This is a genomic window from Aliikangiella maris, from assembly GCF_040719265.1.
In the GTDB taxonomy this organism is placed as follows: Bacteria; Pseudomonadota; Gammaproteobacteria; order Enterobacterales; family Kangiellaceae; genus Aliikangiella; species Aliikangiella maris.
Window position 1 is genome coordinate 1 of sequence record NZ_JBFDAH010000021.1, and the last position, 57671, is coordinate 57671.

At 39.5% G+C, this 57671-nt stretch carries 50 protein-coding genes and 1 tRNA gene; 19 read left to right on the forward strand and 32 right to left on the reverse strand.

Going from position 1 to position 57671, the window contains the following annotated elements:
* Window positions 1-314: 314 nt before the first annotated feature.
* From ABVT42_RS16390 to ABVT42_RS16495, 22 genes are all read right to left on the reverse strand, one after another.
* Window positions 315-749, reverse strand: coding sequence for a YbaN family protein (locus ABVT42_RS16390; protein ID WP_353896964.1), 435 nt, complete (start codon window positions 747-749; stop codon window positions 315-317).
* A gap of 365 nt (window positions 750-1114) precedes the next feature.
* Window positions 1115-1552 carry a 3-phosphoshikimate 1-carboxyvinyltransferase gene (locus ABVT42_RS16395; RefSeq protein WP_353896963.1) on the reverse strand — a complete coding sequence of 146 codons (438 nt, stop codon included), beginning with the start codon at window positions 1550-1552 and terminating at the stop codon, window positions 1115-1117.
* A 359-nt stretch (window positions 1553-1911) separates the two neighbouring features.
* Entirely contained in the window at window positions 1912-2487 is a 576-nt protein-coding gene (locus tag ABVT42_RS16400) for a hypothetical protein (RefSeq protein ID WP_353896962.1), read from the reverse strand.
* Between the two features lie 12 nt (window positions 2488-2499).
* Window positions 2500-2922, reverse strand: coding sequence for a hypothetical protein (locus tag ABVT42_RS16405; RefSeq protein WP_353896961.1), 423 nt, complete (start codon window positions 2920-2922; stop codon window positions 2500-2502).
* Between the two features lie 22 nt (window positions 2923-2944).
* The gene (locus ABVT42_RS16410; RefSeq protein WP_353896960.1) at window positions 2945-3451 is read right to left on the reverse strand and encodes a hypothetical protein; all 507 of its coding nucleotides are present in this window, start codon (window positions 3449-3451) and stop codon (window positions 2945-2947) included.
* Between the two features lie 14 nt (window positions 3452-3465).
* A complete protein-coding gene (locus ABVT42_RS16415) occupies window positions 3466-3753 on the reverse strand; it encodes a hypothetical protein (RefSeq protein WP_353896959.1) in 288 nt (95 codons plus the stop codon).
* 222 nt (window positions 3754-3975) lie between these two features.
* Complete coding sequence (locus ABVT42_RS16420) at window positions 3976-4347, reverse strand: hypothetical protein (protein ID WP_353896958.1); 372 nt, start codon at window positions 4345-4347, stop codon at window positions 3976-3978.
* Between the two features lie 9 nt (window positions 4348-4356).
* On the reverse strand, window positions 4357-4641 hold the full coding sequence (locus ABVT42_RS16425; protein WP_353896957.1) for a hypothetical protein: 285 nt from the start codon (window positions 4639-4641) through the stop codon (window positions 4357-4359).
* Between the two features lie 314 nt (window positions 4642-4955).
* Entirely contained in the window at window positions 4956-5291 is a 336-nt protein-coding gene (locus ABVT42_RS16430; RefSeq protein ID WP_353896956.1) for a hypothetical protein, read from the reverse strand.
* A 2-nt stretch (window positions 5292-5293) separates the two neighbouring features.
* The gene (locus ABVT42_RS16435) at window positions 5294-5767 is read right to left on the reverse strand and encodes a deaminase domain-containing protein (RefSeq protein ID WP_353896955.1); all 474 of its coding nucleotides are present in this window, start codon (window positions 5765-5767) and stop codon (window positions 5294-5296) included.
* A gap of 27 nt (window positions 5768-5794) precedes the next feature.
* Window positions 5795-6130: a hypothetical protein gene (locus ABVT42_RS16440; RefSeq protein ID WP_353896954.1), complete on the reverse strand. Its 336-nt coding sequence runs from the start codon at window positions 6128-6130 to the stop codon at window positions 5795-5797.
* The gene (locus tag ABVT42_RS16445; RefSeq protein WP_367024119.1) at window positions 6130-7017 is read right to left on the reverse strand and encodes a hypothetical protein; all 888 of its coding nucleotides are present in this window, start codon (window positions 7015-7017) and stop codon (window positions 6130-6132) included. Before ABVT42_RS16445 ends, ABVT42_RS16440 begins: the two co-directional genes overlap by 1 nt.
* A 685-nt stretch (window positions 7018-7702) precedes the next feature.
* Complete coding sequence (locus ABVT42_RS16450; protein WP_353896953.1) at window positions 7703-8968, reverse strand: sensor domain-containing diguanylate cyclase; 1266 nt, start codon at window positions 8966-8968, stop codon at window positions 7703-7705.
* A 450-nt stretch (window positions 8969-9418) separates the two neighbouring features.
* Window positions 9419-10210, reverse strand: coding sequence for a type IV pili methyl-accepting chemotaxis transducer N-terminal domain-containing protein (locus tag ABVT42_RS16455; protein WP_353896952.1), 792 nt, complete (start codon window positions 10208-10210; stop codon window positions 9419-9421).
* A 200-nt stretch (window positions 10211-10410) separates the two neighbouring features.
* Window positions 10411-10890 (reverse strand): transcription elongation factor GreA, encoded by a 480-nt coding sequence (gene greA, locus ABVT42_RS16460; protein ID WP_353896951.1) that lies wholly within the window; start codon window positions 10888-10890, stop codon window positions 10411-10413.
* 15 nt (window positions 10891-10905) lie between these two features.
* Window positions 10906-14124, reverse strand: coding sequence for a carbamoyl-phosphate synthase large subunit (gene carB, locus ABVT42_RS16465; RefSeq protein WP_353896950.1), 3219 nt, complete (start codon window positions 14122-14124; stop codon window positions 10906-10908).
* 100 nt (window positions 14125-14224) lie between these two features.
* Window positions 14225-15355: a glutamine-hydrolyzing carbamoyl-phosphate synthase small subunit gene (gene carA, locus ABVT42_RS16470; protein ID WP_353896949.1), complete on the reverse strand. Its 1131-nt coding sequence runs from the start codon at window positions 15353-15355 to the stop codon at window positions 14225-14227.
* 448 nt (window positions 15356-15803) lie between these two features.
* Window positions 15804-17066 carry a helix-turn-helix domain-containing protein gene (locus ABVT42_RS16475; RefSeq protein ID WP_353896948.1) on the reverse strand — a complete coding sequence of 421 codons (1263 nt, stop codon included), beginning with the start codon at window positions 17064-17066 and terminating at the stop codon, window positions 15804-15806.
* Between the two features lie 282 nt (window positions 17067-17348).
* On the reverse strand, window positions 17349-19319 hold the full coding sequence (locus tag ABVT42_RS16480; protein WP_353896947.1) for a hypothetical protein: 1971 nt from the start codon (window positions 19317-19319) through the stop codon (window positions 17349-17351).
* A gap of 293 nt (window positions 19320-19612) precedes the next feature.
* On the reverse strand, window positions 19613-21454 hold the full coding sequence (locus tag ABVT42_RS16485; protein WP_353896946.1) for an RHS repeat domain-containing protein: 1842 nt from the start codon (window positions 21452-21454) through the stop codon (window positions 19613-19615).
* Between the two features lie 75 nt (window positions 21455-21529).
* Window positions 21530-23524, reverse strand: coding sequence for an RHS repeat domain-containing protein (locus ABVT42_RS16490; protein ID WP_353896945.1), 1995 nt, complete (start codon window positions 23522-23524; stop codon window positions 21530-21532).
* A gap of 112 nt (window positions 23525-23636) precedes the next feature.
* Window positions 23637-30257, reverse strand: coding sequence for an RHS repeat domain-containing protein (locus tag ABVT42_RS16495; protein ID WP_353896944.1), 6621 nt, complete (start codon window positions 30255-30257; stop codon window positions 23637-23639).
* A gap of 667 nt (window positions 30258-30924) precedes the next feature.
* Here ABVT42_RS16495 and ABVT42_RS16500 point away from each other — a divergent pair.
* Entirely contained in the window at window positions 30925-31845 is a 921-nt protein-coding gene (locus ABVT42_RS16500) for an acetamidase/formamidase family protein (RefSeq protein WP_353896967.1), read from the forward strand.
* Window positions 31846-31958: 113 nt separating this feature from the next.
* On the opposite strand, the gene ABVT42_RS16505 is transcribed toward ABVT42_RS16500, so the two are convergent.
* The 5 genes from ABVT42_RS16505 to ABVT42_RS16525 form a co-directional block, all read right to left on the reverse strand.
* Window positions 31959-32044: transfer RNA gene (locus ABVT42_RS16505), tRNA-Leu, on the reverse strand.
* 83 nt (window positions 32045-32127) lie between these two features.
* Complete coding sequence (secG, locus tag ABVT42_RS16510; protein ID WP_353896943.1) at window positions 32128-32652, reverse strand: preprotein translocase subunit SecG; 525 nt, start codon at window positions 32650-32652, stop codon at window positions 32128-32130.
* A 3-nt stretch (window positions 32653-32655) separates the two neighbouring features.
* Window positions 32656-33417, reverse strand: coding sequence for a triose-phosphate isomerase (tpiA, locus tag ABVT42_RS16515; RefSeq protein WP_353896942.1), 762 nt, complete (start codon window positions 33415-33417; stop codon window positions 32656-32658).
* A 222-nt stretch (window positions 33418-33639) separates the two neighbouring features.
* Window positions 33640-35736, reverse strand: coding sequence for an EAL domain-containing protein (locus ABVT42_RS16520; protein WP_353896941.1), 2097 nt, complete (start codon window positions 35734-35736; stop codon window positions 33640-33642).
* Complete coding sequence (locus tag ABVT42_RS16525; protein ID WP_353896940.1) at window positions 35733-37214, reverse strand: YfiR family protein; 1482 nt, start codon at window positions 37212-37214, stop codon at window positions 35733-35735. The genes ABVT42_RS16520 and ABVT42_RS16525 overlap by 4 nt, the downstream gene beginning before the upstream one ends.
* A 424-nt stretch (window positions 37215-37638) precedes the next feature.
* Here ABVT42_RS16525 and ABVT42_RS16530 point away from each other — a divergent pair, with 424 nt between their 5' ends.
* The 9 genes from ABVT42_RS16530 to nqrM all read left to right on the forward strand — a co-directional run bounded on the left by ABVT42_RS16530 (window position 37639) and on the right by nqrM (window position 45915).
* Window positions 37639-38982: a Na(+)-translocating NADH-quinone reductase subunit A gene (locus tag ABVT42_RS16530; RefSeq protein ID WP_353896939.1), complete on the forward strand. Its 1344-nt coding sequence runs from the start codon at window positions 37639-37641 to the stop codon at window positions 38980-38982.
* Window positions 38982-40211 carry an NADH:ubiquinone reductase (Na(+)-transporting) subunit B gene (locus ABVT42_RS16535; protein WP_353896938.1) on the forward strand — a complete coding sequence of 410 codons (1230 nt, stop codon included), beginning with the start codon at window positions 38982-38984 and terminating at the stop codon, window positions 40209-40211. The genes ABVT42_RS16530 and ABVT42_RS16535 overlap by 1 nt, the downstream gene beginning before the upstream one ends.
* A complete protein-coding gene (locus tag ABVT42_RS16540; protein WP_353896937.1) occupies window positions 40201-40962 on the forward strand; it encodes a Na(+)-translocating NADH-quinone reductase subunit C in 762 nt (253 codons plus the stop codon). The genes ABVT42_RS16535 and ABVT42_RS16540 overlap by 11 nt, the downstream gene beginning before the upstream one ends.
* Window positions 40962-41606 (forward strand): NADH:ubiquinone reductase (Na(+)-transporting) subunit D, encoded by a 645-nt coding sequence (locus ABVT42_RS16545; RefSeq protein ID WP_353896936.1) that lies wholly within the window; start codon window positions 40962-40964, stop codon window positions 41604-41606. Before ABVT42_RS16540 ends, ABVT42_RS16545 begins: the two co-directional genes overlap by 1 nt.
* A complete protein-coding gene (gene nqrE / locus ABVT42_RS16550) occupies window positions 41606-42214 on the forward strand; it encodes an NADH:ubiquinone reductase (Na(+)-transporting) subunit E (protein WP_353896935.1) in 609 nt (202 codons plus the stop codon). The genes ABVT42_RS16545 and nqrE overlap by 1 nt, the downstream gene beginning before the upstream one ends.
* A gap of 19 nt (window positions 42215-42233) precedes the next feature.
* Window positions 42234-43460, forward strand: a complete 1227-nt coding sequence (gene nqrF, locus ABVT42_RS16555; protein ID WP_353896934.1) for an NADH:ubiquinone reductase (Na(+)-transporting) subunit F — start codon at window positions 42234-42236, stop codon at window positions 43458-43460.
* A 111-nt stretch (window positions 43461-43571) separates the two neighbouring features.
* Complete coding sequence (locus ABVT42_RS16560; RefSeq protein ID WP_353896933.1) at window positions 43572-44579, forward strand: FAD:protein FMN transferase; 1008 nt, start codon at window positions 43572-43574, stop codon at window positions 44577-44579.
* Between the two features lie 46 nt (window positions 44580-44625).
* A complete protein-coding gene (locus tag ABVT42_RS16565; protein ID WP_353896932.1) occupies window positions 44626-45588 on the forward strand; it encodes a carbon-nitrogen hydrolase family protein in 963 nt (320 codons plus the stop codon).
* 75 nt (window positions 45589-45663) lie between these two features.
* A complete protein-coding gene (gene nqrM / locus ABVT42_RS16570) occupies window positions 45664-45915 on the forward strand; it encodes a (Na+)-NQR maturation NqrM (RefSeq protein WP_353896931.1) in 252 nt (83 codons plus the stop codon).
* A 255-nt stretch (window positions 45916-46170) separates the two neighbouring features.
* Here nqrM and ABVT42_RS16575 read toward each other — a convergent pair whose 3' ends face one another.
* The 5 genes from ABVT42_RS16575 to folP all read right to left on the reverse strand — a co-directional run bounded on the left by ABVT42_RS16575 (window position 46171) and on the right by folP (window position 50181).
* Window positions 46171-46602: a hypothetical protein gene (locus ABVT42_RS16575; RefSeq protein ID WP_353896930.1), complete on the reverse strand. Its 432-nt coding sequence runs from the start codon at window positions 46600-46602 to the stop codon at window positions 46171-46173.
* Complete coding sequence (locus ABVT42_RS16580; RefSeq protein WP_353896929.1) at window positions 46599-47306, reverse strand: glucosaminidase domain-containing protein; 708 nt, start codon at window positions 47304-47306, stop codon at window positions 46599-46601. The genes ABVT42_RS16575 and ABVT42_RS16580 overlap by 4 nt, the downstream gene beginning before the upstream one ends.
* Window positions 47307-47457: 151 nt before the next feature.
* Window positions 47458-47871 (reverse strand): CBS domain-containing protein, encoded by a 414-nt coding sequence (locus ABVT42_RS16585; RefSeq protein WP_353896928.1) that lies wholly within the window; start codon window positions 47869-47871, stop codon window positions 47458-47460.
* Window positions 47872-47942: 71 nt separating this feature from the next.
* A complete protein-coding gene (gene glmM, locus ABVT42_RS16590; protein WP_353896927.1) occupies window positions 47943-49280 on the reverse strand; it encodes a phosphoglucosamine mutase in 1338 nt (445 codons plus the stop codon).
* Window positions 49281-49314: 34 nt separating this feature from the next.
* Window positions 49315-50181, reverse strand: coding sequence for a dihydropteroate synthase (folP, locus tag ABVT42_RS16595; RefSeq protein ID WP_353896926.1), 867 nt, complete (start codon window positions 50179-50181; stop codon window positions 49315-49317).
* Window positions 50182-50398: 217 nt separating this feature from the next.
* On the opposite strand from folP, the gene ubiE reads away from it, so the two are divergent.
* The 9 genes from ubiE to ABVT42_RS16640 all read left to right on the forward strand — a co-directional run bounded on the left by ubiE (window position 50399) and on the right by ABVT42_RS16640 (window position 57514).
* Complete coding sequence (gene ubiE / locus ABVT42_RS16600) at window positions 50399-51298, forward strand: bifunctional demethylmenaquinone methyltransferase/2-methoxy-6-polyprenyl-1,4-benzoquinol methylase UbiE (protein WP_353896925.1); 900 nt, start codon at window positions 50399-50401, stop codon at window positions 51296-51298.
* Window positions 51299-51368: 70 nt separating this feature from the next.
* A complete protein-coding gene (locus ABVT42_RS16605; protein ID WP_353896924.1) occupies window positions 51369-51989 on the forward strand; it encodes a ubiquinone biosynthesis accessory factor UbiJ in 621 nt (206 codons plus the stop codon).
* 77 nt (window positions 51990-52066) lie between these two features.
* Window positions 52067-53704 carry a ubiquinone biosynthesis regulatory protein kinase UbiB gene (gene ubiB / locus ABVT42_RS16610; protein WP_353896923.1) on the forward strand — a complete coding sequence of 546 codons (1638 nt, stop codon included), beginning with the start codon at window positions 52067-52069 and terminating at the stop codon, window positions 53702-53704.
* A gap of 76 nt (window positions 53705-53780) precedes the next feature.
* Window positions 53781-54116 (forward strand): histidine triad nucleotide-binding protein, encoded by a 336-nt coding sequence (locus tag ABVT42_RS16615; protein WP_353896922.1) that lies wholly within the window; start codon window positions 53781-53783, stop codon window positions 54114-54116.
* 169 nt (window positions 54117-54285) lie between these two features.
* Complete coding sequence (tatA, locus tag ABVT42_RS16620; protein WP_353896921.1) at window positions 54286-54555, forward strand: twin-arginine translocase TatA/TatE family subunit; 270 nt, start codon at window positions 54286-54288, stop codon at window positions 54553-54555.
* A gap of 17 nt (window positions 54556-54572) precedes the next feature.
* Entirely contained in the window at window positions 54573-55109 is a 537-nt protein-coding gene (gene tatB, locus ABVT42_RS16625; protein ID WP_353896920.1) for a Sec-independent protein translocase protein TatB, read from the forward strand.
* A 20-nt stretch (window positions 55110-55129) separates the two neighbouring features.
* On the forward strand, window positions 55130-55897 hold the full coding sequence (gene tatC / locus ABVT42_RS16630; protein WP_353896919.1) for a twin-arginine translocase subunit TatC: 768 nt from the start codon (window positions 55130-55132) through the stop codon (window positions 55895-55897).
* A gap of 237 nt (window positions 55898-56134) precedes the next feature.
* Entirely contained in the window at window positions 56135-56686 is a 552-nt protein-coding gene (locus ABVT42_RS16635) for a hypothetical protein (RefSeq protein ID WP_353896918.1), read from the forward strand.
* 42 nt (window positions 56687-56728) lie between these two features.
* Complete coding sequence (locus ABVT42_RS16640) at window positions 56729-57514, forward strand: YdcF family protein (protein WP_353896917.1); 786 nt, start codon at window positions 56729-56731, stop codon at window positions 57512-57514.
* The last annotated feature ends 157 nt before the right edge of the window (window positions 57515-57671 follow it).

The window sequence follows — 57671 nt, forward strand, 5'->3', positions numbered from 1 at the left end:
TGATGTTTTTACTGAGTGAGTTGCCAAAGCAGCCCAATGATATCGAGTACTTGATGCCTTGGAATTTTAAGTACCATCAATAGTCAAGCGTGTAATTCGCTGGACGCTTACAAAAAAATTGTATTCCCTTCAGGAAAAACTAAATTATCAGGTAAAGCATCGGTCCGGCCACAATTAACCCATACCACAAATTATGGACAACCCGCCTCTGATGCTCATTGTAATGTGAATTCGCAGACCAGCTTTAACTTTTAGACAGCCGCATAAGCATGGTTTCGTATTACCGATGTAAATTACAGAAAATCAGAACAGACTTAAGCGTTATTATCTGAGTTTGCAGTTTGAGATGTATAAGGTTGTACTGGAGTATTTTCGCTTAAGGGTAAGCGATAAACAAAGATAGCTGGTGGTATCATTACCGCATATACAACTATTCGAACCCATAGCGGTTCTATCATCAACCCTGAATATAAGCAAGCGAGGGCCATTGTTGAGAGGGCGATAATTTTTGCTTTTTTAGGAATACTTCTGGACTCTTTCCAATGATATAAAATCGGTCCAAACCAGCGATGTGACAACAACCAGGCATGTAAGCATGGTGAAGATTTAGCAAAACAGGCCGCAGCGCCGATTAAAAAAATAGTTGTAGGTAGCCCTGGAACAAATATTCCGACAAAACCAATCATTACCAGTAACAAACCGGTTAGGATTAAAATGTACTTGATAGCGCCACGCTGATATTTGCTCAAAAATCTACCTGCTCAATCTACGATAAAATCCTATTAAGGCCCTTTAGATTTAGTCAAACTTGCGAATATAATCAAGACAAATCTAATAAAATACGAATTAGCTATAAATCTTGCTATTTTAATAGCGAGCTTTATCGATGCCTGATCAGTGTATATCAATCAGAATTAATTACAACTAGTGGAATATAGAAGACTACTATAAATTAAACTTACCAAAAGAGGTAACTTTACCAACTTGATTAAAAGAGTAATAAGTATTTTGCAATTTAAAAATTTAGATAAATCGTACAGCTAAGTGGGAGGCTAACTTGGTTAATGCGACTTTATCAATTCGATAGAATTAAAACGAGAAAAACGGATTATAATCACTCTATTAAACGCTTGAACTCATCCCAGATCCCTAGAGATTCATCAGCAAAAAGATCAATGCCCAATGCTGACTTAATCAGATATAAGACAAGCATGATAAAACCTAATATTGAAATCAATACCAAAAGCGACAATAACAAAAACATCACAAGAGCGATACCTTTCTCTGAATGAGATATTACCCTTCGGTTGTGCCCTAAAAGAAATACCATATAAAAACTCCAGGGCAAAAATGGAATAAAGATGGTAGGTCGAAAATCAATACTATGCTTTTTCCAAGCTTGCCCCTTTAGCGCCTTCTTTATCTCTTCTAATTGCGCAGCAGTAAAGCTATCGGCAACAGGCTTATCTATATCACCTAAAAATCGCTTAAGAACGGGGTCATCAGCTAGCTCACTTTTTAATTTATCTTGAGTGACTGATTGACGTATCATAACAAACTCCATTTAAAGCGGTTTACCTTAAGTGTAGCCAATAGTGTTAAGGCTTTAAAATTCATTTGATAGAAAACTGTTAATAAATTGCTATGCCTGATATTGTTTTATACGTAGTTGAGATGAAAAATTACAGTTTCTTATTCATTATTATTTTTTCTTAGCGCTTCTAATATTCCTCGATAAGTGATATCCGCTCTATTACTCAAGTTTTCAGGATAGTATCATCATAACTACAGTAGCTTGAAACTGTAAACCATCGATATCAATTAGCGCTACTCCGAAGTTTCCTACTCTTTTTAGTTTACTGGCTAACTGACCACGTAATTTTAAACTTCTATTTAATAGCGCTTCTCTGGCTATCTCAAACTATATTTACGCTCCAACTCATCCATGTGTTCATAGATACCAGAAAACTTAATTTCGTTAAAAACATCATTTTCTAATAGCTCTAGTCTCTTGCGCTCTATTGCTTCGTAAGGAATAAAATAATCCCCATCCATATCCTCAATATCGAGTTCATCTAAAGTTAATCGTGAAGATTTAAGCTTACAAAAAGAAAGTATATTTTTTTTATCATTCGAACTTACCTTATCAGAAGCAAGTAGATAGTCGAAAAAATCCAACCTTAAATATTTCATCAGGAAATAAATATCCGTAAAGAAACCATCATTATTTTCGTCAAGAGGGTTAACGGCCCTATTGGAACACTCAAGAATACTAATCCAATCATCTGAGCTCAAATTATTCAACAAGTCTTCAGAAGAAAGTAGTAACTCGCTTGTAAACTTACATGAACAATTCTCCATCAAATATACAAATAGCTCTTTGGCATCATATTTTTTTATTTCATCACGGAATTGTTCAATAAATTTAATGCCAGCTAAATTAGAGGTTCCGTAACCATCGCGTATTTTTTTAACTAAATCAATCATCAGCTTCACCCTCTAATCCAGTGTTTTATTAACGTCTAATATAGATCGAACAACCCATCCATCATCATCTATTTTAAATCGATAAAGCTGATGCCGAGCACCAGAAACATCCAATCCCATATCTCTTAACATATCAGGAACTCTCAATGCTTCTTCTACAGAGGGTTGGTAGTGTCCTGATAGGTTGTCGAGCCTTCTTATTTGCCCCTGACCATTCAACCTCATCTGACCTGCCGCTAAAACATCTTCTCCATTAGCTAATGTTGTATGTTTAGAACCAACTACCAATCTACGATCATTTGTAATCACAAAATCCAAATCACGAGGAACAACATTTCCTTCTCCGAGTGTAACTTTTCCATTTACTACTTTTACTTCTCCAAATACTTTTCCTTTGGTGCTTAGAGCTTCTCCAGGAAATTTATTTGATACCAAACCTTTCGAGTTTGGAACAACACTAGTCTTGCTCTATCCGCTTCTGCACATTAGCTTCAAATTCAAACTCTTTTCTCAAATTACCCATATTTTGAATCGGAATTGTGAAAGCGCCAACTTTTAGCTCATTTCTCGTAAAATTAACGATTCCTCCACTTTCAAATAAATATATTATTGGACCGAACAACCCTTTATATTTATCGTAAATATCAGGATATGAACTGCTAACAACCCCCCAAATTAAATAACTCTTGCAAATCATTCTGATAAAAGGAGAAACGTTATCATTAAAAATGTTCTTCAGTTTATCGTCGATATCTTCAGGAACAGTAACATCACTATCAATCACTTCAATAGGATTAAACATCGGTAGATTGGAAGCAAAATTAAAATCATTTAAAAACTTTGATGCCCTAAAGAGATACTCATTAACAAGCAATGCTTTATTTCTATCTACATTTTTTTCACTCAAAGCATCCCAATCTATCGAATTGAGACGTTCAAGTGCTACCTGATAATTAAAACTCATATTTGCAAGCATCCTTAAAAATTTTTGTTGAAATAGTCCATAAATCCATCAAACGTTCCCCAATTTGGTTGCGCCGGTGCTAAATCATGTGCCCCTGGAGGGGGTGGATTAAACATTTGGAATTCTGGATCCCATGACTGTGGGTTTCTATAAGGAATTCCTTGAGCCATAAATTGCCTTTCACCCAATTCATGACCAGCTAATTGCTTAAAATAACTCTGTTGAGATGCAGTAAGTTTAGTCGTTTGTGCAGTTTCCCATGCAAATGCTATTTCTGGATCAGCTGTAAACCTGGATAACACATAGTTTTCACTGTCAGTGAAGAGCTTATGTTTTCCGAAAAACAAATGTTTCTTGAGTGTAGTGACTTCAGAAACCGATAGACCAGTGTTTTGAGCAACTGTTGCCACGTCATCAAAATGGACGTTTCTAATATTCGAATATGAAGCTTCCGCTAATTCATCAATCTTGCTGAATTCACCAGCGCCTGTATAGAAAGTTTGCTTGTCTGGAACAACTCCAAACTATATTTTTTTAAACTCCTCAAGTTCTTGTTCAGTACCCCAATTTCCGAGCGAGTCAAAATGAAACGACTCACCATTCTCTAAACCTATATTCTCAGCAATTCCGTAAAGATCTCCTCGCCAAAGTAAATCATAAGGAATAACTTCGGTGATAAATACACATTTACTCCCTATCACTTTCTCATTCTTCTTTGACTTTTCTCTTAATTCAAACTCACGCAAGCCATTTTCATTTTCTAGCAAAAGAAGAACATATTCCTTACCTTCATCAACTTCTGACCTACTCCAAATAGGTCTACGCTTTGGCCGCTTTCTCATCTGCTCTTTTTGTTTTAAAAGAAAATCCTTTTGTTCCTGAGTTAATTTATTCATAGCAATACCTTAAAACTTTAAACCTGGGAAATATTCCGATGTTCGCCCAGATATCCAGCGAAAATGTTCATACCCACCTTTCATATCGGATAATACTTGCCGCATAGCGGTGCGATCGATTGTTACACCTGCAGCACGCATTTCCTCTAAACGAACTAATGCCTCAGCTCTTCTTGAACCACCAACTCCCAAGGCGTGTATACTTTCATGTAAACCTGTAGATGCTGTCGCCTGCATACTTCCTAGCTCAACATCTAACATCTCCCAATATTTTCCGTTTTGAGTATTTTGCATGAATATTTTCCCAAGATTTCCTTTTCGAATACCATATACATCTGGCCCCATGGGAGCACCGTCAACGAATCTTAAGAAGATTTTCTGATCATCCAGAGCTTTTAAAGCTACTTGTCCAGCTTCAGTTTTACCAAAATATTCTCTTACAGCCCGATATTCATTCGCATTTAAATCACCCCAATGCTTATGAACATAATCACCATCACCTCGGACAATACTGTCTACAAATTTTTGACTTATATTCTTTTTAGGGGGCTGTAAAATAGAAAGATCAACTTTGTTTGGAACAACAAACGTTGCTCCAAACTATACACTTAGTCAAGTAGTGACTTTACCTGCTCTAAATCGGCCTGCAATCGCTTCTCTTCATTAGTTTCCAGATCATATTTAAAGCTATCAAAAGGTATTTCAGCCAACACAGTTTTCACTCCATTTTGAACATGTTCAAACGAATATCCTTTTTGATGTAAATATAAGCATATTGCTATATAAAACATGAGCTTTTCCACAGGACTAGATTGAATAATCTCTTTGTAAAAATCACCAAGAAGCCGCATAGTAGCAGCCACATGATCATCACCTAACTTAAATGAAGCTTGAAAGTCTTCATCAACACTTTCAATTATTTCTTCGTAGCTATACCTATCCATAATTAATCAAAATCTCTTGAGAATACATTAAGTTGAACATTGGGGTATCGACTTCTGAAATCTAGAATAACATCACCACAGCTCTGGCACGCAAGTCTCTCAGTAAACAAATTTACTCTGCCGCTGGCTTGAGTATTGTTGCCTAGTCGAGCAGCTATATCTTCTAATAATTTGAACTCAGTGTCAGCATGACGCAGATAGCCTGCATCATCTATATATCCGCTTGAATTTATCTTCTTGGGAATAAATGCCCATTCATCTTGGGGCTTAAGTAAAACAAATCCTTTATCTGCTCCCTTATCGCCAACAAAGTTAATTTTACTATGTGCTTTTAACTCACTAGGTAAACCATCAATATCAATTTGCGCTACTCCGAAGTTCCCTTCTCTTTTTAGTTTACTGGTTAACTGACCACGCAATTCTAAGCTTCTATTTAATAGCGCTTCTCTGATTTCAGGATTAGTTGAATTACTCAAGTATCGTGAGTTTGGAACAACACCAACCTAGTCCAATAGGACTTCCTTCATTTTTCTCAAGAAGAACTCTTTATTTGAAGAGATTCTTTCAATTAATAATTCCTCCAAGTCAAACTCGTTTTCGATATCAAATTCATTTGAATTGGCTGCCTCCAATGCTTTAGTGACCTCTTCTTTAAGACTTGAATCAAACCCATCGAAATATGGCTTTACATATTTCATTAATGTTGAAGTTAGTTCCCCCTCATTAGACACATTTGTTCTCGCAATATCTTCGATGGCCTCCGCTTGCAGCGGAGACTCATGAGAGATAGGGTCAAAGATAACTTGAAGAAAATGTGGCTGATAATTCTTTTTATTCATCAATATTTAACCTTTAAGACTGTTGAAGGAGTAACTGCATGAGGATGAATTGGGAATGCTGTAAACATATTCCCGCTTTGAGCATTAAACCTGACTCTACTCATATAAGACAAGTTCTCATTTAAGCTGAAGACGCGTTTTGAAAATCCTGTCCCAATTACGTCTGGATGTTCAAATACTATATCATTTACTAGATGAGGATTATCCGCTCTTGAACGAATTAAACTAGCTCTATTCATAATATTCAACTGATCTCTATTACTCAAAAATCCAGTAGAATTTTGCCTTGATCGATTAGTTACTTCCGGTCTGGGGTTGATCCCTAGTCGAGCCCTCTTCCTATGCTGTATCGGAGTTACGTCTGCTCCGTGACTAGTTTTGAAATGAGCCCCTGTAGATTGTTCTAACTCTGCCAATCTTCTACCTGCATTAGCTTCAGCTTTAGCTTGTACAAGTGCAGATCTTTCACTACCAGATAGATCGCCCCATTTAGCCCGAAGCGCTTCAGCCCTCGATACATTACCGTTTGGAACATCTCTCCCCAACTCACTACGATGCGTCCGCTCATTATCAACAATATTCCCTGATTGTTCAACACTCGCATCATAGTCTGCTTTTTCCTTAGGCTTAGCTTTATTTACAATTAACCGTCGCTCAGCTTCCACCCGCCTTGTATGCTTTTCACGAAACTTTTTGGCTATACCCGCCGCGGTGGGATTAGTGTCGAGCAATTTGTAATATTCTTCCAATGGCCAAAAATAATTGGGATCATACTCACCATTTTCGGCGCGATAGCGCTCTAAGTATTCGATTTGATTATCGCCCCAACCATAATCACCGAGGAAGCCCTCTAATTCATATTCATCTCTGATTAAACAGTTATACACAATAATCGTTTGAATTTTGATGAGGTGGACTAAGTCATCGATGACATCATCCTCGGTATACCAGGACTGAATAGTTAAGCCGTGGTAATGACCAATTTTTTCGACAATTCGCCAGAGGTGCTGCGGGAAGTTTTGTTCGTCGGTCAGTCGCCATAAAAACTGTTTTATAAAGATATCGTCACGGGTTTTACATTCGGTATNGCCATAAAAACTGTTTTATAAAGATATCGTCACGGGTTTTACATTCGGTATTAATTTCAAATTCGAGCGGGTTAGCTTCAAAAAAATATGGGGCAAATAAAAAGCGCCTGCGGCTGCGTGATCTGACGTAGAATGGGTCGAATAACATGGTGATAAGTCCTTTTTGAGAATTGACTCACTTTTCAAATCTTTTTGATATTTGAATGCTTTCTCTACATTCAAAATATCACAGGTAACTAAGCATTTATCACATTGCCTGCTTAGTGATGAATATATCCTACCAAAGTATTATTTCTCTCACTAATTTGATTTCGTGAACCAGTTTGCAATTATTTGTTTTTTAAGGTGTGTTTCATCCACGTTATTGTATGTGTTGTGGTTCAATAAAACCACACAACATAAAGGATGGTAGAATTATCAATAAACGAAGAAACATTTATCTTTTTATCACAAACTTAAAATTAATCTACTTAGCAGCAAAAACCTAAAAAACAACTCTCTCATTTTGTTTTTTATAAAAATACATTTGCTTGTCTGCAAATTTTAACAGCTCAGCGGTACTACAACCATCTTTAGGATAAGTCGCGACACCATAACTATATTTAAAATAAACGGTTTCATCATCTAAAATTAGTGGTTGATCCATTGTTTGCTCTAAACGCAGTAACAACTCACTGGTTCGTTCATCTCTGGCACTATTATCGAGCAAAACAACAAACTCATCTCCACCAATTCGCGCAACCATATCTGATCCACGAAATCCAGTTCGCAATCGGTTTGCAAACTCAATTAAATATTGATCGCCATTTAAGTGGCCAAAACGATCATTAATTAATTTAAAGTCGTCCAGATCAATAAATACTATCGACAACTGAAACTGTTTTCGCTTAGCCTTTATTAAGGCTTTTTCAAAATGCTCTAACAAACCAAAGCGGTTGACCAGCCCGGTCAACGAATCACGCAAGGCTTTCTCTTGTAATTCATATTCTCGGTTTTTTTGTTTAGTAATATTTAAAGAGACCCCTTCTACCCCCAAAAATTCTCCCGCATGATCATAACGAGCATAGGCACAAGTAGAGACCCATACGGTAGAGCCATCTGATTTACAAATGAGCGTTTCGACTTCGACCGGCGCACCTTGGCTAGCCAAAATGCTTTCAAGTGCTTGCGCTCTTTCTTCTGGAATCGCATAAAAATCAGTCATTGGTTTACCGATAGCTTCATCAGCGATATAACCCAGCATTTTTAATGCATAAGGAGAGGCCATAATTAAATTGCCTGCGGCATCGGTGCGGTAATAAAATCCCGGTAAATTTTCTATAATTTGTTTAAACTCTCGCTCCGAATCTTGCAAGCGTTTCATTAACTGGGTATTTAGAGTTACATCGCGAATGCTGCATACGATATAAACCTTATCATTTTTATCGGAAAAGGTTTCTACCTTTAATTGGACAATCATGCGATGACCACGAGAGTGAAATATTTCTATTTGGTACTCATTAGGTGGCTTTTTGCCTTGCGTCCGGGACTGATATCTCTCGGCGACCAAATGTTGGTATTCAGGGACAATCTGCTGCATAAACAATGTCCCAAGCAATGCTTCACGAGTTGTGCCAACCATATCAGCAAATGCCTGATTGACCAAAATAAAACGGCCGTCTTTAATAACAAAAACCCCATCTTGTAATGTTTCTATCAAGGTCTTATAAAAGTCGGTGTCAAAATAAGAGGGCTTAGCTAAATTATCCATAATGCCGGAACGAAATTATTAAAATATATTATTTATTCGTAAAAAAAATAATACTCTCATGCTATTAATCCAGAATCTAGTTATTTTTTGTGATTCAATCACGCTCAAATTGGATTTTGTCGATGAATAAGCCATAATTATATTTTTGAACTTGTTTAATAAATGATATTACATGATTTTGCAGGTAAACATATCGTTTTTACCTCAACAATGTTCTCTAACTAACGATAAACCACGGCTAAATATATCAGTAAAAGTACAAAGTTTAACTTAATAGTACTAGCGATTAACAACCAAAATATTTTTTAACGCTATATTTTTAGTTACGTAGTAATTAAAATAATACTGAGTAGCTTAGATAGGAATTTTTTAAAGCCAATAGACGGGTGTAGATGATCATCCAAAAAGTGAATTATTGAAGAAGTGATTAAATGGCGAGTTTAAATTTAATCAACTTTCGGTTAATGTCAGTTCATACAGTTTAGTAATTTTATCCATTCTCTCGAGGAAATCTTCGGTAATCACTCGAATTACGCGAGGAATATAAGCATTGTCTCCCAAGGTATCAAATTTAGTTTTATAAAATTGCCACTGGCGTCTAACATTGACTAATTCCTTAGTAATTTCAGTGGTATTAACATCGGACTCTTGTAGAAAGTCCAAACCATTTTCAAATTGACTAACAGCCTGATTAAATTGTAAGTGAGAATCTTCATCTCTGAATCCCACATAACTAGCAGTGTAATATAGAGCGATTCTTTGCGAGAGCATACGCTGACGACCAGAAATATTAATCAATTTAGCCTCAGATTTTAGAGTAGAGTTTTGTAATTCCAAAACTAATTCATGTGCAGCATGAAGCAGGAGATTATTCTGGTTTAATATTTTATCTGAATAATTTTCCACCGGCTTTGCAAGAACAATGGCTTTAAATTCTCCCCAACGTTCTTTAAGCGTTGTTAATTTGGCAACAGACTCTGCTTTAGATATGGAATCTTCAAGATTGGCCAAATTACTTTCGAAGCGATTAATACTTTCGCGTAATTCCTTTTGTGCATCTCCTCGATTAATTCTGTGAGTAATCATCAAATAATTTTTTGCAATCCGTTGTGATAACATGCGCTGTTGTCCGGCCTGATTGATTGCTTCGGCAAGCGTTAACGCTCGAGCCCAAACAGACTGATTGAAACCGACGACCAGGCAACACACAAATATTGTTAGTATTATTTTTTTAGTACACATATTTATACCCTATTCAACTAAAGACAGCATGAGATTTTACGTTCTAAATGTTTAACAAATTTGATCAGACTCAATGAAGAGAATAAGTAAGCAAATAAATTTAACGAATTCTCTCGAAACGAGATAAATTTTTAAATTTTGAACTCTGCAAAAAAAAACCCACTTTTTAAGTGGGTTTTTTAATTATTTACAGTACAGCGTTAAATATATTTTACCTGTACAATTTCGTATTCAACTTCACCATTAGGGGTTTTTACAATCCCAATATCACCTTCCTCTTTTCCAATTAATGCTCGAGCAATTGGCGAGTTAATTGAAATTTTAAGTTTTTTGATATCGGCTTCATCATCACCAACAATTTGATAAGTCACTTCATCATCAGTTTCAAGATTCACCAGTTCAACGGTCGTGCCAAAAATCACTTTGCCATTGTTGGCTATTTTTGAAACATCGATGATTTGGGCATTGCCCAGCTTACCTTCAATTTCCTGTATACGCCCTTCAATAAATCCCTGCTGTTCTCGCGCAGCATGATACTCTGCATTTTCTTTTAAATCGCCATGCTCTCTAGCTTCAGCAATTGCAGCAACAACTTTGGGGCGTTGTACTTGTTTTAAGTCTTGCAACTCAGTTCTTAAAGCTTCTGCGCCAAGAACCGTCATTGGTGTTAAATTATTCATATTGTAATTACCTTTCTATTTAACCCGCTTGTGCAGCTCTTGGACAGAAACTACTTTTTGACGAGTCTGGTGGCGAATGGCTTTTGCGGTTGCCAAGCCACCAGCAAGTGTTGTTGAATAAGCGACTTTATATTGTAACGCAGATCGTCTGATTTGAAACGAATCTGCCACCGCTTGTTTACCTTCAGTGGTATTTACAATATAGTCGATTTCGTCATTTTTTATCATATCAACTAAATGCGGTCTACCTTCGTATACTTTATTTACCCGTTGACAGAATATACCATCCTGAATTAATCGGGTAGCCGTACCACCTGTCGCTAATATTTCAAAACCACAATCGATTAAAGCTCTTGCCGTTTCTGAAATTTTAGCTTTGTCACTTTCTTTAACACTTAAAATAGCCTTGCCACCACGAGGCGCTTGTGAACCGCCACCCAATTGAGCTTTATAATAAGCTTCACCAAAAGATTCGCCAACCCCCATTGCTTCACCAGTTGATTTCATTTCTGGACCTAAAATAGGGTCAGAACCAAAGAACTTGTTAAATGGAAACACCGGTTCTTTTACAGTATAAAAATCAGACTCAACAGGTTGAGTAAAGCCAAGCTCTTTTAGTGACTTACCCGCCATAACACTGGCAGCAATTTTAGCCAATGGACGCGCGGTTGCTTTCGAAACAAAAGGCACCGTTCTTGAAGCTCGCGGGTTCACTTCGAGTACAAATATATTTTCACCTTGAATGGCAAACTGGGTATTCATTAACCCGCGTACTTCCAGTTCTTTAGCCATTGCTTCAATTTGTTCACACAAACCTTGCTTGATAGTTTCACTTAAAGTGTGTGGCGGAATACAGCAAGCAGAATCACCTGAGTGAACCCCAGCTTGCTCTATATGCTCCATAATGCCACCAATTAAAATGGTTTCGCCGTCATAAATAGCGTCAACATCCACTTCAATCGCATCGTCAAGGAATCGGTCGAGTAGCACAGGAGATTCATTCGAAACAGATACCGCTTCGGTCATATAGCGTTTTAATTCATCTGAATTAAACACGATTTCCATCGCTCGACCACCTAATACATAAGAAGGACGAACTACAAGTGGATAACCGATTTCTTCAGCCAGACGCACTCCTTCTTCCATAGTTTTTACGGTTCTGTTAGGCGGCTGTTTTAAACCTAAACGTTTGATCGCCCGCTGAAATCTTTCGCGGTCTTCTGAACGATCAATGGCATCAGGCGTTGTACCAATAATGGGTACACCAGCGGCCTCTAAGTCGCGAGCAAGTTTTAACGGGGTTTGTCCGCCATATTGAACAATCACGCCTTTAGGCTTTTCTTTCGCAACAATTTCTAATACATCTTCAAGTGTAACCGGTTCAAAGTATAAGCGATCAGAGGTATCATAATCTGTTGAAACTGTTTCGGGGTTACAGTTAACCATAATGGTTTCGTAACCATCATCACGCATCGCAAATGCCGCGTGAACACAACAGTAGTCAAATTCAATACCTTGGCCAATACGGTTTGGACCGCCACCCAGAATCATAATTTTTTCACGATCGGTTGGCTCTGCTTCACACTCATCTTCATAAGTGGAATACATATATGCTGTGTCGGTAGCAAATTCGGCAGCACAAGTATCAACGCGTTTATATACTGGATACAAATCGAACTTATGGCGAATGCGGCGCATTTCTTTTTCAGAAATATCGAGCAGTTGACCCAGTCGTCTGTCAGAGAAACCTTTACGCTTCATTTTACGCACGATTTCGCGATCCAGTTTTGCCGTGCTCAAAGTCGCAAATTGTTTTTCCAGAGCAACGATTTCCTGAATTTGAACCAAAAACCACGGATCGATAGACGTTAATTGGAATACCTGCTCGATGGTGTAATCTTGACGGAATGCATCAGCAATATAATAAATTCTTTCGGCATTAGGCACTTGTAGATTGTGACGCAATACTTCACGCCAGTCATCGCGCTGACAATCCAGAATTGGACTAAATCCATCTGCGCCAGTTTCCAATCCACGCAAGGCTTTTTGCACCGACTCCTGAAAAGTTCGTCCAATTGCCATTACTTCACCCACCGATTTCATTTGTGTGGTTAAAGTGGTATCGGCATTAGGAAACTTTTCAAAGTTAAAGCGTGGAATTTTAGTCACAACATAGTCAATCGATGGCTCAAATGATGCTGGAGTGCGACCACCAGTAATATCATTTTGCAATTCATCTAGGGTATAGCCAACAGCGAGTTTGGCAGCAATTTTAGCAATTGGAAATCCAGTTGCTTTAGAAGCCAGTGCAGATGAACGCGAAACCCGAGGATTCATTTCTATAACAATCATCCGCCCATTTTCAGGGTTTACCGAAAATTGTACATTTGAACCACCTGTCTCGACGCCAACTTCACGCAATACCGCCAGTGAGGCATCACGCATAATTTGATATTCTTTGTCAGTCAAGGTTTGTGCTGGTGCCACCGTGATTGAGTCACCCGTGTGAACACCCATTGGGTCAAAGTTTTCAATTGAACAAACGATGATGCAGTTATCGTTTTTATCACGCACCACTTCCATTTCATATTCTTTCCATCCGATTAAGGATTCATCGATCAGTAATTCCGAAGTTGGCGACAGATCGAGTCCACGGGCACAGATTTCGTCGAACTCTTCTCGGTTATAAGCAATACCGCCCCCCGTGCCGCCCATAGTAAATGAAGGTCGAATAATACACGGGAATCCTACTTCATCTAAAACTTTGTAGGCATCTTTCATGCTGTGCGCGATTCCAGCACGCGGCATGTCCAACCCAATTTTGCGCATTGCATTAGCAAATTGTTCGCGATCTTCTGCTTTATCAATTGCTTCGCGGGTGGCCCCAATCATTTCAACATTATGGATTTCAAGCACGCCGCGCGATGCTAAGTCTAAAGCGCAGTTAAGTGCCGTTTGTCCGCCCATCGTGGGTAAAATGGCATCTGGCTTTTCTTTTTCGATAATTTTTGCAACAATTTCCCAGTGAAGTGGCTCAATGTAGGTTGCGTCAGCCATTTCAGGATCGGTCATAATGGTTGCAGGGTTAGAGTTAACTAAGATGACGCGAAAACCCTCTTCTCGCAATGCTTTACAAGCCTGAGCCCCAGAATAGTCAAATTCACAGGCCTGGCCGATGATGATAGGTCCCGCACCAAGGATGAGAATACTTTTTATGTCATTACGTTTTGGCATTCACTATTTACCGTTTGATATTTCAAGTTTTGATTAAATTGCTTACGCTTGCGAAGTTTACTTTACCGTACACTCAATAATTCATTTCTGCCTGAATTCATCACTGCTTACGCTGTTTCATACTATTGATAAAACGCTCAAATAACGGCGCAGCATCATGAGGTCCAGGACTAGCTTCAGGATGCCCCTGAAAACTGAAAGCCTCTTTTTGAGTATGTTCAATACCTTGCAAACTGCCATCAAATAACGACTTATGGGTCGCTTTTAGTGCCTCGGGCAATGATGCTTCATCGACGGCAAAACCATGATTCTGGCTGGTAATCATTACTGTTTTATCAGCTAGATTTTCTACCGGATGGTTAGCGCCATGATGGCCAAACTTCATTTTGACAGTTTTCGCACCACAAGCCAGTGCCAATAATTGATGGCCAAGGCATATACCAAAAATCGGGATATCTGATTGTAAAAAGGACTGAATAGCCTCAATGGCATAATCACAAGGCTCAGGATCGCCCGGTCCGTTCGACAAAAAGATTCCATCAGGATTTAACGCAAGTACTTCGCTGGCGGGTGTTTGTGCTGGAACAACCGTCAAACGGCAGCCATGATCGGTGAGTATGCGCAAAATATTCTTTTTGACGCCAAAGTCGTAAGCAACCACATGATACTGGCTGTTATCGAGTTTGGTATAACCCTGTCCAAGTTGCCAGGAACCTTCCTCCCAACTGTAAGACTGCTTGACACTAACTTCTTTCGCGAGGTCCATTCCTTTAAGCCCGCTAAAACTTTTAGCTTTTTCAAGCGCCTGAGCTTCATCAATGTGTTCGCCAGCCATTAGACATCCAGCTAACGCGCCTTTATCACGTAAAATTCTCGTCAGCTTGCGCGTATCGATATCACTGATACCAACAATATTATTTTCTACGAGATATTCAGTCAGTGATTTTTCGGCACGCCAATTACTGTATTGGGCAGGCAAATCTCGAATAATCAATCCGGCGGCCCATATATTTTCAGACTCATTGTCTTCTGGGTTAATTCCGGTATTTCCAATATGGGGATAAGTTAAAGTTACGATTTGGCGTGCATAGGAAGGGTCAGTCAAAATCTCCTGATACCCTGTCATTGCTGTGTTAAAAACCACTTCACCAATGGATTCACCATCAGCACCAATAGACACACCGTGAAAAGTACTACCATCTTCAAGGACTAGAATAGCAGGTTTAGACAAAAGACCCTCCGGCTAAAACAGATACTAAAAAGCGGAAAAGTTTGCTTGCTCTTCCGCTTTTTGAAGTTTAATTAAGATGTTCTACCGAGTATTGCGGTAAAATCGAGGTATTCTAAGCGATTTGGCGCAGATTTGTCCATCCGCTCGAACAATTTATTCTATAAATTGGATATCGCATGAAAATTAGATACAATAGCTTTTTGGTCTTGCAAAAGTCTAATTTTCAGTGATTTTCATCTCAAGCGCTTCCATAAAGCCCACTCAACGGCAAAAACCGCAGCCTCTATACTACAGCTTCTAACAGCATTGTATCAAAAGCCACTAGATTAAAAATCTAAAACCACACCACTAGAATCCCAACACCAATTAATGACAACAAACACTTATTCTCTTTTACCTATCAACTTTCGCGACTATCAACTTTTACGACTATTGACTTTATAGATTACTAACTTTGAAGACTATTAAGGTATTCCGTTGGATTGAGATTAGTGCAGTTTTTAAATGCACGATTAAAAGAAGACTTGGAATTAAACCCCGCCTCAAAGCTCAACTCAAGCAGGTTTGGTTTATCTAAAGTTGACTGTAAATGTGCTATAACATAGTTAACGCGTTTTTTATTAATCAAATATCGAAAATTAATCATCCCCTGCTCTTTAATGGCTTTGCTTACCTTCCGTTCACTAAGCCCCAAACGCTTGGCAATATCAGTTAGTCGAATATTTGGGTTGCGATAAAAGCTCTCTTCATCCAATACCTGGCAAACCTGTTGATAAATTTCGCCAGCCGATGGTTGATCTCCAAAATTAAATTCACCTATGTTAGAAGCATTTATTTGGGATGCTTGTAATGAGTCTTGCTGCATGTCTTCTGAGTTTTGTGAATCCCTCAAAGAAGTTAATTCGTTGGATTCCACTCGAGCCATTTCATTAGACGATGATTGAAATAAGCCCTGCGCATCAGAGAAATGCGGTTGGGATAAATGACTTTTATCAGACTCAAAAACAACGACTTTGCCAAATTGATATCCCATATGTTTTGTTAAATAGGTCAATCCAAAGGAAATAACAAAGAAGACAACGCCTGTTGTAATTAGAATTTTAGCTGGTAGATAAAATAGCACAACCCAATCATCAGGATATCCCAGCATTAACCGCAAAAAGACAACAGCTAAAACCAATCCGTATGCAATTTGAAAACTGCGTATGGAAAACTTTAAAAATTTTAGTGGTAATAGATTAGTTTTTTTAATTGGGATTGACGAATAAGCAAACAAACAAAAAGTATAACAAATACCAAACCAGAATATTTCCTGAATACGCGGTTCAACTTTTAAAAAGGCAATTAACAAATTGTTAAAGTCTGGCGAATACGTTGCGGTAAAGTAAATAGTTAAAACACTTAAGGGAAACAAAGCAGCAGGAAACAGCTTTTTCCAATGAAACTGATGATTTAAAGCTTCAACATAAGCTTTCATTAACACCGGATAGCAACACTGTAGTGAAGCAAAAAACAAAGCGCAAACACTGAATGATTTTACTACACCATATTTAACTGCCAGAATTGTCGAGCAAGAATAAATTTCACCTAGCAATATTAATATTAATAACATCGCCCCAATTCGATTGGTTTTGGCGATAAGCATAATAAAGATAAAGCTGAATAATGCAAATAACAGGCGACTTTCAAAAATTAAAAATCCAATATCCATGACATCAGCAGTGCAAGTTCGGTTAAATTTAAAATTAAACGAACATTTTTGATAAGTCCGAACTTTTTTTCAAGAGTAAAAAAGTTGAATTCGGTAAACAGAGTTTTCAAAATGACGAATTGATTCAATTATTGAACCATCATACAGATACTTTAAATAGGTCAGGCTACTTTTTAATGCTTTTCCGATTCGTAACGACACATAAACAATCTCACATGACAACAAATCGGATCAGCCGACGAGCTTAATAAGCACTTATTACTTATTATTCATCACCGACAATTACGGCTTAACCAACCTCATTTGGTAGTTCGCAGTTTGGTAATGACTTCTGAACAATAATTCATTGGTATGTGGAACACGCAGTTCAATCCAAAAAACGGCTTCATCCACCGGTGGACAGTTTTCTCCATAACCACCTTGCATAAAACTAATGTCTCTTTCTCCTGATTTATTGCCATCCCATAGCGCTCGACTCACATCGCAGTTTTCAGGTACCTGAGCACTGATTGTTGTTTTTACTTGAACACTGGTCGAATTATCACAATTGGTTATCCACTTTAAAATAGGTAATTCTCCAGCTTGTCGATTTTTAATTGAAAAAGTTAGAATATCGCAATTAGCACGATCTGGAAACTGCGGAACATCAAGCTGTGTTAGCGCTTGTCCCAAGCGTGTATTTTCAATAGCGTTGTGGCCGGTTCGAATTTTATCATCAACAATCACATCACCATGTTCACCACCAAAACGCATATGATTAAACCAGGCAATACGAGTAAATCCCATATCACGTAGATGTTGATTAATATTCACCGCAGTTAATGATAAGCGACTATCAACAGCAACATTATCAGCCGGCAAATTCACATCGTGTAAACACGGGGCATCTGTATGACATTCATGTAACTGTGTTTGTGGATTATAGTGACGGGATTCAGAATAAAAGGCAAAACTAAAGCCCGTTTCTTTAATAAAATATTCGACTCCCGGGCACATTTGATTTACTTCATTTTTATACCAATAAATATACGGATCATAAATGCTAACATTCGACGAGCTATAATATAAATCGAGTGACGAGGCTTCAAACAAACACTGTCCGTAGCCATCAAGTTGGTTAGCCGCGTCAGTTCCAAGGGATTGATATTGTAATTCCAAGTCGTCCACTCGCACCGCTTGTTGCTTAAGATTCTGCGGCTCATTCGCTATGACAGCCATTTCACTTTTAAACTGATCAAAATAAGGTTTCAAACAATTTTTCGTCCCAACAAAGTAAGGATTAGACCAGTTACCAAAAACAATTTTAGGAATCGTTCGGTAATTTTTTTCGAGAATGATTTCGTGCAACATCTTTTTGACCGTAGATAAATACCGCGCATAAATTTGTGGGTGAATAAATACGCCTGCTGCGGTTTCATTACCAAGTAGCAAGTATCGAATACGCAAATGGATTTCACCCGATTGTTCATCATAATATTCACTTGCAGCTAAAACTGATGCTAAGTAACTTTTGTACCACTGAGCAACTTGATATTCAAAAGTTCCACTTTGCAGTGGGAAAAAACGTAACTCAGTCAATTGCGTCATCACTTCACAAGCACTGGCTTGATAGTCTGGGTAAAAATCATTGTCCACGACAGATTGTAAATCTGCCCGCTGAATATTAAACATCGCAGGCACTCGATATCGAAAGTTGTCTTTTGGGTGAATAGTGAAGTCAGACGGTTCGGCTTCTGGATTAATTTGACATTGACCACTGGATGATTCAATACGACATGGCCCCATAAGTGCAATTGAACGACGATTTTTTCTACCATACATATCATATTCACTGAGTACCATCTTATTCGCTTCTGGCAATAAAATAGGATGCGCAACAATATTATCAACTGTCAAGCGCGATAATGTTTTTGCCGCACTTTGCTCACCATCTTGTTGACTAAGACGACTGAGCATTACCAGGCTTCCCTCCTGCCCATTAATTTTCGGTGATGGTAAGTAATTTTCGGGGATTAACTCCCAAGTTAAACCACTGTGCACCAAAATTTCAGGATTCCATTGGTTCACATGATCGGTTAATGCTGCATTATCTTTAGTTGCCCAGTGCGTGCAACTATCCTCATAAGAGACTCTTTCTGGCAAGCAGATTGTGCGATTTGGTCCTAACTGAATGGCAACATCATTGAGCCACTCATCAATTGTCTGCGAGACTTTTTTATCGTAGCCCATATGGGTGTGTAGTCCGATATTCATTTCACGCGCTACACAGTGCATGGAAAAACAACACAGCATAGCAAATTGAGCAAAAACTAAAATAGTTTTGATTGTATATTCTTTTACTGACGCTATCACTTTTTTCTTAACTCGCTTTTTATTAACTCGCTTTTTTATTAATTTATTTGTTCATTCATTTATTTATTTTTTCATTCACTCGACAAAACGCAGATACAATACTAATTAAAAAGAAAAATCTGTTCCTCCGCCAAATGATTCAATTGTGTGTTTAATAATATTTAAATGCGAAATGGGATCGCCGTACTCATTTTTCAGATTGGTAAAATTGGTTTGATGCACGGAAATGTGTGCAGAATCAACCGGACTTCCCCAATAAGGATTCGACCCTGTTGGTAATAAAGCACCGCCGTACGTTCATTACGTTGATAAAAATTATAAGCTTGTTTGACATTGTCATATTTTAGCTGAAAGGTTTTATTGCTATTAAGGCTATGAGGGTCAAAAGTCACCAGTGCTTCGAGTGAAACATTGTCTTTGCCCAAGCTGTTGGCAACATTAATAGCTGCATTTCCTCCTCGACTATAACCAAGCAGAACGACTTTAAAACCCGCCTTGGTCATTTCTTTTATTTTTTTCTTTATTTTTCTTTCTTGGTTAGCTTTATAAAGCTTGGCATTTTTACCTTCAACAATATTTTCTAAATGTCGATTGCCTGTAGAGTTTTTCCCTGCGCCATAAATCCCCACATAAAAGATTTTATCTTCATTACCCGATATGGAGTCATCTTTACTTTGTTGCGCCGATTGGGTTTCTTTCGACGTTCCTCCTTGACACTTTGAACTACGATTTCCAGTTTGCGCACAATAATGCCCCAGTGCCGACTGTAATCCGGTAGGGTCCCAGGTATTAACAGGATTATTACCAACATAAGCATAAAGATTAAAAGAGCTCGCATTAAAGATATTAAAGTCACGCGCTGGATCAGGGCGATTTAAGCGACCATACACAGGCTGATAGTGACGTGCCTTCATGTATATAGATTGAGTTTTTTGATCATCTTCATGTTGTGTAAAACCATAACTGCCAATATGAATTTGCTGCTTATCCATTTGCTCACCAAATGGGGAGTATTCTTGTGTGGTTACATTATTATCATCACGAAAACGGACTGACTGACTCCCCAGACGATCAGCAAACTGATACTCTAACTCAAGTCGATTAGTATCTTTTTGCCAATATTGTGTTGCCAGCTTGATGCCGCTGTGTAAAACATGTTGTTGACTGGCAATTAACTCTCCGGTTTGGTTTAAGTAAACTTCCTCCAAAACAACCTGTCCAGAAAAATTACGATAATAGTAAGTTGTTTGATGCTGTGACATTTTTCTAACACGCGCCCCATTACCATCATATAAATAATGCGCGATCCATTCATCAGTTTGCTTATCAACCACTAAAACCAAACGTTTTGCATCACTGTATTGATAGCGATAATCGTCATCTTCAATAACATTCCCATCACTATCATATAGCCAGTTTTGATTTTGATATTTTTCATTATAATGTTGTGCAGGTAAACTTGTTACACTGTAATCATTTCGATTGAACCCTGTCTTACTTGATAAATTACCTAAATGATCATACCCATAGGCAACACGATTATTATCAACCATAAAACTTTTTATGCGCCCAATGGCATCATATTGATATTGATATTCACGCTCATATTGGTTTGATTGCCTAGTCAGCGAAACCAAGTTATTCCTTGAATCGAAGCGCATCGCTGTTTCAGCAAATACAGATACAGAATCAACAGTGAAGCGCGTTTCAATTGGTGTTGAAAAAGGTGAATAATGGTAATTAGCAAATGTTTGCTGATTTTCAGAATACCCAATAAAACTGGGGGTACCATCTTGATTAAAATCAACTGTTCGCATTAGCGTTTTACCATCAAAAAGTACTTCTTTGGCTTGCCCATGAGTCGAATAAAGTGGGTAGCTCACTTTGGCATTATCAATACTGGATTGAATTAAGCGTCCGTGATTATCAAACTGCCAATGTAACGTTTTTTCCGTTTGAGCAATGAGCGAGCTACTAAATCCACATAGCATAAAACAAATACCAAGTTTCACTCGGTCTTTTTTTAAATTTTTCATAAGCGATTTTTAATTAATTTTTAGTTAGTTGCATCAATAATTTATAAAAAATTTACTCTGGTCAATCATGTAAAATCATTCTTGCTTATCAGCTAAATCTATCAACATATCAATTGCCGACTCATAGTTTGCTAAACTGCTGGCGGAGTAAGGCTTTGTACAAGCGAATACGCAAAACACACCTTTTTTATCTCCAATCCAGCTACTCACGAGATGATCTTTGCCACCGCCAAAACTTGCTTGATTAGGAAAATATTTATTCATAATACCGGAAGGAATTGCACCATCAACCATTAACGACTCGGGCATATAGTCAGTTTTCGCATCAGAGTTAACAAAAATTTCAGGGACTTGATCACCAGGACCATAAACCTGGGCAACGATTACATCCATACCCGTATGCGCTTTTTCCATCGCTCGCTTTACGGCATCAAGCGGAACATTTTTATTAATTTCTGGATTTTGCAATAACACGATCCACTGCCCATCTTGTAGCACAAAAGTAAAATCTTCCACTGAACCACCATGCCCATAAACTCGATTTTCAAGTGGCGAATCTTCACGAGACACCAAGTGATGAGTTTGCGCATCACCGCCATCGATGAGTTTGGCAGGACGCAATGGAATTTCACTTTCTTCACTCGACTCATGGGTATGCTTTTCGGTGCGGTTACATTTGCTACTCTTGTTACCCGATGCTTGGCAATAAGCTTGTGTGGCACGCTCTTGCGGTCCTTGCCCTTGTGTATTACGTGGATCAGAAGCAAGGCCAGTAGGGTCCCAGGCATTGACTGGGTTATTTCCGACATAAGCATACAAATTAAATGAGCTTGCATTATAGAGATTAAAATCACGCGCCGGGTCGGGACGATTTAAACGTCCGTATACCGGTTTGTAATGACGGGCTTTCATATAGACAGACTGTGTTTCAGTATCATCTTCATGTTGAGTAAATCCATAACTGCCAGAGTGAATTGCCGACTTATCCATTTGTTCACCAAATGGCGAATAGTCTTGAGTAATAATTTGAGTCGATGCGATGCCTTGGGACTGATTATTTTCACCATTAACCCAACGAACCGATTGACTACCCAGTCGGCCATTAAACTGAAATTCTGTTTTTATAACAGGACTTGAACGTTGCCAATGATGAGCGGCAACAATACTTCCTAAACGACTGACATGTCGGCGGCTTTCTAGTCGTTCTCCGCTTTGATTATCATAAGTTTCTTCATAGGAAATATTGCCGTTAGCATTTCGGTAGTAGTAAGTGGTTTGTTGCTGAGTCATTTTTCGCACTCGATTCCCACTACCATCATATAAATAATGCGCGATCCATTGCTCATCTTGTTTATCGGTCACTAAGACTAAACGTCGAGCATCGTTATATTGATAGATATAGTCATCATCTTCGATCAGATTACCATCATTATCGTATTGCCAATTAGTATTTTGATATTTTGTATTAATCGTTTGATTCGGCAAAGGCGCAACACTTAATCCATCATGAGACAACCCATTTTTACCTACCAGGTTTCCTAGGTTATCATACTCATAATTTAAAGTTACCTGATTAATTTTAAAGGTTATCAAGCGCCCCATTGCATCATAAGCATACTGATAATTCTTATCGCTGCCGTTATACCACTTTGTCAAAGACTTTAGCTGACCGGATGCATCGTAACGCATATTGCGCTCATTAAAAACCGTTTCACCTTCAATATTAAGTTGCGTTTGCAAGGGTGATGAAAAGGGAGAATAGTCATAATTCGCTTGTGTATTCGTCCCTGTTGAATAGTCAATATGATGAGCGCTGCCATCTGGATTAAATTGAATATTTTCAATAATAACTTCGTTATTTGATTCAATTTTTTTGGCTAATCCATGTAATGAAAAATCACTATAAATCACACTATTTTTTGCATCGGCAATTTCTTGAATTAATCGACCTTGATGATCATATTGCCAACGAATTGTTTTTTGCGTTTGTGCCACAGCAACAATGCTGACATTACCTAACAGAAAACAGCCCAAATAAACTTGACTTTTTTTTGATTTAAAATATTTCATTCGCAACCTCGTGATGACTCCCATAAAGGTCAAGCTTTATGGGAGCGTTGATTCATCACCAATAATTAAAACAATAAAAAACGTTAACTTAATGATTATTCACATTTTAAAATCATGGTCGATAACGTGCTTCAAAATAGCTGGTTCTTTGCGACAGTCGTCCACCTTCTTTAATTTCTATCCATAATGAGGCGCTATCAACCTGTTGCGTCGGACAATTACTTGAACCATCCATATCAGACAAGGTCATGGTATTCGCAGCACCACCACTGGACTGCGCAATTAACGCCTTATCCCAACGACAACTGGATGGAATTGAAAAGTCCGTGCTGCTCCAATACAACTTGGCCTCAACATTTGATTCACCACAACCGCTACCAGTGACTTGCCAAGTAACAGTAGGTAGTCCCCCCGTATTGTTATCGATAGAGAATTCAGCCACTCGACAAGTCGGGCTACGCACCGGATCGAAGCGAGCAATTTGTGGTGGACGTGATGCAATTTTTACTTGTTGTCCGTTAACCTGCTGCCACAACTCAATGATAAATTCGGCACGTCTTACTCGCGGACAGTTGTGATTGGGCCCATAACCGCCAACCATATAATCGACAGTACGATTACCTGATTTATTGCCATCCCAAAGCGCTTTATACGCCGCGCATTGATTCGAAAGATTGGCAGGATCAATCGTTGTTGTGCGTACCTGAACGGACACATTATTACCGCAATTGGTCTGCCAGTAGACACGCGGTAACATACCAATAGTTGCACTATTTTGAACCGAGAAAGATTGAATTTCACAAACCGGTGGCGTACCACTATCAGGATCATAGGTAAACGCTTTGAAGTCAGATTTTCGGATCAACAGTCCACTTTGATAAGTTTCAATCCACACAACACCATTGCGCATATCTGGACAGTTAGTCATAAAGTTAATTGATCGATTTGAACCGCTCACACCACGACCAATTTGAAAGTCTGACTCTTGACACGAAACCGGAATGTGTCCGTCGGTAGTTGCGCCTTTGACAATGACTTCAACATTTGAGTCACTACATCCTGAACCACTAAGTGTTTGCCAGCTCACTGTTGGCAATTGACCATTTTGTCCATTGCTGGTCGAAAGTTGCGAAACCTGACAACCTGATTGATTAGGCAGCGGTGTAAAAGTTGCCTGTTTAACTTGTGACTCTGCAATTAAAATGGTTGAATCTTCTACATCACGCATTTCTATCCAAAAATCTGCGCTGGTAACCGATGGACAGTTATATGTTGAACCGTAGCCTCCCACCATAAAATAAACCTCGCGCCCCTGAGGCATATCATGATGTCCATCCCACATACCGCGGTTCACCCGACAAGCACTATTAGCGGGATTATGTGTGGTATTGGTAAAGACCATAACTTGCACTGGATGATCACACTCGGTATCCCAAATCACTTTAGGTAAGCGGCCAGCCATAGTTGGATTTTGAATGTTGAAATCATTTATTTTACAGGTGCTAGTGCCGCTATTTTGTAATCCCCCTGTGTACGCCAAATCGATCTCACTGGTTTTATCTAATAACGGAAAGCCACTGGCATCGACAATTTCAACCCATACATCGACTGACTTCATGGCATCACAAGCATTCCCATTAGTTGGTTCAACCGGCTTGCCATCAATCACTTGATAAGGGGTATACATAAAATCAGCCTCAGCATTGGTAGCTGATTTATCGGTTGAAAAAATCTGACTTCTTAGTTGGCAGTTTTCACTGACACCAGGCTGAACGGCATCATATTTCACTTGCACTTTATCAGTTAAACCGCAGTTTTTTGTCTGCCAACTTATTTTGGGATTATTATTTTCATCACCATCGACAACATTAAAATATGAGACATGACAATCATTACGATCGATATAACCAATAATTGGATCACGGCTGTCTAAAATCGTGCTGCCAGGATCACTATTTTCTCTAATTTTCAGTTCAAACAATGCGGCACTAATATTGTCACAACCCGATGGACGCGATTTCATAATGTTTGCATCAATATTGCCTTGCTTGGCATTACTCAACACCTCACCAGATAAATCACACTCAAGCGGCTGATTGGTATCGAGTGAACTGATCTTTAATTCGACATAATCATCATTAGAACAGTTTAAAGTTTCCCAGGTAACTTTCGGTACGCCAGCGCCTTTACCGGTATAACCGTTATTGACATAAAAATTACGGATTTGACAAGCTTTTAAGCTACTAGTCCAATCGGCAATAATCGATTCTGATTGCGTAACAATATTTCGATTAGCATCGTAGACTTTCAGCTGGAATTCTGCGCGCTCAACCGGTGCACATTGTTTTTCACCTGTCCAGGTAGGCTCGCGATCGGGATCGGGTTCCATCGCCAGTTCTACATCTTCAAAGTTATAACCATTGAACATCCAGTGCGCACGACGGGGTCCTTGCTTTAATCCACTAAATACGCCCCCATCTCGCACATAAGTACCCGCTGCGGGCGGCATCATACAACGCGGCTCTATATCGACACTGCCCGTACCAGGTAACGTGCGCGCTAAAACTTCAGTCGAAAGACCATCACAATTCGCCGTTTCCCACTGAATTAATGGGCCTTGATTGATGCCGCGCCGGAAAGAAAGTTCGAGAATGTTACACCTAGAGGTAATACGCGAAGTTTCACTACTCGGTATCGGTTCAAATTCGCTGGTAATAGCAGATACTTTCCAGGTGTACTCATTGTCTAGCGAAATAGGACTGTCAGGATGTTGCGCCAGTTGATTTTTCCACTGTTGATAAGCTGCCGAGTTAGCATGTCCTGCGGTAATTTTTTGCTGAAGTTTTTGTGATAAATTAGCATTGGTTAACGATACTTGATTAACACCGTTATCGGCATCAATTGCTAAAGTACCAAATTGATTGTGAGTTAAATGAACTTTATATTGGCCAGCATAAACTTGATCCCAACGCAGATTTAAAGTTGCTGGTGCACTGGCTAAAGTACGTGGGCGCAGGTTTTCTATCGCACCTAATAAGGTTGGAATGTTAACAGTTTTAGATTCAATGCGGTTGTTCTCATCGTAAGTATAAGTTTCTTCAACTAAACGATTACTACCAGCACTAATTGGTGTTTTGGTCCAACTCAGTAAATCTGTCGCCGCATCATATTGCGCTTCAAAAACGGGTGCACCGCCGGGTCTGACAATTTCAATCAATCGCCCACCGGTATCATAACGATAATAGTTATCCATAACGCCATCTTTATTCCAGCGTCTGCGCAATAAGTTTTCTGCGGTATATTCATGGCGAGTCGTGCCAATTTCAGGATTATATTCTTTAAATAAATTACCAATTAAATCAGTCCAGCGTTTACGTGTTGATAAAGTTGTTCCTGTTTCAGTAACGACTTTTGCTTCGGCTAAAATAATACCGTTATATCCATTAGCGGTGGTTTCACTGTAATCAATTTCTACCAGTAATTCTGCGCACTCGCTATTGCCATTTTCAATCACACAAGGAATTGCTTTGCGGTTACGCCCAAGTATATCAGTATAAAGAATGCGGTAACTTTCCGATGCAATATAACCTGCACTGGGCACATCATGAGTTTTTACCTGATGATGGGTATAGGTCATTCCACTTTGTGGAATAAATCCATAAGTAAAAAACTCTTCTTTTAAAATGCGATTACTACTGTCCTGAAATTTAATATGAAGTGGTCTTCCACTGATATCGGCAAAGGTAATCACCTTTGCTCCATTGGTATTAGTAACAACTCGACTGACCCCCAAGTTGCTATACTGGGTTCTATCAGTATTAATTATCCCTGGGTCAATCGTTGATTCATTTTTGACAATACGTCCCCATAAATCCGTCGACGTTTCAGAAAGCTGAACCCCATCGCGGGTGATTTGCGTTTTAGTCACCGAGGGATATGAAGTATAAATAGCCGAATCGCTGCCTTGTTGCGACTCCAATGGCCGTCCAACCAAGTCATGTTTACTGAGTTTATTCACACCTCCTTCAACAACTTCATCAATCACCGCGCCCCAAATAAGTTGTCGATTTTTACTCACTTGTGATCCATCGGGAGCATACACGCGAGTCGCTTCGCCATTTTCATAAGCTTCATAGGCGGTGGTCAAAGAACCATTTGATGTTGTGTGTAAATAACCTTTATCGCTACCCGACTGATGATAAGTCAAGGTTTGTACCAGTTTATTGGTGTAGTCACTTAACGTTAAATCAGTTTCATCTTTTGCAATATATTTGTTTGTTAAAAATAAATTTGTATTTCCTGCAATTGCTTGCTCATACTCAAATGCAACATGCCCCAGTCGCTGTGAAGAATTGGCAATACAGTCTTTGGGCAAAGCGCTACTGTTTTCTATCAAACATTCTTTGGACTCACTGGGTAGAGCCGATTGATATTGAGTCCAAGCACCATCTACCGTGGGTGTTTTATTTATCGCGCTATCACGATAGCTAAACTTTCGCACAACATAAGCGCGATTAGCTTGTTGTTTAATATAAGAAGTTGTGTTCGCCACCAACATTTGAATATGATCCCATTGATAATCAAACTCGGTAACCTTAATCGGATCACTAATTGCGCCATCAGGTAAACTTATATAATTAGGTGATTGAATTCTTATTGCGTGCCTGGCGACAACTGGTGCAGCCGAAATCAATTGTGGCCGTTGTGACTGAAATGGCGCTTCACCGCCTAATGCTTCAAGTGGCGCAGCTCTCCATTGCCACTCTTCGGTTACGACACTATTGGCATTTTGTGAATTACCATTATGAAAAGTCGTTTCCTTGAAAATTGGTTTACCTATAATTTTACTTAATGCCCGTGGATAACTGCGATAAGACTCAGATTGATAATCAGCATAATAGGTAATCCTTTCGATATCCTGTTCGCCGGTTGCCTTCATTGTCACTTTTAATAAACTACTCGGCGCATAAACTGTCGCAATTCCACTAAGTAAATCATAAGCTTTGTTTGCATTATCTTCTAGCAAGTATGTGTAGGTATAAGTGGCGCCAGAGTGCACAAAGTTTTTCACCCGCTTTTGTGCGCTGTTACTTCTCAGGTGTGCCCAGTCGCAGCTAGAAACCGGAGGTAAGTCACCATTGGTTGCGTCAGGATCATCGCATAAGCCAGGTCTTCCTGAGCCTGAAAAATAAGATGCCCCCGGAATATTGACCAACTGGTATATCAAATGAGTAGTCGCACCTTTAGGTGAGGTTATTGAGCGAATCCATGGATGATTTTGTATTTTTTCAACTGGCGCAGAAGAAATACCTAAATCTTCCAATGCGATGGTTATGCGCTGATTTGCCGCATTCGTATAGGCAGAGAGATGGTATTCATCATCAAATTGACTTAACTGGTAATCAAAATATGCCAGTCGATTAAAACGAGAGTCTCTGACTTCGCGAAGTAATGGACGTCTACCGCCAACTTCTTCATAAAAGAAAGTCAACGACTCGGGATTGGGGCCATTATCAATACTGGCACTTTTAATATAACGACTGGCAATACAATGAGAGTAGACATTGCAGGCATTTAAACTTTCTCCTTCACCCATACCTGAGTCTTCCAATCCAGACCATAAAGTATCGTTTTGTTTTTCTCCACCGTTAAAACGACTTTGTTTGTTAATGCCATAAAGTTCGGCAGGCTCAGCATAAGTTAAAGTATAAGAAACACCATTAGCGTTAACTATTTTTGTCGGATAAAAATGTACGGCATTCGGTTCGGCAGTTTCCTGCCCAATCAAATGTTGCCAGGCAATATCCAGCGAATCTTTGGTTGCGGTATAGTAAATTTTCCCGCCATCAGGTTGCATTAAAACAAAATCAAACCAACCATATTCTTCATAAAAAGTTTTGTTTGATGCACTATCAACCCGAGCAATACCATCATTGGGTAACACTAAATCCCAATTAGGATTTGGATGTTGCGCATCTCTTACTCCCCAGCAAGTATAAATCGGGCTATTCGGTGGCACAGATGAACCAGGCTGTTGATTACGCCAAGCATTATCATCAGCAGCTTGACGAGTTAAGATTCTGCCAGAAGTATCGATATATTTAAGATCACGCTGCTTTGAAATACGCAAAACGGGCGCGCTAGGGTTAGAGTCTCGATGAATACGAATGTCACCAGGCACATTAAAATTGCCCTGAGTTGATTCAGGATTTAACCCCAAGCCAATTTGTTCTCGCGCAAACTTGCTGCTTTTACCGGCGCTATCGACAAAATAAATTTTTTCAGGGGCACCAGATTGAAAATGACCACAGCTATCAATAATATGTCGTGGAACTACAACAATATGACCCAGCCCCAAATGCCAACCTACGCCTAACTCTCCAATATTACCGGCATTGTCATCATAACGCTCAATATTGTCTCGCCTTTTCAGTGGCGAGTTATAGGTTGGTGTGAGCGCAAATCCGTTAATTCCAATTGCGGGCAATGTGCCACTGACACCTCCATTGAACTCATTAACTTGCAAATATGGCGATGAATCAACTGAACCAATTCCCTGACTATCAATGGCATGAGGTTTAATCTTTCGATCATAAGGAATTTCGGCATGAGCAATTCCACCAACTTGCAAAAAGCAAAAGGAAAAACACACACCGAGATAAAACTTACCAAGCTTTTTAAGTCTCAGATTAGTTTGTAAAGATTTTTTTTGCTGAAACCAACGGTTAAACATGAAAGCATCCTTTATTAAAGAGTCGCTAATAAAGTGGGGCAAATTGATAAGAGATATTTGCCTGATTTAATTAAATCAAACTCAAATAAATCAGACTTAAATAACCTAATTTAAATAAACTGATTGAATGAGGTAATTGTCTGTCATCAACACTTTGGCAATCGCCGCATTTTTGTCAATTTGTGGAAGGGTCAAAATTGTTCGTCTACTTTTAGGACATTTTGTTAGCTTTTTAATCAAATTCGTCCAATATGCCATTGTTATCATTGCTTTGTTGATCAGCTGTCATCTTCACATCATGAAATTAAGTATTTTTTCAACAAATTTTCAGTATTTTTAAGGACTAAGGGTCAAAAAATGCATTCATAGAGGTGTCAAAAACAACCGATATTGGATTTTATGACTAAAATTTTTTAAGATAAATTTAGATTCCACAAAGCTAACAAAAAGAATGATAAGCCCAAACTAGATTTTAGATGACAGTTGCAGCGCTGATTTAAAGGCGTTTATGATACTTAATAAGAATAATTTAAATTGGGTAGATTTAAATGAGAATAAGCAGATCGACGAAAACAATAATGACATCTTTCACTGCATTGGTTTTGCTTACAGCGTGTCAAACTCATCAAAAGGTTAACATACAATCCAATATTGCTGAAAAAAAACAATTCCACCAACCACGCATTACCTAAAACCAGAACAAAAACACTATCGTTTTAGCCACCAAATCCCCAATGTGATGAAAGTACCTTCAGGTTCGGTGATATCAGCTTCACTCGAAGAAGCCTCAGATAACCGTATCTATCCAAGAATGACTTCACAAGCTTTCGGCTCAATCGACTGGTCAGACTTTGGACACCCACTCGCTGGACCGATTTACATCGACGGTGCACAGCCAGGGGATGTATTAGCAGTAAAGCTACATAAAATGACACTCAAAGACTGGGGATGGAGTGCCAGTACACCATTATTTTCTTATTTAAAAGAAGGAGTCGGACAAACTCAACTTAAAACCTATGCATTTGATCAACAAAAAAGCATTGCCTATTTTGATAAAAATATCAAAATCCCGCTTTCACCTTTTCCTGGCATTATTGCTGTTGCACCGGATACCGACGAAATGTTATCGACTATTCCGCCAAGAGAAAATGGCGGTAATCTGGATGATCCGAATATTACTGAAGGAACAACCGTTTATTTACCGGTTTTAGTAGAGGGAGCGTTATTTTCCATTGGCGACCCACATGCTGCACAAGGACACGGCGAAGTCAGTGGTACAGCGATTGAAGCACCGATGGATATCATTTTTGAAGTGAGTATTATTAAAAATCAAAAAACCTATCTTAAAGAAGTGCAATATGAAACTAAGGAACATTATGCAGTAACGGCTTTTGCGCTAACACTAGATGAAGCCGCCAAAAAAGCAACAAGATTTATGATTAGTTACTTAGAAAGTGAATATAAAATGAGTCCGCAAGATGCCAATATTCTCTGCTCGATAGCTGCAGATTTAAAAATTGCTGAAGTCGTTGATGGTAATGTTTTAGTGGCAATGCATATTCCTAAAAGAATTTTGTCGCAGCTTTAATATGTTACAGTTTAAAATGACTCATTATGATGTTAACTATCAATCAAAAAGAAAAGTTAACAAAATATCAATCGTATAATAAAAAAGCCCAGCAATGGCTGGGCTTTTTATTTTGGTGCCGAAGGCCGGACTTGAACCGGCACGACCGATGGCCACTACCCCCTCAAGATAGCGTGTCTACCAATTCCACCACTTCGGCTAAATCGTTTTAGATGAACATTGATTTATAATAATCAGCGTTCAATCTTAAGGGATATTATTAATTACTTTTATAACTTATTTTTATTTGTTACTGTCTTGATCTTTCTTTGACTCTGTCTCATCTACTTTCTTTTGTGCTTTTTCAGTTGCAGATTTCACTTCATCAGATGTTGTATCAAGTTTTGCTTTAGCTTCTTCAATCTTTGCTTCAACAGCTTGCTTAGCCGCAGCTTGTTCGTCTGATTTAGCAGCCTCTGTTGGCGCAACTTGAGACTCAATTCCAGCTTTTGGCTCTGTCGGTAGCTGAGACTCAATACCTTTAGCTGACTCAGTCTGAGAAGCAGGAACTTCATCAAGAATACTGTCTTTAATTTCTGCTGGCTCAGAGTTCAGATAACTGATACTCAACGCAATTGCAAAAAATAAAATCGTTAAAATTGTTGTTGCTTTGGTTAGTGCGTTACCTGAACCGGCCGCGCCAAATACAGTGTTTGCACCACCAGCACCAAACGAAGCTCCCATTTCAGCACCTTTACCTTGCTGAAGTAGAATAATTCCGATTAATGCAATCGAAACGATTAAATAAACAATTAATATAATTTCCATCGTTTATCCTGCTGCAGAATAAATTTTTAAAAAATCTTCAACTTTTAATGATGCGCCGCCAATCAGACCGCCATCAATATCAGGTTGAACTAATAGTGACTCAGCATTTTCTGCGTTCATGCTGCCACCATACAAAATTGGCAACCTGGCAGCGATACTTTCATCTTGCTGAGCCAACCAGGAACGAATTTCAGCATGCACTTCCTGAGCTTGTTGAGGTGTCGCAGTCATGCCGGTTCCAATTGCCCAAACCGGCTCATACGCCATATAACTATTGGCAAAAGCGCCAATACCTACCTCATCAATAACAGCCTGGCACTGAGACTTAATTATCTCAAAAGTTGCCCCTTGTTCTCGCTGCTGTAATGTCTCACCCACACATAATATAGGCTTGAGGTTATTTTTTAAAGCCGCTGCAAATTTTTTTGCAACTCGCTGATTATCATCAGCAAACATTTCCCGTCTTTCGGAATGCCCTACTAATAAGTGGGACACCAGATAATCCGTTAACATACTGGCACTGATTTCACCAGTATAAGCCCCTTTATCTTCCCAGTGTGCATCTTGCGCACCTAATAATACACCAGTATTGATAAGAAGCTTACTAATATCTGCCAGATGAATCTGAGGAATGCAAATTAATAACTCAACATTATCAATGGCGTCATACATTGTAACAATAGCGCTGGCTAATCGAATAGCTTCAGTTCTGGAACAATTCATTTTCCAGTTTCCTGCAACGATACGTTTTCTTGTATGAGTCATTTCCTGCCTTATAATCTGGCTAGCATTAAAAGGGCGCAAATCTTACCTGACAAAGCATCGAGAAACAAGATAAAGGCGCAATATTTAATCATAAATATCGGTAAACTATTAAAGCAACCAGCAAAAGTCCGATAAACATTGAAGTTTTGAATAACATTTGAGCGCTTTAAAGTCCTAAATTCTGGTAGATAATAGAGTTGATTTTCTAGATTTTAGCCAATTCTACCTAGCTGTGCGGTTATAACTGTTATCAATGGGCTTTGAACTTGCCAAAAATTGCACAAAATCCTTATAGGTCAGTGGTCTGGAGAAGTAATACCCTTGTATGTCATCACAATTATTCTTTGCTAAAAACTCTTGTTGTTCGGCGGTTTCAACCCCTTCAGCAATAACTTCAAGTCGCAGACTTTTTGCCATTGAAATTATTGCCAGCGTGATTGCGGTATCATCAACATCAACGATTAGCTCATCGATAAAGGTACGGTCAATTTTTAGCGCATCAAGCGGAAAACGCCGTAAATAAGAAAGTGAAGAGTAGCCTGTACCAAAATCATCAATAGCGATACGTATTTGCATCTCTTTGAGTCGCTCTAAGATATCTATCGCCTGACTGACATCTCTCACCAGCATACTTTCAGTAATTTCTACTTCGAGCAATTTAGGCGGTATGCGATATTTTTGCAGTGTCGAAGCGATCATTTCTGGTAAGTTAATTTGCCGAAACTGAAGTGCTGATAAATTTACCGCTAATCGAATTTCATAACCAAGACGACGACATTCCGCAATTTTTTGGCAGGCATTATCCATCACCCAATTACCGATTTCTTTGATTAACCCAGTATTTTCTGCAATAGGGATAAACTCGGCAGGTGAAATATTGCCTAAAATAGGATGGTGCCAACGTAACAAAACCTCAGCCCCAATAACTTTATTTTCAACAATATTAAGCTGCGGCTGAAATACCAGGCTTAATTCGCCATTTTTAACCGCTTGGCGCAATTCATTCGCCAACTGGTGACGGCGAATCGCCAATTGATTCAATTCAGCTTCATAAAACTCGTAAGTGTTACGACCAACTTCTTTTGCTTTATACATAGCAGCATCTGCCGCTTTCATTAGTGAGTCAACATCAACACCGTCATGCGGAAACATGCAGACACCAACACTAACGGTTGTATTTACTTCATAGTTTGACAATTGAAAGGGGGTTTCAAAGCTGGTGACGATTTTTTCTACAATAGAAATAACATCTTCCGTATCATGCAATTCGTTTAAGATAATAACAAACTCATCTCCCCCCAGACGCGCCAATGTATCTTCACTGCGAATTTTTTCTAACAATCGTTGACTGGTCGCTTTGAGTAATTGATCACCAACAGCATGCCCCAGCGAGTCATTAACATCTTTAAAATGGTCAAGATCGAGAAAAAGAACCGCCACCATCAGGTTAGTACGGGATGCGCGTTTTAGTGCATACTTTATTCTGTCCATACACAATGCCCGATTAGGCAATTGTGTCAAAGAATCGTAGTTAGCCAAGTACTGTAAATCTTTAACTGCACGTTCCAATCGCTTTTTATTCAGTTGCAAGGCTTCGCTGGCGGCGTCTCTTTCTTTTTGATTGACCTCTATTTTTTCCAACATTTGATTAAATGAGTTGGCTAACGAGCCTATTTCATCTTCGCCATAATAAGGTACTCGAATAGAATAGTTCCCACTACCGCTGACTTCACGACTAATCCCCTCCAACTCCACGAGTGGCCCAGAAATCATGCGTTGTAGTTTTAACGATATTAGATACACAAAGAAAATGATCACGGCAACAATAGATATACTCATAAAAGCAAAAGCACGAATTCGAGAAAAGAAAGCACGATTAGAAACTTTTAAATACACCGTCCCCGCAAATTCACCATCTTCTTGATGCATTGGCGCCCAGACCATCAGTCTCTCATCCCCCCAGATAACACTTTTGCTGTTTTTAAACTCAGCCTCACTGATATAAAAATCAGTATCGTTTTCATCCCTTAAGGCCAACAAATTCCCGGTGTTATCAAAAACTGCCGCGCCAAAGCGATCATTTAATACCGAAGATTGTAAAATACGCTTGAGTGTTGCCTCATCGCTCAAACTTGCTGGTACTAACGCATTATTCGCTAACAATTGCGCCTGCGTTTCAGTATCAGCAACTAGCGCCTGTTGAGTCGTCTGGTAGTAATTAATTGTCATCCCTACCATACCAATCATCAATGCGCCTGCCGTCATGGCCAGTATAATTGTAATCAGTTTGGCGCGAATTGAGGTTCCCCAGGCAATCATAACTCGCCTCCCTCGGAGGCTTTAACCGAGTCAAGTAATGCTTGTGCCGGTATAAAACCATTCATTTTTAATTTATCCAAGTCAAGTTCAATCAGAATTTCTTTAGGCTGTGACTTGAGTTTGTAATGATAAGCACGGCTACCGTTTTTTAGTTGGTATGCAATAACCAAGAGTGCAAGCTGAGACTTATCGACCAGCAACTCTGACAGTTCTTTCGCAGTAATATCCCCCACAAGAAAAGCCTGACAACGATTCAACTGAGTCGGTTTGGTAATTTTATTGACCTCAACTTGTTTATGACTTTTAGCCCTATCGTTTATCTGATATGCCGACAAAAATAATTTAATATTTTCAAATACCGGTTCTTTTTCATAAACACATAACCGTATCGATGAATTATCACTGTTAGCTGCATTTTTTGGCCAGGTTGTATCTACTAATATGTTAAATAACATTCGCGAAAGTTCAGGATAATCTTTATCAACCACAACACCTGAATTAAACAACTCAAACCGGGGAGAATGCCCAGTTTGCTTAAATGCCACTAAATTAATTTCAAAGCGCAAATGCTGCTGGTTCTTCTTGGGTACCAGATTATAATGCACCCCTTTTTCACCAAGGGCGTCATCATTGCCAATCAATAAAATACGCTGCTGTGCACGCTGTGCTATAATGTTAACCAAACGCTCATCCTGCACATTGTTCATAATTAATGCATGACAATCGGCCATTTGACTGGCAGATTTTACACTACGATTACTCAAAGACTTACCTTTGAAAGTTTTGCTATCACCAAAATACGTAATGAACGCCGCCAAAGCATGATCATCAAAAGTGCATAGATTAAACTCTTCACTTTTTTCAAACTTGATACTCGACTCAGCCCACTCTGTATAATTAATCAGCGAACGAAGCAAATTAACTTTATCCGCAATTTCCGAAGCCACTACTTTGGCATATTTGAGTAATTCTCGACTAGGTATTAAATGACTTGAAATTAAAGCATCAGGATTAAGTTCATAATCAAATGTGTTTTGACTATTTAAATAAAGTCCAATATGAAAGCCTTTAGTAACGTATTGAGAACCTTCAATAATAAACAATGTGTTTTTAGTCAGTTGATGAGACAAAATCCAGTCAACGTCTCCTTGTTCAGGTTGCTCCATAAATGCAGCATGACACATAGACAATTGTTCACGACTTGCTCGATTTGCAATAGTTAATGTCCTTCCCTGTATTTTTATTCCTTTCAAATATTGGTTAAAAACTTTTGCATTTTTTGTGTCATTATAGGTACACAGTAAATAGTCATCAGCTGTTTTTTGCATTACCCGTGATTCATCCCACTCAACAAGATTGAGTAATTGACGGATAATCAAAGACTTTGCCAAATCTTTATTCAATCTTTCACTGGTGCTGGCGAATAATGCACTTCCAGCAGGTAAAAGTATGAAAAAAAGCAGCAAGATTCTAACCAATTAAATACCCCTAAATCCTTTCAAAGGATGAATGTTTTGATATAAAAATCCACGGTAAAACGGTGATTCGAAATAAAATAGATAAAATTGATACTTTTTTAAACAAAATAGATAGTTAGTACTCAATAATTTGCTACAAGTATAGATGAAAATGTCTAATTTTGCGGATTTGAGCCGATGGAATAATTAATTCTTTATTATTTTCCAGTTTCCTCTGGTCAATTATCGCCCGAACCCCGTATAATACGCGCGCCCAAAATCACCCCGTTGATAACGGGTTGCATGAGCATTAAACAATTTAGGTGTTTGTACGTCTTAACCACGCCCCTGTGTACCTTGGTCTGAAGGCTCATATTAAGCAGTTATAGTGGTTTTAAACTATATTAGGCGTTTTATATTCAACTTTTTTACCACTGAAAATTCTATGATCAAAATAAACAAAGGTCTTGATCTTCCGATTAACGGAAGCCCAAAACAAGAAATTCTTGAAGGGCCAGCAGTTTCGGAGGTTGGCATACTCGGAGAAGATTATCTCGGTATGAAACCCTCGATGAAAGTGCGCGTCGACCAGAAAGTTCGTTGTGGCGACCCACTTTTTGTAGATAAAAAAACTGATGGTGTAATTTATACTGCGCCCGCCAGCGGCACAGTAAAAGCAATAAACCGTGGAGCAAAACGTAAACTTCTGTCGGTTGTAATAGAGATAGAAGGTGACGAATATAAAGAATTTACCCAATACGACCCAGCACAGTTAAATCAGCTTAAGCGTGAGCAGGTTGTTGATAATTTGGTTGAATCTGGTATGTGGGCCAGCATTAGAACCAGACCAATGAGTAAAATTCCGGCCATAGACAGCGAACCGGCTGCTATATTTGTCTCGGTAATGGATACCAACCCACTAGCCGCAGACCCGATGGTGATCATTCAGCATCAAATTGACTCATTCAACCATGGTTTGAGTGTTATCAAGCATTTGACCGCCGGAGAGCTGTTTGTTGGTTACGATGGCGATAAAAAACATGATCTGGCACAAAACCCTGCAGCAACTTACCAAGCATTCAGTGGTATTCACCCGGCTGGCAACGTGGGTACACATATCCACTTTTTAAAACCAGTCAATGATAAAAGAGCTGTCTGGCATATTGGCTATCAAGATGTGATTGCCATTGGCAAGTTGTTTACTACTGGTCGTCTGTATACTGATCGTGTTATTTCTTTGGCCGGTCCACTGGTTAAAGCGCCTCGCTTGATCAAAACCCGCATCGGCGCAAATACTGAACAACTGACCACAAATCAAATTGATGCGACTGATGAAAGAATTATCTCGGGTTCGGTATTTAATGGCCACATAGCCGTTCATCACCGAGCTTATTTAGGACGCTACCACAATCAAATTACCGTGCTAAAAGAAGGTCGTGAAAAAGAGTTCTTTGGCTGGATTTTACCTGGTAAAGATAAGTTCTCTATCACTCGCTCATTTATTTCCCATTTGAGTGGCGGCAAAAAGTTCGACTTTACCACGTCTACCGGTGGTAGTGAGCGCGCAATCATGCCAATTGGTACTTATGAGAAAGTAATGCCTTGGGATATTTTACCAACCCAACTGCTGCGAGCGCTGGTTGTTGGTGATACCGACAACGCTCAGCAATTAGGCTGTCTTGAGTTTGATGAAGAAGATTTAGCCTTATGTACCTTTGTTTGTCCTGGCAAGTATGAATATGGCCCGATCCTGCGGGATGTTTTAACCACCATTGAAAAGGAAGGCTGATGAAAAGTTTACGAGAATACATCGACCACCTTGAGCCCCACTTTGAAAAAGGGGGTAAGTATGAAAAATGGTATGCACTTTACGAAGCTGTAACCACAATTTTATATACTCCAGGTCACGTTACCCACAATGCCTCTCATGTAAGAGATAATATTGATTTAAAACGGATTATGATTTTCGTCTGGGCCTGTACCTTCCCGGCAATGTTTTGGGGAATGTATAATGTTGGTTACCAGGCAGTTGATGCAATGGCAGTCACTGGCGCAACCCAACTGGAAGGCTGGCATGGCTGGATGATGAACCTGTTTGGTGCAGAATATTCAAAAGACACCTTGAGTGCGATGTTCATTGGTGCACTGTACTTTATTCCCATCTATGCCGTTGCCTTTATTGTTGGCGGTTTTTGGGAAGTAATATTCGCTTCTGTACGCGGTCATGAGATTAACGAAGGCTTTTTTGTTACTTCAATCTTATTTGCACTGATTCTGCCCCCCGATATTCCGCTATGGCAAGTTGCTATCGGTATCAGTTTTGGGGTTGTTGTTGCTAAAGAAGTATTTGGCGGAACCGGCAAAAACTTCTTGAACCCAGCATTAGCAGGTCGTGCGTTTTTATTCTTCGCTTATCCAACAAACATGGCCGGTGATGTCTGGACTGTGGTTGATGGCTTTACTGGCGCGACACCACTGGCAGCTGCTGCACAAGGCACAATGAATGAACTGTTTGCGTTATCATTTTTCGATGCGATAGGTAATGAGCAATGGCAAAATGCCTTCTTTGGATTGATTCAAGGGTCTATAGGTGAAGTTTCGACACTAATGATTTTAATTGGTGGCCTAACTCTGGTTTACTGCAAAATTGCTTCGTGGCGAATTATTACTGGCGTAATGCTTGGTATGATAGCATCGTCATTGCTGTTTAATGCGATAGGCAGTGAAACCAATCATATGTTCCAAATGCCTTGGTATTGGCATCTGGTTACTGGTGGTTTTGCATTTGGTATGATGTTTATGGCAACCGATCCGGTTTCAGCCTCATTAACCAATAAAGGCAAATTCTATTTTGGCGCACTCGTAGGTGCAATGTGTGTCATGATTCGTGTCGCCAATCCGGCTTACCCCGAAGGCATGATGCTGGCCATTTTATTTGCGAATTTATTCGCACCTCTTATCGACCATTTCGTTGTTCAAGCGAATATTAAACGGAGGGCAAAACGTTATGTCAGCTAATAACGACTCTTTTATTAAAACCATTATTGTTGCTGTATCACTATGTCTGGTGTGCTCGGTACTGGTATCGACGACTGCGGTTTCGCTAAAAGATCAACAAACGGCTAACGCCTCTTTAGATAAAAAGAAAAATATTTTAGTGGCGGCAAACTTGTTTAAACCGGATACCGATATTGAACAAGCTTTTGCCAATATTGAACGCAAGTTTGTTGACATTGAAACCGGTCGCTTTGTTAGTGTGGATAATCCAGCAACCTTTAACCAGCGACAAAATGCTAAAGATCCGGCAACCAGTATCAAAATTGAAGATGACATTGCTAAAATCAAGCGTCGCTCAAAAGTTGCTTCTGTTTACCTGGTAAGAGATGGTGCCAAAGTTGAAACCATTATTTTACCGATTCGCGGTAGCGGACTGTTTTCTACGCTTTATGGTTTTATCGCATTAAAGTCAGATAAACAAACAATTGTTGGCCTTAAATTTTACGAGCATGGCGAAACCCCGGGTCTTGGTGGTGAAGTCGACAATCCAAACTGGTTAGCATTATGGCCGGGAAAACAATTACTGGATAACAACGGCAAACCAGTCTTGAAACTGGTAAAAGGTGGCGGCAACGGAAATTCAGAAGTTGACGCGCTATCTGGTGCAACGATGACCACTAACGGTATTCGTAACATGCTGAAATACTGGATGGGTGACGATGCGTTCGGACCATTCCTGGCAAAACTTGATGTGAATACAGGAGACGCCTAATGACTGCGGTAACTTTTGATTTTCAAGAAATTAAAAAGGTTGTCACTCGGCCAATCGCCGACAACAACCCAATTGCACTTCAGGTTTTGGGTATTTGTAGTGCGTTGGCGGTTACCAGTAAAGTAGAAACGGCGCTGGTTATGAGCATGGCATTAACTCTGGTAACAGCATTTTCAAACCTGTTGATCAGCACGATTCGTTCACAAATACCGTCAAGCATTCGAATTATTGTTCAAATGACAATTATTGCTTCGTTGGTCATTATTGTTGACCAGTTTTTAAAAGCTTACGCCTTTGAAACAGCCAAACAATTATCGGTATTCGTTGGCTTGATTATTACCAACTGTATCGTTATGGGACGTGCCGAAGCTTACGCCATGAAAAATGGCCCTGTAATGAGCTTTTTTGATGGTATTGGTAATGGCCTTGGCTACTCGGCCATATTAATCCTGGTTGCAATCATTCGTGAACTGTTAGGTTCAGGCAGCATTCTTGGCTTTACTATATTACATCCCATTAAAGATGGCGGTTGGTATCAAACCAACGGTTTATTGTTATTACCACCAAGTGCATTCTTTGTGATTGGTTTTATTATCTGGGCATTACGTACCTGGAAACCAGAGCAAGTTGAGGAGTCAAACTAATGGAACATTTTATTAGTTTATTTATTCGCTCTGTCTTTGTAGACAACATGGCGCTATCCGCCTTTTTAGGTATGTGTACCTTTCTGGCTGTTTCAAAAAAGGTACAAACGGCAATCGGTCTAGGTATCGCAGTTGTTGTTGTACAAACAATCACTGTGCCAGCCAACTACCTGTTATATACCTATTTACTTAAAGAAGGCGCTTTAGACTGGGCGGGCTTGCCTGAAACCGATTTAAGCTTTTTAGGCTTGATTGTTTATATTGGTGTTATCGCAGCGATAGTACAAATTTTGGAAATGTTTTTAGACAAATTTGTGCCTTCTCTTTACCAGGCGCTTGGCATCTTCTTACCATTAATTACCGTAAACTGCGCAATTTTAGGTGGCAGCTTGTTTATGATTCAGCGTGAATACACTTTCTCTGAGTCGGTCGTTTATGGGGTTGGCAGTGGCTTTGGCTGGGCTCTAGCAATTGTTGCACTAGCCGGTATTCGTGAAAAAATGAAATATAGTGACGTTCCTGATGGCTTACGTGGTCTGGGAATTACATTTATTACAGTTGGCCTAATGGCACTGGCATTTATGTCATTCTCTGGCGTCCAGTTATAACACAAAGGAAATTAAGACTATGCAAGAAATTATTGTTGGCGTTTCCATGTTCACACTCGTCATTCTGGCGTTAGTGATGATCATTCTGGCGGCCAAGAAGAGTCTCGTTAGTAGTGGCGATGTAAAAATCAACATTAATGGCGAAGATGATAAATCTATTACTACATCGGCAGGTGGAAAATTGCTTGGCGCATTGGCAAATAGCGGAATTTTCGTTTCATCAGCTTGTGGCGGTGGCGGTACCTGCGGTCAATGCTTATGTAAAGTGAAATCAGGTGGCGGTTCATTGCTACCAACTGAAGAAAGTCATATTAATAAGCGTGAAGCACGTGAAGGTTATCGCTTATCTTGTCAGGTTAATGTTAAACAAGATATGGAAATTGAGTTACCTGAAGAGGTTTTCGGTGTAAAAAAATGGGAATGTGAAGTTATTTCAAATGATAACAAAGCAACTTTCATTAAAGAGCTGAAACTAAAATTACCAGAAGGCGAAAGCGTTCCTTTCCGCGCTGGTGGTTATATTCAGATTGAATGTCCGCCTTATAAATTAAAATACAGCGAATTTGATATTGACCCAGAGTATCACTCAGACTGGAATCACTTTAAGTTGTGGGATGTTGAAGCAGAATCAAAAGAGCCGGTTATCAGAGCTTACTCAATGGCGAACTATCCAGAAGAAAAAGGCATCATTATGCTCAATGTTCGGATAGCTTCACCACCGCCGCGAAATATGTCTCTGCCAGCGGGTAAAATGTCCTCTTATATCTTTAATTTAAAACCCGGCGATAAAGTGACAATTTCAGGACCTTACGGTGAATTTTTTGCCAAAGAAACCAAAAGTGAAATGGTCTTTATTGGTGGCGGTGCAGGTATGGCGCCAATGCGTTCACACATTTTCGATCAGTTCCGACGCTTAAAAACTGATCGCAAGGTAACTTTCTGGTACGGTGCACGAAGCAAACGCGAAATGTTTTATGTTGAAGACTTCGATAGTATTGCAGCAGAAAATGAAAATTTTGAATGGCACGTTGCTTTGTCAGATCCAATGCCCGAAGACAACTGGGAAGGTTACACTGGGTTTATTCATAATGTACTTTATGAAAACTATTTAAAAGATCATGAAGCACCAGAAGACTGTGAATACTATATGTGTGGACCGCCCATGATGAACGCGGCAGTTATCAAGATGCTTGAAGACTTAGGTGTTGAGCGCGATAATATCTTCCTTGATGACTTTGGCGGATAGCCAACACCAACAACACTATTTAAGGGCAGTTCAACTGCCCTTTTTTAATTCTGCAAGCACTTTCAAATACCTTTAGAAAGTATAGCAAACAAACTAAATGGTCAGCTAATCATGTCAAATACCCCCATCATACAATGTATACTCATCACATTTGTGTTTGTTTTACTCTGCTCTTGTCAGCCTGAAGAAAAATATTCCCGGTTAACGGGGTTTACAATGGGTACAACTTATCAGGTAACTTTTGAAAAAAATGCCATTGCACCTGAGCAACTACAACAAAAAATTGATAATCGTCTCGAAAAAATCAATCAGCTCATGTCAACCTATATCGAAGATTCAGAATTATCTTTGTTTAATCGAGCACATACAACAGACTGCCAACCCATTTCCGAGAACACTCGATTTGTTATTCAAAATTCACTCGAAGTATTTCAGCAAACTGCAGGAAAATTTGATGTAACTCTTGCACCACTCATTGAACTATGGGGGTTTGACAAAAAGCAAACCCATGATGCGATCCCACCTCAAAGTACAATTGACAGCATCTTGAAACAGTTTGGCTCACAGCATGTACATATTGAAATAGACTGCGTCAAAAAAGATTTAGCCAATATTTCAATTAACCTTTCGGCCATTGCCAAAGGTTATGCTGTCGATGAGATTGCTAAAATAATTAAAGCCAGCGGCAGTCAGAACTATTTAGTTGAAATAGGAGGTGAACTGGCCAGTCAAGGAATCAATGCACGTGGTAAACCCTGGCAGATAGCCATCGAGTCGGCAGTTACTCAAGAGCGTGCCATTCAGCGAATTATTACCCCCAATGGACTCGGAGTGGCGACATCGGGAGATTATCGCAACTACTTTGAAAAAGATGGCAAACGCTACTCACATACGATTGATCCGACCACAGGCTATCCAATCACTCACCAACTCGCCTCAATTACTGTATTGCATCCACAAACCATGTTAGCAGATGCGCTGGCAACGGCGCTCATGGTCATGGGACCTGACGAAGCGTTAAAGTTTGCCAACCAACACCAGTTACCAATATTTATGCTAGTAAAATCCGAGGACGGATTTAAAGAAGTTTATAACGACAACTTTAAACCTTATCTGTAGTAAATTATACTATGACACTGTGCATAATCTAATCAAGGGTACATCATTGTCGAATTCAACTTCTGATACGCTGAAAGTCGCACTCGGGCAGCTAGCACCGGTTTGGCTTAACCGTAAAGCAACGTTGGATAAAATTGCGCAGAGCCTATCTGAAGCGGCCGACAATGCCTGTGACTTAATCGCTTTCGGCGAGGCTATTGTTCCCGGCTACCCATTCTGGATTGAGTTAACTGATGGCGCCCGATTTGATAATGTTGAGCAAAAATCAATTTTCGCCCATTATGCTGAGCAAGCGATCCAAATTGAGCGGGGTGACTTAGCGACTTTATGTGATATCGCTAGGCAGAAAAACATTGCAACTTATGTTGGTGTCATTGAGCGACCGCTAGATCGTGCAGGTCATAGTCTATACTGTAGTCTGGTTTATATTGACCAAACGGGTCAAATACAATCAATACATCGCAAGCTGATGCCAACTTACGAAGAGCGACTAGCCTGGTCAACAGGTGACGGGCATGGCTTGGTTACTCACCCCTTAAAAGGATTTACCGTCGGCGGCCTCAATTGCTGGGAAAACTGGATGCCATTGGTTCGCGCAGCTATGTATGCTCAAGGCGAAAACCTGCATGTGGCGGTCTGGCCAGGTAACGAGCGAAATACGCGTGACTTAACATCCGTTATCGCCAGAGAGGGGCGTAGTTTTGTGATGTCAGTTTCAGGACTGATGCGCCCACAAGATATTGATAGTAAGATTGAAGAACTACAATCGATTAAAAAATTAGGCACTGACTTTTTAGCTAACGGTGGTTCGTGTCTGGCAGCCCCCGATGGTAGTTGGGTGATACCGCCACAAGTTGGTAACGAAGGGATCTATTATGCCGAAATAGATCTTGCCAAAGTCAGACAAGAAAGACAAAATTTCGATCCGGCTGGGCATTACTCACGGCCCGACATCACCCAGTTAACGGTTAACCGAAAGCGTCAGACAACGGTTAATTTTAATGATTAAACTTGGAAAGTATATTTTAGCGTTACTGTTTTAGCCTTACTGTTTTAAAGAAACAAATTTAGAGAAGTGATATTAATGAAAGTTTTCATATTTACCTTTGTGCTTATGTTAATTGTTATTGCAATAATGGCAGTTGGCTATATTTTTCAACAAAAGAAAATCAGCGGTAGCTGCGGCGGGATTTCATCATTAGGGCTAGAAAAAATGTGTGACTGTGATGAGCCTTGTGATAACAGAAAAAAACTACTTGCTCAACAAGAAGCTGAAAGAAAAGCCGAATATGCAGCAAGAGCTCCACTTGATATAAAAGTGATGGATGATAACTGATTTCAGCCACATAACTTGATTTTAGTTTAGCCTATCTTTTCCAATCAAAACATTCAAACATTTATACGCAGTTAAACACAATAATCATCTTTTGTTATGTTTAACTGCATTGAGTCGGTATCGAAGATGAACGGCAAATATTTTTGTCTCTATCATATTTTAAAATCAGCATAAGCTTTTAAAGCCAAAACCCTTTAAAAATGAATAGACAAAATGAATTTTATTAAATTATTTTCTTAGATGGTAAAGTAGGAGTTAATCTGTCTTGTTTAATAACGCCATTTGTCCAACCGGCGAATTTGCATCGGTCCAGACTTTATCTGACCCACGGTCAAATATCAAACTAAATAGACGAGGTTGGGTATCCGGATCCCCTTTACATGGATAACTATGCTTTTCTCGTATATCAACGATCCTATTTCCTTCAAAAAAATCATCAGTAATACTCAGACTTAAACAGTCAATCGAAATCGAAGTCAATTTATATTGCTGGATAATCACTTTAGACTGATTAATCAGCATTTCATCAACTTGAGTATTTTGAGTATCTAGATTATTAGCTGACAATTCTTCACGATTATTTGCCCCTTGATCGGTACATGAGAAATTAACAAAAATACTCAATAGCAGCAAAACAACTCTACCATACCGTCGCTTGCAATGTGAGTAATTATAACGTTTTATCATTGATCAAAATCATCAAGATAATAAGTTGATATAATGGATTTGAGTTTATTGGCATATTGCGGATCAGTTGCATAACCCGCTTTTTGTAACTCTTCGGCAAACTTATCAGGTTCATTGGCATATAAAAATGCCTGACTATAGCGCGGATTGGTCGTTAGAAAATGTCCATAATCCTCCGCAGCCTCTGCAAAATCTGCATAGGCTCTAAAACTATCTTCAATCGTTATTTTATTACCATTTTCATATTCTGTCGTGGTAAAGGTAGTGGTACTTCCTTGAGTATTATGCGCTTTTATTCCAAAGTAGGCATTATCTTTTACTGCTCTACCCCACCCCGACTCAAGGGCAGCTTGTGCAATAATGATAGAAACAGGCACACGATATTTAGCATTAACACTTTGCGCAGCAGTTAGCGTTTTATCAATGAAAGCGCAGACATTGGCTGGCCTTGGTTTACGTTTGTTGTTAATTAAAGTTTTGAGCGTTATGCCACTTGGCTCAACCAATCCATCAGGATGATTCATTCCGACAACTTTAGCTTGATAAGTTCGAATTGCATTGATTGTCATTGGCCCAATCAATCCATCTTCATCAAGCGTTTTTATATCGGGAATTAAATAGTGATTATGGTTCAGTAACTGTTGAACAGTCAAGGTATCGTTTTTTTGGTTTTGACCGCCTTCACCGACCGATTGGTTAATCATTCGTTTTCACCTTCACAAATTAATTTGTGTTTTATGGATAGAGAACTTGAATTTTAAAAACCAGGAATAATACGAAATCGATAAGAACGATAAGCCTGCATTAATACTTTACACTAAATTTTTGTAAACGAATTAACCAACCATTATCAATTTATTTCTTGGGACGGGTAGCACTCAATCGGCAAAAAGCATTTAAAACACTTTGCCGCGAAATCATGCCGACTAAAACATCTTTTTCAATTACGGGGTACATTCGCACCCCATCTTTTAAAAATTTTTCAGCAACATCGGTAATGTTATCTGAGGGATGAACCGTTTTTAGCTGTGTTGACATGCGATCGGAAACCAAATCACCATAATCCTGATTATAAACCGCGCTTAATACCGTATGTAAACAATCTTTTTCCGAGAGAAAACCAATAACCCGATTATGATTATCAACAACAGGGGCACCAGATAAACGATATTCCAGTAAAGTTTGCGCAGCCTCCACAATATCAACATGAGGCTTCATGGTTATCATTGCTGAAGTCATATAATCTTTAACGGTTACCGATTTTAACATAGTCACCCCTTAACCAATCCACTATAAATTATTCAGCCTTGCAGTTTTTTAATCAGGCCCTTTTAATTTGATTATAGTGTATTTCTGACGACATCAGCCAATTGATTGGCATATTTATCCACAACACTGGCTTCATTCCCTTCAACCATGACGCGGATCAATGGTTCGGTGCCAGAAGCACGTAGCAACACCCGTCCACTGTCTGCCAACTCATGCTCCACCTCAGCGACGGCTTTAACGATAGCATCATGCTTCATAGGATCGGTTTTTTCTGTCACCTTTACATTAATCATGGTTTGCGGTGCTTTGCTCATGCCTTGCTTAAGTTCTGCGAGCGTTTTTCCTTCTGTCGCCATTACTGCAAGAACCTGTAACGCAGAAATAATTCCATCACCCGTCGTATTTTTATCAAGACAAACCAGATGCCCTGATGACTCACCGCCAAATTTCCAGCCATGCTTTTGCATTAATTCCATCACATAGCGATCACCAACCTTGGCTCGTTCAAATGGTATACCATCGGCTTCGAAGGCTTTTTGCAATCCAAAATTTGACATTAAGGTGCCAACAACACCGCCACCTAACTGGCCACGATTATTCGCATCTTTTGCGATGATATACAATAACTCATCACCATCAACCACTTCACCATTGTGGTCGACCATCATCAGTCGATCAGCGTCGCCATCAAGCGCGATTCCCAAATCTGCCTGTTCGGCAACCACAACTTTCGCCAATGCATCTAAGTCTGTTGCGCCGCAGTTTTTGTTAATATTTAACCCGTCAGGATGATTATAAATTGAGATTATATTACCACCTAACTCACGAAAAACTTTATTAGCGATGGAATAGCCAGCCCCATTGGCAGTGTCGACAACAATTTTAATCCCTTCTAATGATAATGAGGCCGGAACTGTCGCTTTACAAAACTCGATATAGCGCCCTGCTGCCGTTTGCACGATTTTTGCCTTACCTAACTTTTCAGCAGAAACAGTGGTCATTGGCTGATCGATCATTGCTTCAATTTCAAGTTCAACTTCATCGGGTAATTTAAAGCCGTCAGATGAAAAAAACTTTATGCCGTTATCAAGATAGGAGTTATGCGACGCAGAAATAACAATTCCTGCAGCAGCTCGAAAGGTTCGTGTCAAGTAAGCAATACCCGGCGTTGGCATGGGGCCCAATAATTGTACATTCATCCCTGCCGCAATGATTCCCGACTCTAATGCCGATTCAAACATATAGCCTGAAATTCGAGTGTCTTTTCCAATAACAATACGATCTCTGGCAGAGGAGCCTAATACTTTTCCAGCCGCCCATCCCAGTTTTAGTACAAACTCTGGAGTAATTGGATATTCTCCGACTTTTCCACGAATCCCATCGGTTCCAAAGTATTTTCTTTTCGACATTGATGTCTCCTGAAGCAATTAATTTTTCATCATTTCATTTACTGACCGACTGGAGGGCCAGAAAGATCTTTTTAACATCAAGCGTTTGCTTAACATCGTGTACGCGGAGTATAGCAGCACCATTTTGCATTGCGATTAAAGCAACCGCCAAACTCCCAGCCAGTCGGTCATCAACTTCCCGACCAGTTATTTGTCCTAACATCGATTTACGAGATAATCCAGCTAAAACAGGTAATCCCAATTGCTTAAATTGATTGAGATGCTGGAGTAACTGCAAATTATGCTGCAGTGTTTTTCCAAAACCAAAACCTGGATCCACCGATAATAACGCGCGCGCTAACCCAGCTTTAACACAACAATCCACACGTTGCTTTAAATAGGCCAAAACCTCAGAAACGACTTGCGAATAATTCGGATTCTTTTGCATAGTCTGTGGCATACCTTGCATGTGCATCAGGCAAACAGGCAACTGACTTGCTACCGCAGCATCAAGGGCTCCCGGCATAGAAAGCGCTCGGACATCATTCAACATATCAGCACCAGCTTTAGCTGCAGCGAGCATCACTTCAGGTTTGCTGGTATCAATCGAAATTTTTGCTCCCAAGGATTTCACTTTTTCGATAATCGGAATAACCCTATCAAGCTCTTGGTTTACCGAAACTTCTGCCGCGCCAGGGCGAGTCGATTCACCGCCAATATCAATAATATCAGCCCCATCGACTAGCATTTGTTCAGCATGAGCAATTGCCTTATCGCGTTGATTAAATTTTGAACCGTCAGAAAATGAGTCGGGAGTGACATTTAAAATGCCCATGATTATTGGTACATTTTGTTGATATATTGGATGACGAGATACAATTTTAGTATCAGAGCATTTAGTATCAGATTGTGTAGTTTGCAATATCGGTTCTCTTCAAACAACCACCTGAAACACGGTGTTTTTTCAGACAAGCATTTATTATGACAAAAAAGTGCTGTCGGTGGTAGTCAAGCGATCATGACACTTGATCTAGATCGATTAACGCTTTACCACCCAATATAGGCGGATTCGAGCTGACCCACTTTTATTCTCTTGCTATAATTGGGCACCAAACGAATGAGATATCAAAGATAACCCCATGTCCTACGCCTCAGCAAACAATTCTGAAAACGATCACTCTGATGCAACCCACTCTAATGATCATCTCTCTCAAGATAATCATTCGGACAAAAACGGCATCAACCTCAACGATACTGAAAAGGGTCATCCCGAGAGTCAACAAGCATCCCAACAAAGGGCAGAGAAAACACATTTTGGTTTTCAGCAGGTTGATATCGCAGAAAAACAACAACGGGTTGCCAGTGTATTTCACTCAGTTGCACAAAAATACGATCTGATGAATGACATAATGTCAGGTGGCGTCCATCGGCTGTGGAAACGCTTTACCATTGAAATGAGTGGTGCAAGACCAGGCCACAAGATTTTAGATTTAGCGGGTGGTACGGGCGATTTAACCGCGCTTTTTTCGCCGCGAGTTGGGCCTCAAGGTCAAATTATTCTAGCTGACATCAATGACTCAATGCTTAAAGTTGGCCGTGACCGATTAATCAATGAAGGATTATGTCAAAACATTCAATATGCTCAAGTCAATGCAGAATGCTTGCCCTTTGCCAACAACACCTTTGATTGCATTACCATTGCTTTTGGCTTACGCAATGTTACCCACAAAGAGCAAGCGCTGGCATCAATGTTTCGGGTGTTAAAACCTGGCGGGCGACTTTTAGTGCTTGAATTTTCCAAGCCGATCTATTCATGGTTAAACAAAATTTATGATCAGTACTCATTTCACTTACTGCCAAGGTTTGGAAAATGGGTTACCGGTGATGCTGAAAGTTATCAATATTTAGCTGAGTCTATTCGTATGCATCCCGATCAAAAAACCTTGAAGACAATGTTTGAACAAGTGGGTTTTGAAGATTGTCAGTACCATAATTTAACGGGTGGTATCGTTGCGCTTCATCGAGGTTTTAAGTATTAAATTTATCAATCGGTAATTAACTTTCAGTCAGTTAAATTTAGCGACTCATTATGCACATGCCAAGGTAGCAATGAAACATTCGATCAATCAGCTTTCGGCAACTTGCCTTGAACAACTTGCTAACCGAGTTTTAGCACTCGATCCACAAGCGCATCAAGGTTTAGTCCCATTTGCAGGCAAAATCATTCACTTACAAATCATTGACTGGCAAATTAACTACTATGTTATGTTTCCTGGACAAAGTCTGGTGATTCATGACTTTTGTAACCGTCCAGTCTCGGCCTGTATCAGTGGTAAACTGACTGATTTTTTAAATGCCGCTCTTCAAGAAAATACTGGCGATGCGCTGTTTACCGGAGAATTAAGTTTTACAGGTGAAATAAATACCGCACGTCAGTTTCAAGCCTATATTCAAGCGTTGCAAATTGATTGGCGAGAGCCCATAACAGGCATCTTTGGGGATATTGCGGGTCAAACGATAACAGATGGAATTAGCCAACTGTTTAATTTTGGTCAATCACTTTTTAAAGCGACACAACAAAATATTCCAGAATATTTGCAGGAAGAAGCTCGGGTAACTCCCACGGCCAGCGAACAAGCTATATTTTTTGATAATATTGATTTACTACGCAGTCAGGCTGACCGCTTAAGCGCCAGAGTGTCACGACTTGAACAAAATTTTCAAAAATAACTTAACCGCTGTGCAAAGATATATAGTCAGGCAGATAAAGTTAAGTTTGTTAAAAAACCAATAAATGAACTGTTAGTATGACCAATCTTTTAACATTACATCGTGCATTTGTTATCAATCGAGTCTTGGTACGTCATGGACTAGATGAGTTTCTTGCACCGACACCACTATCGCGAGTGGTTAAAGTTCTCAAGTTATTTGCATTAACTCGAAACAATAACAAACAGTTAAGTCGCGGTCAGCGACTGAATCTTGCATTGACCGAACTCGGGCCGATTTTTATCAAGCTTGGGCAAATGCTTTCTACTCGGCGGGATTTACTGCCAGACGATATTGCTTTTGAACTCGCTAAACTACAAGACAAAGTCCAGCCTTTTGATTCGCAACTTGCCATAGCTACCGTTGAGGCACAGTTGGGTCACCCCATCAGCCAATGTTTTGCTTTTTTTGATGAAACGCCAATGGCATCAGCTTCTATTGCTCAAGTGCACGGAGCCCGCTTAATCACTGGTGAAGATGTGGTTGTTAAAATTATTCGCCCTGGCATTGAGAAAAAAATTAAAGCTGACTTAAAATTACTGCACCTGGTTGCCACCTGGTTCGAAAAATACTCATCCACCGGCCGTCGATTACACGCCAAAACAGTGATCGCCGACTATCAGACAACCCTGTTTAACGAGCTGGATTTGCGAATTGAAGCGGCCAATACCAGTCAACTCAAGCATAATTTTATTGATAATCCGGTATTATATGTGCCGAGTGTTTATTGGGAATACTGTCAGCCTCAGGTTATGGTACAAGAGCGCATACGCGGCATCCCTATCGGCGAAGTCGCGCAATTGAAAGCTGCGGGAGTAAACATGCAAAAACTGGCGCACCGTGGCGTTGAAATATTTTTTACTCAAGTATTCAAACACAGTTATTTTCATGCCGACATGCACCCTGGCAATATTTTTGTCGATGCCTCCGATCCGGAAAATCCAACTTATATTGCAATCGATTGTGGCATAATGGGCACACTAAATGAATCTGATAAACGCTATTTAGCGCAAAATTTTGTAGCCTTTTTTAATCGAGACTATCGGCGGATTGCAGAACTGCACCTCGCCTCAGGTTGGATTGCAGAGCATATTTCTGCCGAAGAATTTGAGTCAGCCATTCGAACCGCTTGCGAGCCAATATTTGGCAAAGCCTTAGACGAAATATCTTTCAGCCACTTTTTAGTACAACTGTTTCAAACCGCAAGACGTTTTGAAATGGAAGTTCAACCACAATTGGTATTATTACAAAAAACCCTGCTTTATATTGAAGGGTTGGGTCGTCAGCTCTATCCGCAATTAGATCTGTGGGAAACCGCTCAACCTTTCCTTAAAGATTGGCTAAAACAATCTTATGGACCGCGCGCCATCTACCGCAAAATCAAAAGGAAACTGCCTGACTGGTTTGAGCAATTTCCTGATATGCCCGAAAAAGCGGCGAAACTGCTTGAGCACTCTTTGCAATCAGCCTCGTATCAGCAACAGCTTATCCTCTCAGTGAAATCACTAAAAGCTAGCCAAAAGCAATCAGCTTTACGTCTGCGCTTTGCTTTACTGGGTCTGGCTTTGGTTTTAATCGCTTTGTCGGATATATCTTTTGGCTTATCTCAAGATTGGAAAACCAGCATTTTACTGGGCTTGTCATTCATTAGTTTTGTGGTATCTTTCAGGACCTGATGGTTTGTCAAAACCCATGTAATAATTTTCAATTATCCTGTCACTTCATAACTTATTGAAAAATTTGGAGAAAAAAATGGACGACTGTTTGTTTTGTAAAATAAATCAAAATCAGATCCCATCAGATAAAGTCTATGAAGATGATGATGTGATTGTGATTAAAGATATTGCCCCCAAAGCCAAGGTACACTTACTCGTTATTCCCAAAAAACACATTGCCAGCTTAAATGAATTGTTACCAGAAGATCGCGAACTTATGGGAAAAATCATGTTATTGTTACCAGAATTAGCCAAAGCTCAAGGGCTTGATAGCGGTTTTAGAACCATTATTAATACCGGCAAAGGTGGTGGTCAGGAAGTATTTCATATTCATGTCCATCTGCTGGGCGGTAGTGCAATGCCGTTTGCTTAAATAAAGCAGCAACAATATCTAAAAAGTGATAAATTAATACGCTGATTAATAATTGCCTCCTGTCGTTATTAATCTCAATGAAAATTAAATGATTTTCATAAGACTGAATTTTATAATATATCGTACCTTAAAAATCGGTATTAACTTGTTGATTTAAGAGAGAAAGGCCATGTTAAGTTTTGGGCAGTTAGTCGTAATTTTAATTATTGTTATTTTATTATTTGGAACAAAGCGCCTGAAAAATATGGGAGCCGATTTAGGTTCGGCCTTTAAAGGATTTAAAAAAGCGGTCAATGATGGCGAAAACGATAAAAATGCCGATGCTGAAAAAGCCGGTTCTATCGAACAGCAAGAGCGCTCAACAATCATCGAAGGAGAAATCGTCAAAGACGATACAAATAAAGAACGCGCCGTCAAAGATAAAGAAAACACCAAATAACCAGCTAAACGACGACTATGTTTGATATTGGCTTTTTGGAATTATTGCTAATCGGTATTATTGCGCTGCTGGTGTTAGGGCCAGAACGCTTGCCGCGCGCAATTAGAACCGTTGGGTTGTGGGTTGGCAAAGCCAAACAGAGCTTTAACACCATGAAAACTGAAATTGACCGGGAACTACAAATACAAGATATTCAGCGAGAGCTGGCCGAGAGCAAAGCCAGATTACAAAACAAAGTAGGACTCAATGAGATTGTCGATGATTTGCATGAATTCCAAGATGGATTCAGCCAGATTGCCAATCAAGTCAATCAAGTCAATCAACCGGTAAATCTAAACATTTCGCCCACTAATCAAGCCGACTCAAATTTGTCACAAACCCAATCAGACACTCAGCAATCTCAAAAGTCAGTTGCACCGAGCCAAGACAAACAAAGCTCAAATCAAAGAGAAGACTCACCGAAAGAAGATTTATCAGTCGAAAAGTCGAAATCTTCAGCAAGTACGGCGACTAGTCAACAGCCTCCAACTACGCCTGCACCGCCTGCGTCCTAACAAATAAGTAATTCATCAACATGACAACACCAGGTGATAATTCACAAACATCGATCAACGATACCGATATGCCATTATTGGCTCACTTATTGGAATTGCGTAATCGATTATTGCGCGCAGTACTTTCGGTTCTGGTTGTTTTTATCAGCCTCATTTATTGGGCAAATGACATTTATTTAATGCTCGCAGCGCCATTACAAAAACACTTGCCAGAGTCTTCTCAAATGATCGCGACAGACATTGTCGCCCCCTTTTTAACACCATTTAAAATGACCGCAATTTTGTCCGTTTTTATTGCCATGCCGTACATTTTGCACCAGGCTTGGGCATTTATATCACCAGGGTTATATCGGCACGAAAAACGCTTTGCTTTTCCACTGCTTTTTTCCAGTGTTATCTTATTTTATTTAGGGCAAGCATTTGCCTATTTTGTGGTTTTTCCGTTAGCCTGGGCCATATTAATTCATGCTGGTCCAGAAGGTATTCAAGTGTTACCCGATATTTCCAGCTATTTAAATATTGTCTTAAAAATGTTTTTTGCCTTTGGTTTAGCTTTTGAGATTCCGATAGCGACAGTTTTAATGGTTTGGTCTGGACTGACTACCGTAGAAAGCTTACGAGAGAAACGCCCCTATGTCATTGTTGGTGTGTTTGTGGTGGGTATGTTATTGACCCCGCCAGATATTTTTTCCCAAATATTACTGGCGATTCCCATGTGGATTCTTTTTGAATTGGGCATTTTATTTGCTGGTATTAAAAGATCAGATTCGCAGCCAAATGCAGAATAATTTGCTAAGTCGCCAATTTATAATTTGCCAGTTGGCGAGAAACACATAACATCAAGTTGGCCAAAAGAAACTTAACCACCAAGAAATCATTCAAGAAACATCGAGTAATTGCCAATATAAATATAAATATAAATATAAATATAAATATAAAACGCTATGAAGATAATGGCTGTGGGTCAAACAATGGGTAATAAAAAATTTATCAACCAAGAAAGTCACTTATGAGGAATGTCATCAATGAATAAGCTACTTAAACTTTCAATTATTGCCCCATTCATTAGTCTAGGATTCATGCAATCTGCGCAGGCACAAGACATCACTCACTGCCTCAAGATTATCGATAATCTCGAACGTTTAACCTGTTATGACAAAATCGCTAGCGCGCAGCAAAAACAGCCAACGTTAAAAAATACATCGAGCAAATCCGATTCGATTAACACCATGCCAAAACAGCTAGAGGAAGCTCAAAATAACGCTAAACAACCAGTTACTGAATCAAAAACGCAAGATGATTTGCTTCAACAACAAGCAGAAGAGTTTGGCCAAAGAACAACGCCATCGGAACAATTACAAAGTATTGAAAGCCATATAGTTGGTCAGTTTAAAGGCTGGCAAAAAGGCGCCATCATTCAACTAGAAAATGGCCAGCAGTGGAAAGTAATTAGCGAATCAAAAGGGTATGCCAAATTACAATCCCCCAAAGCAACCATCAGCCGCGGGATTCTAGGTTCTTTCGATATGCGCATTGAGGGCTTTCGCACGAAAGCCAAAGTCAAACGAATAAAATAATCAGTTTTTGATAAAGATTGAATAACGGGGTAATTGTTGATTATGAGCTTTGATATCTTTCTTAGTTATTCCTTTAAGGCAATTTTATTACCACCGGGTATCAATCTGCTGATTGCTTTCATTGCGCTGTTGCTAATCGGCAAGTACCGCAAGAGTATGACCACGTTAATAACGGTTAATTTGTTAAGTCTGTTAATACTCAGTTTGCCAAGTACTTCGGATCTGTTAGTTAAACAAATTGAAGCAAACAGCGCGTTATCACATCAGCAAGTGAAGCACCTTGCCAATGACGACTCAGTTAACCGAGCAATCGTCGTATTATCTGGGGGAAGGATCAATCTGGCACCAGAATATGGTGATATCGATACCGTTAACTCAAAAACACTACAAAGACTGCACTATGCCAGTTGGCTGCATAAAAGAACAGGTCTTCCTATTTTACTTTCAGGTGGAAGAGTGTTCGATGAAGCGACGGCAGAGTCAGTCATTATGAATCAGGTGATGATTTCAAGTTTTGGTATTGCGCCTAAATGGATAGAGTCAGACAGTAAAAATACCGCAGAAAATGCCCGCTATTCAGTGGCATTGCTTCAACAAAGTAATATTGATGAAATCGTCTTGGTCACTCATGCTTTACACATGCCAAGAGCACAAAGGGCATTTGCTGCCCAAGGGATAAAAATTATTCCAGCAGCAACCGTATTTCAAGGCAGTCGTGCGAAAAATACACTTTGGACGCGTTTTTTACCCGATCCACAAGCGCTCTTGCAAAGCAGTGCGGCTTTACACGAAATATTAGGACAAATCTGGTATGACCTGCGTTATTAAAAGACAAAGTTGTTACAACTATAGCTTTGGCTGAGAGCTAAATTATTTTTTATAAATATCAAGCAGTTAAACAACACTGTTTAAAATATCGAAATGAAACTCGCACAACTATAACAATAATTTAAAAATGGTTAATTGTTGCCTTTGATTAACTCGG

What these genes read in the sequence shown, in the direction of transcription:
- nqrF (WP_353896934.1), top strand. Translation starts at nt 42,234, where the DNA reads ATGCAAGAAATTATTGTTGGCGTTTCCATGTTCACACTCGTCATTCTG.
- ABVT42_RS16585 (WP_353896928.1), bottom strand. Translation starts at nt 47,871, where the DNA reads ATGTTAAAATCGGTAACCGTTAAAGATTATATGACTTCAGCAATGATA.
- ABVT42_RS16605 (WP_353896924.1), top strand. Translation starts at nt 51,369, where the DNA reads ATGAAACATTCGATCAATCAGCTTTCGGCAACTTGCCTTGAACAACTT.
- tpiA (WP_353896942.1), bottom strand. Translation starts at nt 33,417, where the DNA reads ATGACTCATACAAGAAAACGTATCGTTGCAGGAAACTGGAAAATGAAT.
- ABVT42_RS16450 (WP_353896953.1), bottom strand. Translation starts at nt 8,968, where the DNA reads ATGGATAATTTAGCTAAGCCCTCTTATTTTGACACCGACTTTTATAAG.
- ABVT42_RS16455 (WP_353896952.1), bottom strand. Translation starts at nt 10,210, where the DNA reads ATGTGTACTAAAAAAATAATACTAACAATATTTGTGTGTTGCCTGGTC.
- greA (WP_353896951.1), bottom strand. Translation starts at nt 10,890, where the DNA reads ATGAATAATTTAACACCAATGACGGTTCTTGGCGCAGAAGCTTTAAGA.
- ABVT42_RS16520 (WP_353896941.1), bottom strand. Translation starts at nt 35,736, where the DNA reads ATGATTGCCTGGGGAACCTCAATTCGCGCCAAACTGATTACAATTATA.
- nqrM (WP_353896931.1), top strand. Translation starts at nt 45,664, where the DNA reads ATGAAAGTTTTCATATTTACCTTTGTGCTTATGTTAATTGTTATTGCA.
- ABVT42_RS16485 (WP_353896946.1), bottom strand. Translation starts at nt 21,454, where the DNA reads ATGAAAAATTTAAAAAAAGACCGAGTGAAACTTGGTATTTGTTTTATG.
- ABVT42_RS16640 (WP_353896917.1), top strand. Translation starts at nt 56,729, where the DNA reads ATGAGCTTTGATATCTTTCTTAGTTATTCCTTTAAGGCAATTTTATTA.
- ABVT42_RS16480 (WP_353896947.1), bottom strand. Translation starts at nt 19,319, where the DNA reads ATGAATATCGGACTACACACCCATATGGGCTACGATAAAAAAGTCTCG.
- ABVT42_RS16440 (WP_353896954.1), bottom strand. Translation starts at nt 6,130, where the DNA reads ATGAATAAAAAGAATTATCAGCCACATTTTCTTCAAGTTATCTTTGAC.
- tatA (WP_353896921.1), top strand. Translation starts at nt 54,286, where the DNA reads ATGTTAAGTTTTGGGCAGTTAGTCGTAATTTTAATTATTGTTATTTTA.
- ABVT42_RS16580 (WP_353896929.1), bottom strand. Translation starts at nt 47,306, where the DNA reads ATGATTAACCAATCGGTCGGTGAAGGCGGTCAAAACCAAAAAAACGAT.
- ABVT42_RS16395 (WP_353896963.1), bottom strand. Translation starts at nt 1,552, where the DNA reads ATGATACGTCAATCAGTCACTCAAGATAAATTAAAAAGTGAGCTAGCT.
- ABVT42_RS16535 (WP_353896938.1), top strand. Translation starts at nt 38,982, where the DNA reads ATGAAAAGTTTACGAGAATACATCGACCACCTTGAGCCCCACTTTGAA.
- ubiB (WP_353896923.1), top strand. Translation starts at nt 52,067, where the DNA reads ATGACCAATCTTTTAACATTACATCGTGCATTTGTTATCAATCGAGTC.
- ABVT42_RS16530 (WP_353896939.1), top strand. Translation starts at nt 37,639, where the DNA reads ATGATCAAAATAAACAAAGGTCTTGATCTTCCGATTAACGGAAGCCCA.
- carB (WP_353896950.1), bottom strand. Translation starts at nt 14,124, where the DNA reads ATGCCAAAACGTAATGACATAAAAAGTATTCTCATCCTTGGTGCGGGA.
- glmM (WP_353896927.1), bottom strand. Translation starts at nt 49,280, where the DNA reads ATGTCGAAAAGAAAATACTTTGGAACCGATGGGATTCGTGGAAAAGTC.
- ABVT42_RS16615 (WP_353896922.1), top strand. Translation starts at nt 53,781, where the DNA reads ATGGACGACTGTTTGTTTTGTAAAATAAATCAAAATCAGATCCCATCA.
- tatC (WP_353896919.1), top strand. Translation starts at nt 55,130, where the DNA reads ATGACAACACCAGGTGATAATTCACAAACATCGATCAACGATACCGAT.
- ABVT42_RS16560 (WP_353896933.1), top strand. Translation starts at nt 43,572, where the DNA reads ATGTCAAATACCCCCATCATACAATGTATACTCATCACATTTGTGTTT.
- ABVT42_RS16545 (WP_353896936.1), top strand. Translation starts at nt 40,962, where the DNA reads ATGACTGCGGTAACTTTTGATTTTCAAGAAATTAAAAAGGTTGTCACT.
- ABVT42_RS16575 (WP_353896930.1), bottom strand. Translation starts at nt 46,602, where the DNA reads ATGATAAAACGTTATAATTACTCACATTGCAAGCGACGGTATGGTAGA.
- secG (WP_353896943.1), bottom strand. Translation starts at nt 32,652, where the DNA reads ATGGAAATTATATTAATTGTTTATTTAATCGTTTCGATTGCATTAATC.
- ABVT42_RS16400 (WP_353896962.1), bottom strand. Translation starts at nt 2,487, where the DNA reads ATGATTGATTTAGTTAAAAAAATACGCGATGGTTACGGAACCTCTAAT.
- ABVT42_RS16475 (WP_353896948.1), bottom strand. Translation starts at nt 17,066, where the DNA reads ATGGATATTGGATTTTTAATTTTTGAAAGTCGCCTGTTATTTGCATTA.
- ABVT42_RS16410 (WP_353896960.1), bottom strand. Translation starts at nt 3,451, where the DNA reads ATGAGTTTTAATTATCAGGTAGCACTTGAACGTCTCAATTCGATAGAT.
- tatB (WP_353896920.1), top strand. Translation starts at nt 54,573, where the DNA reads ATGTTTGATATTGGCTTTTTGGAATTATTGCTAATCGGTATTATTGCG.
- ABVT42_RS16430 (WP_353896956.1), bottom strand. Translation starts at nt 5,291, where the DNA reads ATGGATAGGTATAGCTACGAAGAAATAATTGAAAGTGTTGATGAAGAC.
- ABVT42_RS16420 (WP_353896958.1), bottom strand. Translation starts at nt 4,347, where the DNA reads ATGAATAAATTAACTCAGGAACAAAAGGATTTTCTTTTAAAACAAAAA.
- ABVT42_RS16495 (WP_353896944.1), bottom strand. Translation starts at nt 30,257, where the DNA reads ATGTTTAACCGTTGGTTTCAGCAAAAAAAATCTTTACAAACTAATCTG.
- nqrE (WP_353896935.1), top strand. Translation starts at nt 41,606, where the DNA reads ATGGAACATTTTATTAGTTTATTTATTCGCTCTGTCTTTGTAGACAAC.
- ABVT42_RS16540 (WP_353896937.1), top strand. Translation starts at nt 40,201, where the DNA reads ATGTCAGCTAATAACGACTCTTTTATTAAAACCATTATTGTTGCTGTA.
- ABVT42_RS16425 (WP_353896957.1), bottom strand. Translation starts at nt 4,641, where the DNA reads ATGCAAAATACTCAAAACGGAAAATATTGGGAGATGTTAGATGTTGAG.
- ubiE (WP_353896925.1), top strand. Translation starts at nt 50,399, where the DNA reads ATGTCCTACGCCTCAGCAAACAATTCTGAAAACGATCACTCTGATGCA.
- ABVT42_RS16490 (WP_353896945.1), bottom strand. Translation starts at nt 23,524, where the DNA reads ATGAAATATTTTAAATCAAAAAAAAGTCAAGTTTATTTGGGCTGTTTT.
- ABVT42_RS16635 (WP_353896918.1), top strand. Translation starts at nt 56,135, where the DNA reads ATGAATAAGCTACTTAAACTTTCAATTATTGCCCCATTCATTAGTCTA.